Here is a 56752-nt window from a genome sequence, read left to right as displayed (position 1 = left end):
GTCACGCCCAGCACATCGCCGTCGTTGTTGCGCAGCAGATCGAGCGCCATCCATTCGACGAAGAAGTTCGTGCGGGCGGCGACGTTGCGCTGGTAGAGCGTGTGCAGCATCGCGTGGCCGGTACGGTCAGCGGCGGCACAGGCGCGCTGGACGGGCTTTTCACCGAAGTGCGAGGTGTGGCCGCCGAACGGGCGCTGGTAGATGGTGCCGTCCGGATTGCGGTCGAAGGGCATGCCGAAGTGTTCGAGCTCGTACACGGCATTGGGGGCTTCGCGGACCATGAATTCGATCGCATCCTGGTCGCCGAGCCAGTCGGAGCCCTTGACGGTATCGTACATGTGCCATTGCCAGTGGTCTTCGCTCATGTTGCCCAGCGAAGCGCTGACGCCGCCCTGGGCGGCCACGGTGTGCGAGCGCGTCGGGAAGACCTTGGACAGCACGGCCACGGACAGGCCGGCCTGAGCCAATTGCAGGGCACAACGCAGGCCGGCTCCGCCGGCACCGACGACCACCACATCGAACTGGCGGCGCGGAAGGGATTTGTTGACAGCGGCCACGTTATAGACTCCAGAGAATTTGACCGAAGAAGACCACTGCGGCCACCAGCCACAGGATCGTCAGGACCTGCAGAAACAGGCGCAGGCCGTCGGAATGCACATAGTCCATCCAGATGTCGCGCACACCGATCCAGGCGTGCCAGGCAAGCGACAGGAAAGCCAGCGTGGCCAGCAGTTGCCCGACCGGCAGCGTGCCGACGGTGAAGGCAAAGAAGGCGCGCCAGGACTCGAAATCCAGGCTGCTGCCCAGGACCGCGTACAGAACCAGGACCAGGGTGTAGACCGCCATGATGACGGCGGTGGTGCGCTGGACGATGAAGTCGCGCGTGCCGTAGTGCGCGCCCACAACCAGGCGCTTGCGACCGATGCGTTCTTGAGCCATTACCATGCTCCAAAGAGTTTCAGACCGAAGACCACGGTCAGTGCCAGCGCCACGCCGATCACCAGGGCGCCGGAGCGCTGCGAGGGTTCACGCGCATTGCCGACGTGCAGATCCAGCGTCAGATAGCGGATGCCTGCGCAGAAGTGGTGGAAGTAGCCCCACATCAACACCAGCAGCACGATCTTACAGGCCGGATTGGCGACCCATTCCTTCATGGCGGCGAAAGTCGCGGGCGACTGTACGCTTTGCGCGAACAGCGGCACGATCACCAGCGGCAGTGCCAGGAACAGCAGCGCGCCGCTGATCCGGTGCAGGATGGATGCCTTGGCAGCCGGAGGCAGCCGGTAACTCATGAGGTCGCTAAACCCCAGGTTACGGAACTGCGGACGCGGCTTTGAAGCTGATTCAGACATGATGGCCTCGTAGTTGGAAGATGGAAGAAATTCGGGACTCACTTGGCATTTTCGCCCATCCGCGAGTCAATTCAAACTGTTGCGGTAATGGTAGCGCTCTGTGACGTAATGACCTCGGCGCAATTCCATGGGGCGGTCGCCGTAGGTATAGGCGATACGCTCGACCTGCAGCAGCGGGCTGCCGGGCTGGACGCGCAACAGTTCGGCCTGGGCCTCGGTCGCGGCCACGGCGCGGATTTTTTCTTCGGCACGCACCATGCTGACGCCGAATTCGGTTTCAAACAGGGCGTACACCGGACCTCGGTAGCGCAGCAACGATTCCAGGGTCAGGCCCTTGAAGATGCTGCCCGGCAGCCAGATATCGTCCAGAATGGTGGGCACGTCGTCAAAAGACAGCGCGCGGCGCATGTTCACGACCGCATCCCCGGCGCGCAGGTCCAGGGCTGCGGCGATCTCGGCCGAGGCCTTGGTGCGGCGGCAGTCCAGGATCTGGCTGCTGGACACGGCGGGCCGGGCCTCGTCGGGTGCCAGCCGCAAGAAACGATAGCGCACCTTGGCTTCGTTGTGCGTGGCCACGAAGGTGCCCTTGCCCTGGCGACGGATCAGCAGGTTTTCAGCGGCCAGTTCGTCGATCGCCTTGCGCACGGTGCCCTGGCTGACCTGGAAGCGGGCGGCCAGTTCGAGTTCGCTGGGGATCGATTCGCCGGGTTTCCATTCGCCCCGGTCCAGGCCCTGCAGGATCAGCCCCTTGATCTGCTGGTACAGAGGGCTGAACGCAGCGCTGTGAGGAGCGCGGCTCGGCGTCTGCTGGCGATCGATCGGGGGAGATTCGGACATGTCGGTCAGGGATGCTGCGGTGCGGCTATGCTACAAGATGAGACGGCGCATTTTCGCACTTCCAGGGCAGGATGTCTAATACTCTTGTGTCTTATATAAGATATAAGACCCTTGACGCTGACTAGTGGAATACACTACTCTTTTCGGCGTTTTCGCACACCCAGCCATCCTCTCACCCTATCGGAGAATCACCATGTCCAAACCCGCCATGCGCGTCGCGGTCACCGGCGCAGCCGGCCAGATCGGCTATGCCCTGCTGTTCCGCATCGCCTCGGGCGAAATGCTCGGCAAGGACCAGCCCGTCATCCTGCAGCTTCTGGAAATCCCCGACGAGAAGGCCCAAAAGGCCCTGCAAGGCGTGATGATGGAACTGGACGACTGCGCCTTCCCGCTGCTGGCCGGCATGAGCGCCCACAGCGATCCGCGCACCGCCTTCAAGGATGCCGACGTCGCCCTGCTGGTCGGCGCCCGTCCGCGCGGCCCCGGCATGGAGCGCAAGGACCTGCTGCAGGTCAACGCCCAGATCTTCACCGCCCAGGGCAAGGCCCTGAACGAAGTCGCCAGCCGCAACGTCAAGGTGCTGGTGGTCGGCAACCCGGCCAACACCAACGCCTACATCGCCATGAAGTCCGCTCCGGACCTGCCGGCCAAGAATTTCACCGCCATGCTGCGCCTGGACCACAACCGCGCACTGTCGCAGCTTGCCGCCAAGACCGGCAAGGCCGTGGCCGACATCGAAAAGCTGGTCGTGTGGGGCAACCACTCGCCCACCATGTACCCGGACACGCGCTTCGCCACCATCGGCGGCCAGCCCGCCCAGGCCCTGGTCAACGATGCCGCCTGGATCGCCGACACGTTCATCCCCACCGTGGGCAAGCGCGGCGCGGCCATCATCGCCGCACGCGGCCTGTCCTCGGCGGCCTCTGCCGCCAACGCCGCCATCGACCACATCCATGACTGGGTGCTGGGCAGCAACGGCAAGTGGGTCACCATGGGCATCCCCTCGGACGGCTCCTACGGCATCCCCGAAGGCATCATCTACGGCGTGCCGGTCACCACCGCCAATGGCGAATACACCCGTGTCACCGGTCTGGAAATCGACGCGTTCTCGCGCGAACGCATGGACTTCACCCTGCAGGAACTGCTCGAGGAACGCGACGGCGTCGCCGACCTGCTGAAGTAAACCCCCGGTGGCGGACGCGCGGCGGCCTGGCTGCCGCGTCCGCCACCGAATGTCCGGCCAATGACAGACAGACGGGCCCCGCACGGCCAGAATGCTTCTGCCATAGACTGGAACCAGCCCCTACCCGGGGCGAATGCTGCCGCGAACCCGGGCGCGCCTGGCGACGACGGCCCACCGGAGCATCCACCATGACCCGTCCCGCCTCTCCCGGCGCCCTGCTGCGCCAGGCGCTGATCGAAGAATCCCCCCTGCAGATCGTCGGGGCCATCAACGCCAATCACGCCCTGCTGGCCCAACGCGCCGGCTACCGTGCCGTCTACCTGTCGGGCGGCGGCGTGGCCGCCGGTTCGCTCGGCCTGCCCGATCTGGGCATCAATACGCTCGACGACGTCCTGACCGACGTGCGCCGCATCACCGACGTCTGCGACCTGCCGCTGCTGGTGGACATCGACACCGGCTTCGGGCCCTCGGCCTTCAATATCGCCCGCACCGTCAAGTCCCTGATCAAGTTCGGCGCCGCCGGCTGCCACATCGAGGACCAGGTCGGCGCCAAGCGCTGCGGTCACCGGCCCGGCAAGGAAATCGTCGGCACCGAAGAAATGGCCGACCGCGTCAAGGCCGCCGTGGACGCCCGCACCGACAGCGACTTCTACGTCATCGCACGCACCGACGCGATCGCCGTCAGCGGTGTGGACGCGGCCCTGGAACGCGCGCACGCCTGCGTCGAAGCCGGTGCCGACGCGATCTTCGCGGAAGCGTCCTACGATCTGGACACCTACCGGAAATTCTCCAGCAGCCTGAACGTCCCCGTGCTGGCCAACATCACCGAATTCGGCCAGACGCCGCTGTTCACCGTCGAAGAGCTCAAGGGCGCGGGCGTGGGCATCGTGCTCTACCCCCTGTCGGCCTTCCGTGCCATGAACAAGGCGGCCGAGGCCGTCTACCAGGCCATCCGCCGCGACGGCCACCAGCACGCGGTGCTCGACCAGATGCAGACACGCGAAGAACTCTACGACCGGATCGGCTACCACCGCTACGAAGACCAACTCGACGCCCTGTTCCAACAGGGCAAGCACAAGGCGTCCTGACCGGACCCCGCTTCCGAACACCTCATCCAAGGAGACCGCTGATGGCGACCAAGAACACCTCCACTGCCAAGAAAACCCCCTCCGCCCAAAAGGCCCCGGCCCGCAAGCGCGCTGCGTCCAAGGTGCCCGCCGCGCCGGCCGCCGCCCAGGCTGCTCCCGCCACCACCGCGCCCGCAGCCGCCACGCCCGCAGGTCCCAAGCCCAAGAAATCCGTCGCCCTGTCGGGCATCGTGGCCGGCAACACCGCGCTGTGCACGGTGGGCCGCAGCGGCAACGACCTGCACTATCGCGGCTACGACATCCTGGACATCGCCGACACCTGCGAATTCGAGGAAGTCGCCCACCTGCTGATCCACGGCAAGCTGCCGACCTCGGCCGAACTCAAGGCCTACAAGGAAAAGCTGCGCCGCCTGCGCGGCCTGCCCGCCCAGGTCCAGGTCGCCCTGGAAGCCCTGCCCGCCGCCAGCCACCCCATGGACGTGATGCGCACCGCCGCTTCGGTGCTGGGCTGCGTGCTGCCTGAAAAGGACGACCACAACCTGCCGGACGCGCGCGACATCGCCGACCGCCTGATGGCCAGTCTGGGCTCGGCCCTGCTGTACTGGTACCACTACAGCCACAACGGCCGCGTCATCAACGTCGAGACCGACGACGACAGCATCGGCGGCCATTTCCTGCACCTGCTGCATGGCGAGACTCCGTCCAAGGAATGGGTCCATGCAATGCACACCTCGCTGATCCTGTACGCGGAACACGAGTTCAACGCCTCGACCTTCACCGGCCGCGTGATCGCCGGCACGGGATCGGACATGTATTCGGCCATCACCGGCGCCATCGGCGCGCTGCGCGGCCCGAAGCATGGCGGCGCCAACGAGGTCGCCTTCGAAATCCAGAAGCGCTACGACAACCCGGACGAGGCCGAGGCCGACATCCGCCGCCGCGTCGAGGCCAAGGAAGTCGTGATCGGCTTCGGCCACCCGGTCTACACCGTATCCGACCCGCGCAACCAGGTCATCAAGTCCGTCGCCCGGAAACTGTCCAAGTCCGCCGGTTCGACCAAGATGTATGACATCGCCGAGCGCCTGGAATCGGTGATGTGGGACGCCAAGAAGATGTTCCCCAATCTGGACTGGTTCTCGGCCGTGTCCTATCACATGATGGGCGTGCCCACCGCCATGTTCACCCCCCTGTTCGTGATCGCCCGCACGGCCGGCTGGTCGGCGCACATCATCGAGCAGCGCATCGACAACAAGATCATCCGCCCGACGGCCAATTACGTCGGCCCGGAAGACCGCAAGTTCGTCCCCCTGGCCAAGCGCCGCTGACACCCTCGGAGCGCGGGCCGGGCGCCACGGCGCCCGGCCCATCCGCACCGCGGCCCTACCGCTCATGATCTGATCGCTTCTGGACGCCATGAACACTGCACATCGCACGCCCCTGCCCGGCACCCGGCTGGATTACTTCGACGCCCGCTCGGCCGTCGAGGCCATCAAACCAGGCGCCTACGACACACTCCCGTACACCTCGCGCGTCTTCGCCGAAAACCTGGTGCGCCGCTGTGATCCCGCCATCCTGAACGATTCGCTCACGCAGCTCATCGAGCGCAGGCGCGATCTGGACTTTCCCTGGTTTCCGGCCAGGGTGGTGTGCCACGACATCCTGGGGCAGACCGCGCTGGTGGACCTGGCCGGCCTGCGCGAAGCCATTGCGGCAAAGGGCGGCGACCCCGCCCGGATCAACCCCGTGGTGCAGACCCAGTTGATCGTCGACCACTCGCTGGCCGTCGAACATGCCGGCTTCGAGCGGGACGCCTTCGACAAGAACCGGGCCATCGAAGACCGTCGCAACGACGACCGTTTCCATTTCATCAACTGGACCAAGCGCGCCTTCAAGAACGTCGACGTCATCCCGCCGGGCAACGGCATCATGCACCAGATCAACCTGGAGCGGATGTCGCCCGTGGTGCATGCCCAGGACGGCGTGGCCTTCCCGGATACGCTGGTGGGCACCGACAGCCATACGCCGCACGTCGATGCGCTGGGCGTGATCGCCATCGGCGTCGGCGGCCTGGAAGCCGAGAGCGTGATGCTCGGGCGCGCATCCTGGATGCGCCTGCCCGACATCATCGGCGTCGAACTGACCGGCAAGCCGCAGCCGGGCAGCACCGCCACCGACCTGGTGCTGGCATTGACCGAATTTCTGCGCAAAGAAAAAGTGGTGTCGTCCTATCTGGAGTTCCATGGCGAGGGCGTCGCCCACCTGACCCTGGGCGATCGCGCCACGATCTCGAACATGACGCCGGAATACGGCGCCACGGCGGCGATGTTCTACATCGACCAGCAAACCATCGACTACCTGCGACTGACCGGCAGAGAGGACGAACAGGTCAAGCTGGTGGAAACCTACGCCAGGCACACCGGCCTCTGGGCCGACAGCCTGAAGTCCGCCGAATACGAGCGCGTCCTGCGGTTCGACCTGTCCAGCGTCGTGCGCAATATCGCCGGCCCCTCGAACCCGCACAGCCGCGTTCCGACTTCCGAGCTCGCCGCCCGGGGCATTGCCGGCACGGTGGAAAACGAGCCCGGCCTGATGCCGGACGGCGCCGTCATCATCGCCGCGATCACCAGCTGCACCAACACCAGCAACCCCCGCAATGTCATCTCCGCCGGCCTGCTGGCGCGCAACGCCAATGCGCTGGGCCTGACCCGCAAACCCTGGGTCAAGTCCTCCCTGGCGCCTGGTTCCAAAGCGGTTCAGCTCTATCTCCAGGATTCCGGGCTCTTGCCGGAACTTGAAAAACTGGGCTTCGGCATCGTCGGTTTCGCCTGTACGACCTGCAATGGCATGAGCGGCGCGCTGGACCCGAAAATCCAGGAAGAAGTCGTCAGCCGCGACCTGTACTCGACCGCCGTGCTGTCGGGCAACCGCAACTTCGACGGCCGCATCCACCCCTATGCCAAGCAGGCGTTCCTGGCTTCGCCCGCTCTCGTCGTCGCCTATGCCATCGCAGGCACCATCCGTTTCGATATCGAGAAAGACGCGCTGGGCCAGGACCGGGACGGCAAGCCCATCACGCTCAAGGACATCTGGCCGTCCGACGCGGAAATCGACGCCATCGTCGCCGCCAGCGTCAAGCCCGAGCACTTCCGCCAGGTGTACGAACCCATGTTCGCCCGCGACCTCGTGGCCAACGGGCATACCAGCCCATTGTACGAATGGCGCCCCATGAGCACCTATATCCGCTGCCCGCCCTACTGGGAGGGCGCGCTGGCAGGCGAACGCACGCTGACCGGCATGCGCCCCCTGGCGGTGCTGGGCGACAACATCACCACCGACCACCTCTCGCCTTCCAATGCCATTCTGCCGGACAGCGCCGCAGGCGAATATCTGGCCAAGATGGGTTTGCCGGAAGAAGACTTCAACTCTTATGCCACCCACCGCGGCGATCACCTCACCGCGCAACGGGCAACCTTTGCCAACCCCAAGCTGTTGAATGAAATGGTGAAGGACGGCGACCGGATCAGGCAGGGGTCGCTGGCGCGCATCGAACCCGAAGGCAAGGTCACCCGCATGTGGGAAGCCATCGAAACCTACATGCAGCGCAAGCAGCCACTCATCATCGTGGCGGGCGCCGATTACGGCCAGGGTTCATCGCGCGACTGGGCGGCCAAGGGCGTGCGCCTGGCCGGTGTGGAGGCCATCGCCGCCGAAGGCTTCGAGCGCATCCACCGGACCAACCTGGTCGGCATGGGCGTGCTGCCGCTGGAGTTCAAACCGGGGGTGAATCGTCACACGCTCGGCATCGACGGCACCGAAACATACGACGTCGTCGGCGAACGCACGCCGCACGCCACGCTGACGCTCGTCATCCACCGCAAGAACGGCGAACGCGTCGAGGTGCCGGTCACCTGCCGCCTGGACACCGCCGAGGAAGTGTCGATCTACGAGGCCGGCGGCGTGCTGCAGCGTTTTGCGCAGGACTTCATCGAATCGAACGCAGCGGCCTGAACCACACCACAGCCACACGACAGGACATCGGCCATGGCTCACCTACCGCAAATCAAAATCCCCGCCACCTACATGCGCGGGGGCACCAGCAAAGGCGTGTTCTTTCGCCTGCAGGATCTGCCTGCGGCCGCCCAGTCACCCGGCGCGGCGCGCGATGCGCTGCTGCTGCGCGTGATCGGCAGCCCGGACCCCTACGGCAAACAGACCGATGGCATGGGCGGCGCCACGTCCAGCACCAGCAAGACCGTCATCCTGTCCAAAAGCAGCAGACCCGATCATGACGTGGACTATCTGTTCGGTCAGATTTCCATCGATCGGGCCTTCGTGGACTGGAGCGGCAATTGCGGCAATCTCTCGGCGGCCGTGGGGCCTTTCGCCATCGCCGCCGGATTGGTCGACCCCGGGCGCATCCCGCAGGACGGCATGGCCACCGTCCGCATCTGGCAAGCAAACATCGGCAAGACCATCATTGCCCACGTCCCGATGACGCAAGGCGCCGTCCAGGAGACCGGCGACTTTGAACTCGATGGCGTGACCTTCCCCGCCGCCGAGGTGCCACTCGAGTTCATCGCGCCGGCCGCCGAAGAAGAAGGCGCGGGCGGCGCGATGTTCCCCACCGGCCAACTGGTCGACGCGCTGCAGGTTCCGGGCATCGGCACCCTGAAGGCCACGCTGATCAATGCCGGCATTCCCACCATTTTCATCAATGCCGAAGACGTCGGCTACACCGGCACCGAACTGCAGGACGCGATCAACGGCGATGCCAAAGCCCTGGCCCGGTTCGAAACCATCCGCGCGCACGGCGCGCTGCGCATGGGCCTGATCGAACACCTCGACGAGATCGCCCAGCGCCAGCACACGCCCAAGATTGCGTTCGTCTCCAAGCCGGCCCCCTACGTGTCCTCCAGCGGCAAACCGATCGCCGCCGAGGAGATCGACCTGCTGGTGCGCGCGCTGTCCATGGGCAAGCTGCACCATGCCATGATGGGCACGGCCGCCGTCGCCATCGCCACGGCAGCGGCCATTCCCGGCACGCTCGTGAACCTCGCCGCTGGTGGGGGCGAACGCAACGCAGTATGCTTTGGTCACCCCTCCGGCACCTTGCGGGTCGGCGCGCAAGCCCGGCAACAAGGCGACGACTGGGTCGTCGACAAGGCACTCATGAGCCGCAGCGCCCGCGTCCTGATGGAAGGATGGGTGCGCGTGCCCGGCGACGTGCTTTAGTGCCCGGCCCTCCGGTTGACTCACACAATCGAGCAGCAGACATGCCGCCCAAAGGAAGGCTCACCCCAAGATGCAATCCAATGTCCGCCCCGATCCCGACCAGGTCCTGGTCGATATCGTCGATTACGTCTTCGACTACAGGATCGACAGTGCCCTGGCGCTCGAAACCGCCCGCAACTGCCTGATCGACACGCTGGGCTGCGGCCTGGAGGCCCTGGAATACCCGGCTTGTCGCAAGCTCATGGGGCCCATCGTGCCCGGCACCGTGGTGCCCAACGGTGCCAAGGTCCCCGGCACGCAGTTCCAGCTCGACCCGGTGCAGGCCGCTTTCAACATCGGCTGCATGATCCGCTGGCTGGACTTCAACGACACCTGGCTGGCGGCCGAATGGGGCCACCCGTCGGACAACCTGGGCGGTGTCCTGGCCGTGGCCGATTGGCTGTCACGCAACGCCGTGGCCGCCGGCAAGACGCCGCTGACCATGCGCGCCGTGCTCGAAGGCATCATCAAAGCGCACGAGATCCAGGGCTGCATCGCGCTGGAAAACTCCTTCAACAAGGTCGGCCTGGACCACGTGGTCCTGGTGAAGGTCGCTTCCACCGCCGTGGTGTCCCGGATGCTGGGCCTGTCGCGCGAAGAAGCCATCAACGCCGTGTCCCTGGCCTGGGTGGACGGCCAGAGCCTGCGCACCTACCGCCACGCGCCCAACACCGGCAGCCGCAAGTCCTGGGCGGCGGGCGACGCCACCAGCCGCGCCGTGCGTCTGGCCCTGATGGCCCGCACCGGCGAAATGGGCTATCCGTCCGTGCTGAGCGCGCCGGTCTGGGGCTTTTACGACGTGCTGTTCAAGGGCCAGCCCTTCAAGTTTCAGCGCCCCTACGGCAGCTACGTGATGGAAAACGTGCTGTTCAAGATCTCCTTCCCGGCCGAATTCCACTCGCAGACCGCAGTGGAATGCGCCATGGACATCCACGAAAAGCTGAAATCCCTGGGCAAGACCGACGCCGATATCCGGAAGATCACGATCCGCACCCACGAGGCCTGCATCCGCATCATCGACAAGAAGGGCCCGCTGAACAACCCCGCCGACCGCGACCACTGCATCCAGTACATGGTGGCCGTGCCCATCCTGTTCGGCCGCCTGACCGCCGGTGACTACGAGGACGCCGTGGCCGCCGATCCGCGCATCGACGCGCTGCGCGACAAGATGGTCTGCGTGGAAGACCCGGCCTTCACCACCGACTATCACGACCCGGACAAGCGCTCCATCGCCAATGCGCTGACGGTCGAATTCACGGACGGCTCCCGGCTCGACGAGATCGTCTGCGAATACCCGATCGGCCACAAGCGCCGCCGCAAGGACGGCATCCCGCTGCTGGAAGCCAAGTTCCGCACCAATCTGGCTCGCCAGTTTCCTCCCCGCCAGCAGCAGCGCATCCTGGACGTGTCGCTGGATCAGGCCGCGCTCGAAGCCATGCCGGTACATGAATACGTGGATCTCTATGTCATCTGAAGCCCAAACCACCCCAGTCCGCGCCATCCGCCACAATGAAAGCGCCCACCGCTTCGAGTGGACGGAGGACGGTCATCTGTGCGTGCTGGACTACGTCCTGGACGGTGCCGTCGCGTCGTTCACCCACACGCTTGTGCCGGCCGCCGTGGGCGGTCGCGGCATCGCCGCCGACCTGGTGCGCTTCGGGCTGGACACGGCCCGGACGCACGGCTGGCAGGTCCGGCCCGTGTGTTCATACGTCGCAGCCTTCGTACGGCGCCACCCGGAATACCAGGACCTGGCGATCTGAAGACCTGAATGCTAATAAATAAGTAAGAAACACATGTTTTCTTGATCCGGATTAAGTCACCGGATCTCGGGTTTCCCCACAATACGGTCTGTCATAACCACACCGTACACAGGGAGAACCTCCATGGCATTCCGCCTTCGTCACACCGCCCTCGCCTGCGCCCTGGCCGCCGGCTCGATCGCCGCCGCCCCCGCGCTGGCCCATGAAGCAGGTGACATTCTGCTGAAGGTCGGCGTCTCGCACGTCGAGCCCCAATCCAACAACGGCACCCTCGCCGGCGGCACGGTCAAGCTGGACATCGGCGGCAGCACCCGTCCCAGCTTCACCCTGACCTACATGGCCACGCGCAACATCGGTATCGAACTGCTGGGCGCCTTCCCCTTCAAGCACGACCTCAACGCCGATGGCCTGGGCAAAATCGGCTCGACCCAGCACCTGCCGCCGACCCTCAGCCTGCAATGGCACTTCCTGCCGGACGCCACCTTCCAGCCCTATGTGGGCGTGGGCCTGAACTACACGACCTTCTTCGACACCAAGACCAGCGGTGCGCTGGCCGGCAACAACCTCAGCCTGAAAGACTCCTGGGGCGTCGCGGCCCAGGTCGGCGTGGACTACAAGCTGACCGACCGCTGGTTCCTGAACGCCGATCTGCGCTACATCGACATCCGTTCCACCGCGCGTCTGAACGGCGTGGACATCGGCAAGGCCAAGATCAACCCCTGGGTCGCCACCGTCGGAGTCGGCTACCGCTTCTGAACGGACTCCGGGCACGTCGCCTGGCGGCGGGACGCGCCCCGCCGCCCGTCCGGCACCCAGGCGGGTTGGATGCAACACATCACGCCTCCGGTCTTATATCTTATATAAGACTATTGCCTGATGCGCTGGCTTACCGGTAAAATAGCCACGTTCTCCAACCCTCTCTCCTGGGGCATTATTCCATGCTGGACTCCTACCGCACCGAAGCCGCCGCCCGCGAGGCGATCGGCATTCCGCCGCTTCCCTTGACGGCCAAGCAGACCGCCGACCTGATCGAACTGCTGAAAAACCCGCCCGCCGGCGAAGCCGAATTCCTGCTGGACCTGTTCACGCACCGCATCCCCGCAGGCGTGGACGACGCCGCCCAGGTCAAGGCCTCCTATCTGGCCGCCGTCGCATTGGGCAAGGAATCCTGCCCCCTGATCGACGCCCGCCGTGCCACTGAACTGCTGGGCACCATGCTGGGCGGCTTCAATATCGGCGCCCTGATCGAACTGCTGGACCACCCCGACCAGGCACCGGTCGCCGCCGAAGGCCTGAAGAAGACCCTGCTGGTCTTCGACGCCTTCCACGACATCGAAGAAAAGGCCAAGGCCGGCAACGCCCACGCCCAGGCCGTGCTGCAAAGCTGGGCCGACGCCGAATGGTTCACCAGCCGCCCCGAAGTCCCGCAAAGCCTGACCCTGACCGTGCTCAAGGTCACCGGCGAAACCAATACCGACGACCTGTCGCCCGCCCCCGACGCCTGGAGCCGCCCGGACATCCCGCTGCACGCGCTGGCGATGCTGAAGAACCCGCGCGACGGCATCACGCCCGACGCCCCGGGCCAGGTCGGTCCGATCAAGCTGATCGAAGAACTCAAGGCCAAGGGCAATCTGGTCGCCTACGTCGGCGACGTGGTCGGCACGGGCTCCTCGCGCAAATCGGCCACCAACTCCGTCATCTGGTACACCGGCGAAGACATCCCCTTCGTGCCCAACAAGCGCTTCGGCGGCGTCTGTCTGGGCAACAAGATCGCCCCGATCTTCTACAACACCATGGAAGATTCCGGCGCGCTGCCCATCGAACTGGACGTGTCCGCCATGAACATGGGCGACGTCATCGAACTGCGCCCCTACGAAGGCAAGGCCCTGAAGAACGGCCAGGTCATCTCCGAATTCCAATTGAAGTCCGACGTGCTGCTGGACGAAGTCCGCGCTGGCGGCCGCATTCCGCTCATCATCGGCCGCGGCCTGACGGCCAAGGCACGCGCATCCCTGGGCCTGCCGCCCACGACGCTGTTCCGCCTGCCGGAATCCCCCGCCGACAGCGGCAAGGGCTATTCCCTGGCACAGAAGCTGGTCGGCCGCGCCTGCGGCCTGCCCGAAGGTCAGGGCGTGCGCCCCGGCACCTACTGCGAACCGCGCATGACCTCGGTCGGCAGCCAGGACACCACCGGCCCCATGACCCGAGACGAACTCAAGGACCTGGCCTGCGTGGGCTTCTCGGCCGATCTGGTGATGCAGTCCTTCTGCCACACCGCCGCCTATCCCAAGCCCGTGGACGTCAAGACCCACCACGAACTGCCCGCCTTCATCAGCACGCGCGGCGGCGTGTCGCTGCGTCCGGGCGACGGCATCATCCACTCGTGGTTGAACCGCATGCTGATGCCCGACACGGTCGGCACCGGCGGCGACTCGCACACCCGGTTCCCGATCGGCATCAGCTTCCCGGCCGGCTCCGGCCTGGTCGCCTTCGCGGCCGCCACCGGCGTCATGCCGCTGGACATGCCCGAATCCGTGCTGGTGCGCTTCAAGGGCGAAATGCAGCCCGGCGTCACGCTGCGCGATCTGGTCAACGCGATCCCGCTGTACGCGATCAAGCAAGGCCTGCTGACCGTCGAAAAGAAGGGCAAGAAGAACATCTTCTCCGGCCGCATCCTCGAAATCGAGGGTCTGCCGGACCTGAAGATCGAACAGGCCTTCGAACTGTCCGACGCCTCGGCCGAACGCTCTGCCGCCGCCTGCACCGTGCGCCTGAACAAGGAACCGATCATCGAATACCTGAACAGCAACATCACGCTGTTGAAGTGGATGATCGCCAATGGCTATCAGGACGCCCGCACCCTGGCGCGCCGCATCAAGAACATGGAAGCCTGGCTGGCGAACCCGCAACTGGTCGAACCCGACGCCGACGCCGACTACGCGGCCGTCATCGACATCGATCTGGCGGACATCCATGAGCCCATCGTGGCCTGCCCGAACGACCCGGACGACGTCAAGACGCTGTCCGACGTGGCCGGCACCGCCATCGACGAGGTCTTCATCGGCAGTTGCATGACCAACATCGGTCACTTCCGTGCCGCCGCCACGCTGCTCAAGGGCAAGCGCGACCTGCCCTCCAAGCTCTGGGTCGCCCCGCCCACCAAGATGGACGCCAGCGAACTGACCAAGGAAGGCCACTACGGCACCTTCGGCACGGCCGGCGCCCGCATGGAAATGCCGGGCTGCTCGCTGTGCATGGGCAACCAGGCCCAGGTGCGCGAAGGCGCCACGGTGTTCTCGACCAGCACGCGCAACTTCCCCAACCGTCTGGGCAAGAACTCCAACGTGTTCCTGGGCTCGGCCGAAATGGCAGCGATCTGCTCCGGCCTGGGCCGCATCCCCACCCGCGAGGAATACCTCGAGGCCATGGGTCTGCTGGCCAAGGACAGCGAGTCCATCTACCGCTACATGAACTTCGACCAGATCGAAGACTTCACTGCGGTCGCCAACACGGTTGAAGCCTGATTCCTTCAGGCCCCCGGACACACGGAAGTTCCAAGGCGCCCTCCGGGGCGCCTTGTTCTTTTTTGACAGGCAGTACAGGTACACTAAGGTTTACTCTGTTTGTCGGTGCACCATGCCCCCTCGTTCTCGCTCCTCCTCGCTGTCGCGCACGTCGCAGACCCTGATTTCCCTGGCTGAGTCGCTGTCACGCTCGGGCAGCCACCTGGAAGACACCTACTGGGAAAGCCGCCTGGGCGAAGCCCTGGACAAAGCCCTGGGCGCTCGTCACGGGCGCGCGGTGGAATCCGCGCTGGACGTGATGCTCGAACAGCGTTCGGCCGCCTACGAAATCCTGGTCGAACTGGCCGAAGCCCGCTCCGAATCGCTGATCCCGGGGCCGGACGGCCAGGACTGCGACACGCTGCTGATTTCGGTGCCAGTCCTGGCCTGGACCCGCTACCGGCTGCCGAACGGCCAACTGAGCGCAGAGCAGTCGCAGGCGCTCGAAACCCTGCTGGGTGAAACCGTGCTGGGCCCCCAGGCCCGGGTCGCCCTGCTGCCCTCGCTGATCCGCTTCGACCGCCTGCCGCAGTCGTTCCAGGAAACCCGTACCTGGACCCAGACGCTGGCGCAGCGCGCCCTGGGGCTGCGCCGCGACGGCCCCGCGCTGCGCGACGCCGAAGCCCCCGAAGACCTGCTGGCCGACGTGTTCTTCCTGATCGGCGCAGTGGTCGTGCCGCGCGGCGAGGCCGTGTTCCAATGGCAATCTCCCCTGCCGGCCGAATCCCCCACCCAGGAAGCCGTCACGGAACGCTGGGCCGAGGGCTGCGCACGCATCCTGGAACCCGCATTCACCGGCTGCCAACTGGAATACCTGCGCCCCGAAGCCTATTACACGGGCACCCGTCAGGCCGACCAGGGCATCCGCCCTCTGACACTCAAGGCCGCTGCCACCTGGCTGCAGACCGCCGCCCACATCCCGGGCACGGACCTGCGCGCCGCGCTGGTCGCCTGCGGCGAGCAGACCATCGAGGAATACCGCATCGGCTTCTGCACCCGCCAGAGCAATGACGTGATCTACGGCTGTGTCTGGCCCGCGCTCAGCCGCGAGGAATCCCAGCCCGACGAGGACGTCGAAGGCCAGGCCGACACCTGGGATACGATCGCCGCCCTGCTGCGCGAATGCGGCGTCCAGGACATCCGTCGCCTGCCCGGCCTGCAGCCCATGGAATTCTGCGAGGACTGCGGCACGCCGTACTTTCCCAACATGCTGGGCGACATGCAGCATCCCGAGCTGCCGGAAGAAATCGATCCGGAGCCGGTCCAGTTTCACTAATCATTAGTGAGCGCCCTGTCATTCGAGCTGTTCTGCCGCGTCGTCGACAATTTCGGCGACGCGGGCGTGTGCTGGCGGCTGGCCCGACGGCTGGCTGCCCTGGGCCAGTCCGTGCGTCTGTGGATCGACCGGCCCGAAGTCCTGGCGCGGCTGCTGCCGGCGCTGGACGCGCGCGCGGCCGAGCAGACCCTGGAGGGCGTACGCATCAGCCCCTGGGATCAGGCGGAACATGCTCTTCCGCCCCGGGGCGGCGTGGTGATCGAAGCCTTCGCCTGCGTCCTGCCCCCCGCCTACGAAGCCGCCATGGCCGGGCGCGACTGCCTGTGGATCAATCTGGAATACCTCAGCGCCGAACCCTGGGTGGAAGGCTGCCACGGCCTGCCCTCGCCACAGGCCAACGGGGTGCCGAAGTTCTTTTTCTTTCCCGGCTTCACGTCGGCCACCGGCGGGCTGCTGCGTGAACCGGACTTGCCGGCGCGGCGCAAGGCCGCACAGGCGCAGGATCGTGACGAACGCCTGCGCGCGCTGACCGGCAGGTCTGCCGGGCCGGCTGCCGACGACGACGCCCTGACCGTGCTGCTGTTCTGCTATTCCGATGCGCCGCTGACGGGCCTGCAGGCGGCACTGGCCGGGCTGGAGCGCCCCGTCCGGCTGCTCGTCCCTGGCGACCGCCCCCCGGCCGTACTGCACGACCAGGGTGGCCTGCGCATCGTACCCATCCCCTTTGTGCCCCAGACCCGCTTCGACGAACTGCTCTGGTGCTGCGACCTGATTTTCGTGCGCGGCGAAGATTCCCTGGTGCGGGCGCTCTGGGCAGGTGTCCCCCTGGTCTGGCAGATCTACCGCCAGGCGGAAGACGCCCATCTGAACAAGCTCGAAGCCTGGCTGGGTCGGGCGCGCTGGCCCGGCCCAGCCGCTGAACTGATCCGCGCCTGGAACCTGCTGGACGACGCAGCGGTGGCCCGGACGCTGCCGGCTGCGCTGGCAGCACCCATCTGGTCCGACTGGTGCGCCCGCAGCCGCGCCTGGAGCGCTGAACTGGCCGATCGATCCGATCTGGGTCAAGATTTGCTGGATTTTTGCATGCGGCAGCGCCAAACGCGCTAGAATATGCAGTTAATTTTTTCAGCATTGCCTCGGAATGCGTTTTGGCTCGGGGCAGATATCCCCGGAGTTTTCCCCATGAAAATCGCACAGGAACTGCGCGTTGGTAACGTCGTGATGGTCGGCAGCGATCCTCTTGTCGTCCAGAAAGCCGAATACAACAAATCCGGTCGCAACGCCGCCGTCGTCAAGCTCAAGTTCAAGAACCTGCTGACCGGCAGCGCCAGCGAATCCGTCTACAAGGCCGACGAAAAATTCGAGCAGGTCATGCTCGAAAACAAGGAATGCACCTATTCCTACTTCGCCGACCCGATGTACGCCTTCATGGACGAGGAATACAACCAGCACGAAGTCGAAGCCGACAGCATGGGCGATGCGCTGAACTACCTCGAAGAAGGCATGACGGTCGAAGTCGTGTTCTACGACGGCCGCGCCATCTCGGTGGAACTGCCCACCATCATCGTGCGCGAGATCACCTATACCGAACCCGCCGTCAAGGGCGACACGTCCGGCAAGGTCCTGAAGCCCGCCAAGATCAACACGGGCTACGAACTGGCCGTGCCGCTGTTCTGCAACATCGGCGACAAGATCGAAATCGACACCCGCACCAACGAGTACCGCAGCCGCGTGATGTGATTCCCGCGCAGCGTGCATGAAAAAAACCGGGCCCAGCCCGGTTTTTTTCAGACTAGGACAATTCGAGCAGCAGCACCCCCGCCACGATGGCGGCGATGCCCAGCCAGCCGGTGCGGCCCAGCCGCTGCCGGAACAGGGCCAGACCGGCGCAGGCGGTCAGCAGGATGCCCACGCCCCCCCACAGCGCATAGGCGACGGACAGGTCGATGCCCTTGACCGCCTGCGACAAGGCCGTGAACGAGGCCAGGATGCAGACGATGCCCAGGGCGCCCACCGCGCGCCGGCGAAACCCATCGGAATATTTGACGAAGACATTGGCGGCGACCTCCAGGAGGATGGCGGCGGCCATGAAGACGTAATGCACGAGTGTGGCGTTCTGCATGAGTTCACGTCTCCGAGGTTTGGGGCATGCCCAGATTGACCAGAATGACGCCGGCCAGCAGCACCACCAGGCCAAGCACCCTGGCCGGACTCAGGACTTCGCCGAAATAACGCAGGCCGATGAACGTGACGCAGGCCAGCCCCAGCGTCTCCCAGGCAGCGTAGGCCAGGGCGAGCGGCAGATCCCTGACGGCCAGTGCCAGAAAATAAAAGGACAGGCCGATCATGGCGTACATGAACAGGAGCGGGCCGAGCGTGCCGGAATCGGACGCGCGCTTCATCAGCGTGACGCCAGCCACTTCGACGCAAACGGCCGCCAGCAGGAACAACCAAGGGTTCAATCGCATGGGATTCTTCTTTGAAAATAGCCGCCTGGACATGAAAACAGGCGATAGCAGGCATTTTCAACCTTATATTTAGATTCATAAAGTTTGAATCCATCTATTTATTTGATAATATGCCGGCATGCAGTGGAATCTCGACCAGTTGCGCCAGTTCGTCGCCACCGTGGAATACGGCTCCATCAGCGCCGCCGCCCGCCGCCTGGGCAAGGCACAGTCGGCCGTGAGCACGGCCATCGGTCTGCTGGAAGCCGATCTGGGCGTGATGCTGTTCGATCGCACGAAACACCGGGCCACCTTGTCCGACGCAGGCCGGGTGATGCTGCTGGAAGCCCGCGAACTGCTGCGGCAGGCTCAGGCGCTGGATCAGCGCGCCCGGTCGCTGGCGGCGGGGGACGAGGCCAGACTGGCGCTGGCGCTGGACGAAGCCTTTCCCTATACGGCGATTCGCGTTCTGCTGCGGGAACTGTCCGAGCACTTTCCCGATCTGGAACTGACGCTGCTCAACGGCACCGCCACCGAAGTCGCGGACTATGTAGGCCAGGCGCGCGCCGACCTGGGGTTTCACTTCGATCGGGGACCGCTCAGAGACGGCTTCGATCAACGCCACATCGGCACGCTGGCTCAAGGGGTCTTCGTGGCCAGCGGCCACCCTCTGACGGCACAGCCGGCCGTCCGGCGCGAGGATCTGACGCGTTACCGCCAGCTCGTCATGCGCGCCCAAGACGTCGAGGAAACCCTCTACAGCCCGAAGGTCTGGCGCTCGGACAGCTTCTACACGATTGCGGAAATGGTCGCGGACGATCTGGGCTGGGCGGCTCTGCCGATCAATATCGCCGTATACGAGGGCTATTCCAAGCCCTTGAGCCAGATTGCCTGCCCCTCGCTGGCCCTGCCCCCGTTCTCGATCCGCATGGTCTGGCCGCAAGGGCAGGTATTGGGCGCGGCCGCACGCTGGGTCGAGCGGCGCTTCTCGGAACTGATACGGACCTGGGCCTGAGTCCGGCGGCCCCGGCGCTGCGGGCCGACCCTGCCTACTGCAAGCGGTCGTCGTCCAGGATGTCGGGGATCGGCATGATGGAGATGCCTTCGTCCACCAGTTCGCGGCATTCCTCGGCCGAGGCGGTGCCACGGATGGGGCGTTCCTCGATCTCGCCGCTGTGCATACGGCGGGCCTCGTCGGCAAAGCCGGCGCCGACATCGTCGGTCTGGCGCACGATGCGGCGGATCTGACGCAGGACTTCGGCCTGCAGCCGGGTCATCTGGTCGCCGGACGGCGCCGCGACCGCTGCCCGGGCCTGAGGGGCGGATTCTTCGCGCGCGGCCTGTCCGGCACGCGGCGCGGATTCGGTGCGCAGATGGCTGACGTTCAGGTGCGGCGCCGAGACCCGGCGCGTGATCTGATCGCTGTGACAGACGGGACAGCGCACCAGCCCCTGGGACAACTGATCCTGGTAGCTGTCCTGGGACGAGAACCAGCCTTCGAAGACGTGGTCATGCTCGCACGAGAGGTCGAATACTTTGAGTGCCATGGTCAGCAGATGGAGGTTGTTCGGCCGTTTTCAAGCGCGTCCCAGCATTGCCAGCGCCAATCCCAAGGGGCGACGGCGCCGGCCTGGCGCCACAGGCCCAGCCGCTGGTCGCGCGCCTGGCGCTCCAGGCCGGCCAGGGCATCATCCCGCAGGTATTTACCGCCGCCCTGCCGGTTGGCCCAGGCCAGGCCAGTCTCGACCATGACGCGGCTGGCCGTACGGCCATCGGGCAGCGGCACGTCGCAGACGTCACGCTGGTAGCGGTCCCGTTCGTAGCACTGCAGCTTCAGCGTCCGGCCTGCCACCAGGTCGGCCAGACCCTTGCGGGCGGCCTGGCCATAGGGCTGGCCGGGCCGGCGACGGCCATGGCCGGTTTCCGGGGCGTCGATGCTCGCCAGCCGCACCCGGTGGCGGTCCCGTCCGACCAGCAGCGTCAAGGTGTCGCCGTCGGACACGTCCACGACCCGGCCGGACAGGACATAGGTCCCTGCCGCGCGCGCCGCCGAAACGGACAGCACGACACACAGGCTGGCGCTCAGCAGCGCCAGGGCCGCACGCAGGACCCGCCCCCATGAAACCATGGAGCCGGACGATCGGGCGCGGTACGAAGAAAAGACAGGGAATGAAGACATGCAAGGCCGCAGACGGGCCGCACCGGAACGGCGACCGTACCGGGGCATTGTAATGGACCGCCACGCCGGTCAATCCGGCCAGGCCCGCCGCAACAGCGCATCGGACGCCAGCACCACCGGCCGGGCACCAAACGCATCCCCGCCGTCAGCACCCAGGCGGCTGTCCACGAAGGCGCGCGACACCACCTGCGGCGCATGGCGCAACAGCAGATCGGCCTGGACCAGCAGCACCAGATCCCGGGCGACCATCCGGGCCATCGCCTGCTGCCCGTCCGCGTCGAGCGCCAGAGCCGCCAGCAGGCGGTCGGCCGCAGCCCGCAGCCCCGGCTCGCCGGCATGCGCCCGGGCCAGCCCGTCGATCGCCTGTGCAACGAACTGCGGCTCCTGGCGGGCGGCCCGCAGCACATCCAGACACATGACGTTGCCCGAACCCTCCCAGATGGAGTTCACCGGCGCCTCGCGGTACAGACGAGGCATGGGGCCGTCCTCGACATAGCCGTTGCCGCCCCAGACTTCCATGCATTCGGCAGTGACGTCGATGGCCCGCTTGCAGACCCAGAACTTCGCCGCCGGAACCAGCAGACGGCGCAGCGCCTGTTCGGCGGGCTGTTCGGGACGATCGAAGGCGCCTGCCAGACGCAGCGCCAGGGCAGTGGCCGCTTCGCTTTCCAGGGCCAGGTCCGCCAGCACCTGGCGCATCAGGGGCTGGTCAATCAGAAAGCGACCAAAGGCCTGGCGATGACGGGCGTGGTGAATGCCCTGGACCAGGGCCTGGCGCATCAAGGCCGTACTGCCCAGCACGCAGTCCAGACGCGTGTAGGACGCCATCTCGACCAGGGTGACGATGCCTCGGCCCGGTTCACCGATCCGGCGCCCCGCCGCACCCTCGAACTCGGCCTCGGCGCTGGCATTGGAACGGTTGCCCAGCTTGTCCTTGAGCCGCAGCAGGCGCACCGGGTTGCGGCGGCCGTCATCCAGCCAACGGGGCATGTAGAAGCAGGAATGGCCGTCGCCGTCGCGCGCCAGCACCAGATGAGCGTCCGACATGGGCGAGGACAGAAACCATTTGTGGCCCGTCAGGCGAAACCAGCCCTCGCCCAGCGGCTCGGCATGACTCAGATTGGCGCGCAGATCCGAACCGCCCTGCCGCTCGGTCATGCCCATACCGATCATCATGGCGCGTTTTTCAATGACGGGAACGTCACGCCCGTCATACTGGCGGCTGGCGAGCTGCGGCTGGATCGTGGCGAACCAGGGTTCGCGCGCCAGCAGCGGAATGGCGGCACTGGTCATGGTCGCCGGGCACAGGGAACCGGCCTCGACCTGGCCGTGCATCAGGTAGTGCGCCGCCCGGGCCACCTGAGCACCCGGCCCTGGAGCCGTCCAGGCGCTGCCATGCATGCCCTGGGCGAAGGCCAGGGACAGGAATTCGGACCATCCGGGATGGAAGTCCACCACGTCGATGCGCGCGCCCCGGCGATCGAAGGACCGCAGCGTCGGCCCCTGGCGGTTGATCTCGGCGGCCAGCCGGAACAGATCGGCGCTGCCCAGCCGGGCACCCCAGGTTTCCAGTTCGGCCTCACGGTCCTCGCCGCCTTCGCGGCGCACCCCTTCGACCAGGGCCTCATCCGTCAGGTACAGATTGCAATCGGGCAGATCCGGCACCTGATTGTCGGTCCCGGGCTTGTCGGCCCCGGACACCACCCGAACCACCCTGTCTTCGAGATTCATCCGATGTCCTCCCTCCATGCACGACCCCAGTCTACCCGCGATCCCCGGCGACGCCCAGACTGCGGCGTCCTGTCTCGTAAGCATTCACGACAAGGCGGACGTTGCGGCAGCGGCACCCCCTGCGGATACAATCAATCCACTATTCGCTCTGGAGACCCGCTGTGACTCCCCGTGCCCTGATCCTTTGCGGCGCCCTGGCCCTGGCGCTGGGTGTAGCGACCGGTGCCTTCGGCGCGCACGGGCTGAAACGCCTGGTCGCGCCCGACCTGCTGGAGGTCTGGCGCACGGCCGCCCACTACCAGTTGATCCACGGCGCCGGGCTGCTGCTGGTGGCCGCCCTGTGGCCGCGCCTGGCCCCGACGCCAGCCGCCTGGGCGGGCGGTCTGATGCTGGCCGGCCTGATCGTCTTCAGCGGCAGCCTGTACGCGCTGGTACTGACGGGATTTCGCGCCCTGGGCGCCGTCACGCCCATCGGCGGACTGCTGATGATCCTGTCCTGGCTGGCACTCGCCTGGGCGGCTTGCAAGGCGTGAGGTGGCCCCTGCCTATAATGAAAGCCTGTCTAGCCCGACTGGAGCGCCGATGGCCGCCTCTCCCGATCATGAATGGCATGCATGGCTGCGCGCCCTGCCCAAGGCCGAACTGCACCTGCACATCGAAGGCACGCTCGAACCGGAAATGATGTTCGAGCTGGCCGAGCGCAACGGCATTGCCCTGCCCTACACCGACGTCCAGGCCGTGCGCGACGCCTACCAGTTCACGGACCTGCAGTCCTTCCTGGATCTGTATTACGCAGGCGCCGGCGTCCTCATCACGGAACAGGACTTCTACGACCTGACCATGGCTTACCTGCGCCGCGCACAGGCCGACGGCGTCGTCCACGCCGAACTCATGTTCGACCCCCAGACGCACACCCGACGCGGCATCGCACTGGAGACCGTGTTCGCCGGGCTGGCCCGCGCCCTGCGCGAGGCCCGCGACACACTGGGGATCAGCGGCTATCTGCTGCTCAGCTTTCTGCGCCACCTGTCCGAGGACGAGGCCTTCGCCACGCTGGAGGCCGCCCTGCCCCTGCGCGAGGCCTACGCCGACCTGTGGATCGGCATCGGCCTGGATTCATCCGAGCGCGGCAACCCGCCGGAAAAATTCGCCCGGGTCTATGCCCGCTGCGCCGGACTGGGCTTTCGCCTGGTGGCCCATGCAGGTGAAGAAGGCCCGCCCGCCTACGTGCGCAGCGCCCTGGACACCCTCAAGGTCGCCCGCATCGACCATGGCGTGCGCAGCAGCGAAGACCCCGCACTGCTGCAGGATCTGATCCGGCGCCGCGTGCCCCTGACCGTCTGCCCCCTGTCGAACCTGAAACTGGGCGTGGTCCACCATCTGCGCGATCACAATCTGGCCAAGCTGCTGCGCGCAGGCGCGGTCGTGACGCTGAATTCCGACGACCCGGCCTATTTCGGCGGCTACGTGCTGGACAACTACATCGCCAGCGCCGACGCCCTGGACCTGTCGCGTGACGAACTGGTCACGCTGGCCGCCAACAGCCTGAAAGCCTCGTTCCTGCCGTCGGCAGAACAGGCCGGCCTGCTGGATCGGCTGTCGGTCGCGGCGGGTCAAGGCTGAAACTTCCCTGGACACACGATGCTCAGTCCCACCCAGCTTGCCCGGCTCGTCACGCCTGAGGATCCGATCCAGGGCGACTATCGTCGGCTGGACCGCGCCTTTTACGACCGCCCCGCCGAAACCTTGGCCCGCGACCTGTTGGGCCGCCTGCTGGTGCATGACACGCCGGACGGCCGGCGCATCGGCCGCATCGTCGAAGTCGAAGCCTACCTGGGCCCCGGCGATCTGGCGGCCCACACCTCGCGCGGACGCACGGCGCGCACCAAAGCCATGTTCGGACCGCCGGGTCACGCCTACGTCTACCTGATCTACGGCATGTACCACTGCATGAACGTGGTCGCCGGCCCCGAGGGCAGCGGCACGGCCGTGCTGCTGCGCGCCCTGGCGCCCGTGCAGGGGCTGGACGCCTCCACCAGTGGCCCCGGCCGGCTATGCCGCGCCATGGGCGTGACCCTGGACCACTACGGCATCGACCTGTGCGGCGACACCTTATGGCTCGCCCGGGACGACGCCCCCGCCCCCACCGACACGGTCGCCGGCCCGCGCATCGGAGTGGACTACGCGGGAGAATGGGCCACCAAGCCCTTGCGCTTCTACATCCCGGGCCACCCGGCCGTCAGCCGGGCACCAAAGCCGAAACCAAAACCGGAACTCAGGCCAAAAGCGGCCAAAGTCCGGGCCTGAACCGGATTCAGGCCGCTCCCGGCGCATTCAGCTTGTTTTAACCTTCCTTGATCCAGCGCAAGAACGGGGCCGCCCCCGGCGACTAGGATGATGGCATCTTCTCGCCATCATCCCGACTTCTGCATGCGCCGCTTCGCCACACCTCGACAGTCACGGCCCTTCAGCCTGATCTGGATCGTTTTCCTGTTCCTGTTGTGGTCCTGTCTGATCGCCCCGCCCGCCGGGGCGACCCATGCGGCAGCGCCCGGCGCGCAGCAAGCGTACAAGTTCGGCCAGAGCGGCACCTCTGTCGGTGCCGATTCGCGGCTGGAAGCCTTTCTGGGCAAATTCAAGCCCGGCGACATCGTCCCGGGCGCGGATCGCTTCGGCCCCCCGGAGGGCAAGCCTGCGATCGCCCGCGCCTACAAGGGCGACACGCTGACGGGCTATGCCTATGTGACCACGGACGCCGTCAACACCCGGGGCTATTCCAGCAAGCCCATCGACGTGCTCGTAGGCCTGTCCCCGGAGGGTGAAATCCTCAGCGCCCGGCTGGTCGAACACCACGAGCCCATCGTGCTGATCGGCATCCCCGAAACCAAGGTGCAGGCCTTCATCGACGGCTACGTCGGCAAGAACTACATCAAGGAGCCGCCGCGCCCGGGCGCCCCGCCGCCGGTGGACATCATCAGCGGCGCCACCGTGACCCTGATGGTCATCGGCGACAGCCTGACGCGCTCGGTCATGGCCATGGCGCGCCACCACGGCATCGGCCGCGAAGGCGGTGCCGCCCAGGCCGTCCAGGCGCAAAAGCGCAGCCTGGACATGGAAAAAGCGGACATCCAGTCCTGGGACGCCTTGCTGGCCAACGGCGCGGTCGCCAACCTGCACGTCAGCGTGGCCGACGTCAACCGCGCCTTCGAGGAAAGCGGCCGGGCGGGCGCCACCGACCGCCCCGAGCCGGGCGAGCCCGACGACACCTTCATCGACCTGTACGCCGCCCTGGTCAGCGCCCCCGGCATCGGCCGCAGCCTGCTGGGCGACGCCGAATACAACTATCTGCGCGACCGGCTCAAGCCCGGCCAGCAGGCGGTTCTGATCGCAGGCAACGGTTCTTACTCTTTCAAGGGTTCGGGCTACGTGCGCGGCGGGGTCTTCGACCGCATCGAAGTCGTCCAGGAAGAAAACAGCTTCCACTTCACCGATCTGGATCACCAGCGCCTGGCCGACCTGATGGCGGCCGGCGCCCCCCGGTTCAAGGAAATCGCGCTGTTCACCGTGCCCACGGACGCCCTCTTCGATCCGACCGAGCCCTGGCGCCTGCAACTGATGGTGCAGCGCGTCATCAACGTCAAGGAAAAGGCCTTCACCGCCTTCAACCTGAACTACACCCTGCCGCAGGCCTACACCAAGCTCGACGCGCCGGCGCCGGCCGCGCAGACCAGCGCCCCGGCAGACGCAGCCCAGGCCGTCCCGTTCGACGACGAGCTCGACGCGGCCCCCCCGCTGTGGAAGCAGATCTGGGTCGCCAAGACCGTGCAGATCATCATCATCTCGATCGCGCTGCTGACCCTGATCATGGTGTTCTTCTTCCAGAACCAGATCGTCAAGCACGAGGTCTTCTACCGGCGCTTCCGCACGGTGTTCCTGATCTTCACGCTGTTCTGGATCGGCTGGTACGCCCAGGCGCAACTCTCGGTTGTGAACGTGCTGACGTTCACCACATCGCTGCGCACGGACTTCAGTTGGGAATACTTCCTGATGGACCCGATCGTGTTCATCCTGTGGATCGCCACGGCGATGTCCCTGCTGTTCTGGAACCGCGGCGCGTTCTGCGGCTGGCTGTGTCCCTTTGGCGCCCTGCAGGAACTGACCAACCAGGTCGCGCAGAAACTGCGCGTACCCCAGATCAAGGTGCCGCACGGCCTGAACACCCGCCTGGCCGGCCTGAAATACCTGATTTTCCTGATTCTGTTCGGCATCTCGCTGTACGAACTGGGCACGGCGGAAAAATTCGCCGAAGTCGAACCCTTCAAGACCGCGATCATCCTGAAGTTCGTGCGCGACTGGCCGTTCGTGATCTTCGCCGCCGTGCTGCTGCTGGCCGGGCTGTTCATCGAGCGCTTCTACTGCCGCTACCTGTGCCCGCTGGGTGCCGCCCTGGCGATCCCCGCGCGACTGCGGATTTTCGACTGGCTGCGCCGCTACAAGACCTGCGGCAACCCCTGCCAACTGTGCGCCGTGGACTGCCCCGTGCAGGCCATCAACCCGGAAGGCGACATCAATCCGAACGAGTGCATCCAGTGCCTGAACTGCCAGCAGCTCTATCACAACGAAAAGCGCTGCCCGCACCTGATCCAGAAGAACGCCAAGCTCAAGCGCCACAAGGCGCCGCCGCCGGACGCCGGCATTCCGGGCGAGATCGTCGCCAGCCGCAAACCGACCGTGCGCCCGCGCGACCCGTCCGACTCAGAACCCATTTCGTCGAACCCATAGCGCCCAACCCCGGCCATCGAGCCCGGGCGTTATGCCTACACAACCCTAGGGAGAACACCATGTCCGACCACACCAGCGACAAATCCGGCCTGAGCCGGCGAGGATTCCTCGGCACCGCCGCACTGACGGGGGCTGCCGCCGTCGGCGCGACCCACCTGACGGCCAATGCCAAGGACGACAAGAAGAAGGGCCATCAAAGCGTCGAGGTCGCCCCCGGTGAACTGGACGAATACTATGCCTTCAACTCCAGCGGCCAGTCGGGCGAAGTCCGCATCCTGGGCCTGCCGTCCATGCGCGAACTGCTGCGCATCCCGGTCTTCAACATGTGCAGCGCCACGGGCTGGGGCCGCACCAACGAAAGCCTGAAGATCCTGAACGAAGGCCTGACGCCTGCCACCAAGGCCTACGTCGACTCCATCGGCGGCACCTTCCCCAACGGCGACGCGCACCACCCGCACATGTCCTTCACGGACAACACCTATGACGGGCGCTACATCTTCATCAACGACAAGGCCAACACCCGCGTGGCCCGCATCCGCTGCGACGTGATGAAGACCGACAAGATCATCGAGATCCCCAACGCCGACGGCATCCACGGCCTGCGCCCTCAGCGCTATCCGAAGACCGGCTACGTCTTCTGCAACGGCGAGCACATCGTGCCGCTGCCCAACGACGGTTCCGTGATGGACGACCCGAAGAAGAACTTCTGGGCCATCTACACCGCCGTGGACGGCGAGACCATGAAGGTGGCCTGGCAGGTGCTGGTGGACGGCAACCTGGACAACGGCGACGCCGACTACCAGGGCAAGTATTCCTTCGCCACCTGCTACAACTCCGAGAAGGGCCTGAGCGTCACCGAAATGTCCGCCAACGAGCAGGATTGGGCGGTGGTGTTCAACATCAAGCTCATCGAAGAGGCCGTCAAGAACGGCGACTTCAAGGAAATGAACGGCGTGCCCGTCATCGACGGCCGCAAGGGTTCGAAATACACGCGCTACATCCCGGTGCCCAATTCGCCGCACGGCTGCAACGCCGCGCCCGACGGCATCCACGTGGTGTTCAACGGCAAGCTCTCGCCCACCGTCACCGTCATCGACGTGCGCAAGCTCGACGACCTGTTCGCCGGCAAGATCAAGGAACGCGACGTGGTCGTCGCCGAGCCGCAACTGGGCCTGGGCCCTCTGCACACGGCCTTCGACGGCCGCGGCAACGCCTACACCACGCTGTTCATCGACAGCCAGATGTGCAAGTGGAACATCGAGAAGGCCAAGCAGGCCTACAAGGGCGAGAAGGTCGATCCCATCATCCAGAAGATCGACGTGCACTACCAGCCCGGCCACAACCACACCACCATGGGCGAAACCAAGGAAGCCGACGGCAAGTGGCTGGTGTCGCTGAACAAGTTCTCCAAGGACCGCTTCCTGAACGTCGGCCCCCTGAAGCCGGAAAACGACCAGTTGATCGACATCTCCGGCGACGAGATGAAGCTGGTGCACGACGGCCCCAGCTTTGCCGAGCCGCACGACATGCTGCTGGTGCACCGCTCCAAGGTCCGCCCGCTGCACATCTGGGATCGCAACGACCCCATGTGGGAAGACGCCCGCCAGATGGCCGCCAAGGACGGCGTCACCCTGGAGTCCGCCGCCAACGTCATCCGCGACGGCAACAAGGTGCGCGTCTACATGGTCGCCATCGCGCCGGTGTTCAGCCTGCCCAGCTTCGAGGTCAACGAGGGTGACGAAGTCACCGTCGTGGTCACCAACATGGAGCGCATCGAGGACCTGACCCACGGCTTCACCTTGGGTGGCTACGGCATCGCCATGGAAATCGGACCGCAGGCGACCTCCTCGGTCACCTTCAAGGCCTCGCGTCCGGGCGTGCACTGGTACTATTGCCAGTGGTTCTGCCACGCCCTGCACATGGAAATGTCGGGCCAGATGTACGTCAAGCCGAAGAAGGCTTGATGTCCATAGAAGGTTTGATGTTCATGCGTCACCCGATCGCCCTGGTTTCTTTTGTTCTCTCGCTGGCGAGCCTGATCGCCGGCGCCGGGGCGGCGCACGGCGCCGAGATCGACGTGCCTGCAGGTTCCGACCTGCGGGCCGCCATCGCGGCGGCGGCGCCGGGCGACGTGCTGCACCTGGCGCCGGGGGACTACCCCGGCAACCTGGTGATCGACAAACCCCTGACCCTGCAAGGTCCGGATGACCGCAGTGCCCGCATCCTGGGCGAGCGCACCGGCCGCACCCTCTGGGTCCAGGCCGAGGACGTCACCCTGCGCCACCTGACCGTCCGCCATTCGGGCCTGAGTCTGCCCGACATGGACGCCGGCATCTTCCTGGACAAGACCGCTGCCCGCGCCCACATCGCGGACAACGACATCATCGACAACTCCGTCGGCGTCTACCTGTGGGGCGTGCGCGATGCCCTGGTGGAACGCAACCGCATCGTCGGCAACACCGGTCTGCGCGTGAACGAACGCGGCAACGGCGTGACCGTCTGGAACGCGCCCGGCTCCAAGGTGCTGGACAACGACATTTCCGAAGGCCGCGACGGCATCTTCTCGAACAACAGCCGCGAAAACGTTTTCAGCCGCAACGTGTTTCACAACCTGCGCTATGCGGTGCACTACATGTACACCAACGACAGCGAGGTCAGCGACAACGTGTCGCGCGGCAACGAAATCGGCTACGCCATCATGTTCTCGCGCCGCCTGACCGTGCGCGGCAACATCGCCGTGGACAGCACCCAGCAGGGCCTGATGCTCAATGCCACAGACGATTCAGCGATCGATGACAACGTCATCGTGCGCGCCGACAAATGCGTGTTCGTCTACAACGCCAACCTGAACGAACTCGCCAATAACCATTTCCAGGACTGCGGCATCGGCGTGCACTACACCGGTTCCGAAGGCAACCGCATCCACGGCAACGCCTTCGTCGGCAACCAGAACCAGGTGAAATATGTCGGTACCCGCTTCCTGGAATGGTCGCAGGCGGGACGCGGCAACTACTGGTCCGACCTGTCCGCCTTCGACCTGGACGGCGACGGCATTGCCGACACCGCCTACCGCCCCAACGGCCTGATCGATCAGGTCGTCTGGCGCGCGCCCAATGCGCGGCTGCTGCTCAACAGCCCGGCCGTGTCCATCGTCCGCTGGGCTCAGTCCCAGTTTCCCGCGATCCTGCCCGGCGGCGTGATCGACAGCGCCCCCCTGATGGGGGTGCCGGCCACGCCGACCCTGAAAAAATTCGAGGACCTGCCATGACCGTCACGGCGCCCCCGATCGAACTGAGATCGGTCACCAAACGCTACGCCGCGCTGCGCGCCGTGGACAACGTCAGCCTGTTCATCGAACCGGGCGAATGCGTGATCCTGGCCGGCCACAACGGCGCAGGCAAAAGCACCCTGATCAAGCTGATTCTGGGCCTGATCCGTCCGGAGGCCGGTTCGGTGCGCGTCCTGGGCGAAACCGCCGGCACGCCGGCCGCCGCCCGCGCCCGCCGCCACATCGGCTACCTGCCTGAAACCGTAGCCCTGCATCCCTCGCTGACGGGCACCGAGACCCTGGACTTCTACGCCCGCCTCAAGGGCCTGCCCACGGACGGCAACGCCGCCCTGCTGTCGCGTGTCGGCATCGCCGAAGCCGCCAAGCGGCGCGTGGGCGGCTATTCCAAAGGCATGCGCCAGCGCCTGGCCCTGGCCCAGGCGCTGCTCGGTTCGCCCCGGGTGCTGCTGCTGGACGAGCCCACCACCGGTCTGGACCCGGCTTCGCGGCTGCTGTTCTACGACATCGTGCGCGAACTGCGCGATGACGGGGCCGCCATCCTGCTGTCCACCCACGCCCTGGCCGAACTCGAAGGCCAGGCCGACCGCGTCATCGTGATGCGCAAGGGCCAGAAGATTGCCGATGGCTCTCTGTCGGACCTGCGCCGCGACGCCGACCTGCCGGTCCGCATCCGCCTGACGCTGGACACCGACCCCATCGAGCTACCCGACGGCTGGCGACGCATCGGTGCCGGCCGCATCGAATTCACCTGCGCCGAAGCCGACAAACTGCACCGGCTGCGCGACGCTCAGGCACTGCCCGACATCCGCGACATCGAACTGGAACAGCCCGGTCTCGACGAAATGTACGCGCAATTCCTGCGCCGGGAGGACGCATGAACCCGACCCTGATCCTGATCCGCAAGGAAATCCGCGACGGCCTGCGAAACCGCTGGGTACTGGCCATCACCGCGCTGCTGGCCATGCTGGCCCTGTCGCTGGGCTTTCTGGGCAGCGCACCGACCGGCACCGTCAAGGTCGATCCCCTGACGGTCACGGTCGTCAGCCTGTCCAGCCTGTCGATCTTCCTGATCCCGCTGATCGCCATGCTGCTGTCCTACGACGCCATCGTGGGCGAGATCGAACGCGGCACCATGGCCCTGCTGCTCAGCTACCCGGTCGCGCGCCGACAGGTGATGATGGGCAAGTTCCTGGGCCACCTGGCCATCCTGGCACTGGCCACGGGAGCGGGCTACGGCATCGCCGGACTGACGCTGCAACTGGCGCACGGTGAACTCGACCTGACAGCCTGGACGCCCTTCGCCCTGCTGATCCTCGCCAGCATCCTGCTGGGCGCCTCCTTCCTGTCGCTGGGCTACCTGATCAGCGCGCTGGTCCAGGAACGCGCCACAGCCGCCGGCATCGCCATCGGCGTCTGGCTGTTCCTGGTGGTGATCTACGACATGGCGCTGCTGGGCGTGCTGGTCGCCGACCAGGGCCAGGTCATCACGGCCCCGCTGCTCAACACCATCCTGCTGTTCAATCCGACTGACGTCTATCGCCTGCTGAACCTGACCGGCCACGAGAACATCGCCATGTTCGCCGGCATGGCCGGCCTGAGCGACCAGGCGACACTGTCCACCAGCGTCCTGCTGCTGGCCCAGCTTCTGTGGATCGCCGTACCCTTTGGTCTGGCGGCCCTGGCTTTCAACCGGAGGGCGCTGTGACTCTTGCGCATCACTCCCCCGCATCCCCACACCCGTCGCGCGCCCGCACCCTGCGCCTGGCCCTGGCCGGCACGGCCCTGGGACTGGCGGCCCTGCTGGCCGGCTGCGGCGGCCAGCAGGACGCGTCCTCTCCTCCTCCTTCTCCCGTGGCCATGACCGACGAGGCCGTCGGCCACTATTGCGGTATGAATCTCTACGAACACATTGGCCCCAAAGGCCAGATCCTGTTGCGCGACCGGGACGTCCCGGTCTGGTTTTCCACCATCCGCGAAGTCTTCGCCTACACCATCCTGCCCGAGGAACCCAAGTCCGTCCTCGCCATCTACGTGCAGGACATGGGCCGCGCGGGTCCGGACGGCAACCCGCCCACAGACGCCTGGATCGACGCCCGCACGGCCCATTACCTGATCGAAAGCGGCACGGTGGGCGGCATGGGCGCGCCCGACGCCCTGCCCTTCGCCCGGCTGGAGGATGCCCGCGCCTTCGCCGAGCGGCATGGCGGCCGTGTCGTCGGCTTCAAGGACATGCCGGAAGACTATGTCCTGCGCGCCCCGGAACTCGCCCCCCGCGCGGACCTCGAACCCGTCGGAGCCCCCTCATGAACACCCCCCGCCGCCGTTTTCTCGGCATCCTGGCCGCCAGCGCCGCCCTGGTCGGACCGGGCTCCCTGCGCGCCGCACTGAACACCTCGGGCGACCTGCCGGAGCCCGTCACCTGGCGCGGCGTCGCGTTGGGCGCCGACGCGCAATTGCAACTGCTGCACCCCGACCGCGCCCACGCCGAACGGCTGGTCCGCATGGCGGTGGCCGAAGTCCATCGCCTGGAACAGGTCTTCAGCCTGTACCGCGAGGATAGCGCCCTGGTGCGACTGAACCGTGCAGGCCGGCTGGACGCGCCGCCGCTGGACCTGAGCCGCCTGCTGTCGCAGGCCATCGCCTTCGGCGATCGGACCGGCGGCCTGTTCGACCCCAGCGTACAGACGCTGTGGGACCTGTACGCCGCCCGCGTGCTCGCCGGCCTGCCGCTGCCCCCCGATCCCGCCGAGCTGCGGGCCGCGCTGGCCAAGGTGGACTACCGCGCCATCCGCATCGAGGCTGACGCCATCGTGCTGGAACGCCCCGGCATGGCCTTGACCCTGAACGGCATCGCCCAGGGCTACATCACCGACCGGGTGACCGAACTGCTGCGCGCCAACGGCCTGGAGCACGCCATGATCGACCTGGGCGAAGCCCGCGGACTGGGTTCGCCCGAGCCCGGCCGTCCCTGGCACGCCGGCATTGCGGATCCCCGAAAGCCCGACCACATCCTGGAAACCATCGACCTGTCGAATCAGGCCCTGGCGACTTCGGGCGGCTACGGCACGCCGCTGGACGCCAGCGGACGCTATACGCACCTGTTCGATCCGCACACCGGCCAGGCGACACCGCGCTGGCGCAGCGTCACCGTGCGCGCGCCCGACGCGACGACTGCCGATGCGCTGTCCACGGCCTTTTCCCAGATGCCCGCCGACACGATCCGTGGTATGATTTCGCGCTTTCCAGTTCAGGCATGGCTGATGGCGCCGGATGACGGCACCCTGATTCGCCTGGGGTAATTGGAAAAGGCGTTGGTAACGACGCCGGAAAAGGTGCTTGAAAAAGCACCGCCAGAAGCAAGATGACAAGCTTTTAAAAGCACGTTATAATTCTGCTTCTTTAGCGGCTGTAGCTCAGTTGGATAGAGTACTTGGCTACGAACCAAGGGGTCGTGGGTTCGAATCCTGCCAGCCGCGCCAGAATTATCCTGTTCTCGAAACAGGCTCAAGAAACCGCCTAGGGGCCAACAACCTAGGCGGTTTTTTATTGCCTGGCCGCCCCCAGACAAGGCGCCAGCACCTCCGCCAGCCAATCACCAAAGACCCGCACCCGGTGCGACAGGTAGCGCTGATGCGGATAGACGAGCTGCACCGGCATCGGCGCGGCCAGCCAGTCCGGCAGCACCTCGACCAATTCCCCCGCCTCCAGGTGTTCGCGCACGTCGAAGGCCGGAATCTGGATCAGGCCCAGACCAGCCAGGCAGCAGGCGATGTAGGTTTCGACATTGTTGACCGATACGCGGGCCGGCATCGCCAAGGCCTGTGTCTGGCCATCTTCCTGCCATTCCCAGCGCGACGCCCGGCCCCCCGACTGCGAGGCATAGCACACGACCTGATGCTGCAACAGATCGCCGGGCTGCATCGGCACACCGTGGCGCGCCAGATAGGCGGGACTGGCGCAATTGATGAGCCTGAAGACGCCCAGAGGTCGGGCCACCAGACTGCTGGCCTGCAGTTCACCGACACGCAGCGCACAATCGATGCCCTCATGCAGCAGATCGACCAGCCGGTCGCTGGACCCCAGATTGACGTCGATACCGGGGTGCAGGGCCAGGAATGCCGGCAGCGCGGGCGCCACCTGCCGCCGCGCCAGGCGGCTGGGCAAGTCCACACGCAGGCTGCCCGTCAATGCCCGGCCCCGGGGCCGGAACAATTGTTCCAGCTCTTCGCTGTCGGCTACCAGGGCAGCGGCACGCTCAAGCAAAGCCTCGCCATCCCGGGTCAGGCTGACCCGGCGCGTCGTCCGATCGAACAGCCGCACCCCCAGGGAAGCTTCCAGTCGCTGAATGGCCAGAGAAACGGTCGGCCGGGGCACGCCCAGTTGTCCCGCAGCCGCTGTGAATCCGCCGCTATGCGCGACCCGAATGAACATGCGAAGTTGATCGATGCGATCCATGTCTCTTATTGGTCATCATTTCTGTACAGTCTATAAATAAAAAACAGATTTATCCACATTCCATTTACGAATACAGTCAAAAACGTTCTCCCCTCGCACGCAAGGAAACTTCCCCATGTCCCGACACAGCATTCAAGGCAAGACGGTCCTCATCGCTGGCGGCGCCAAGAACCTGGGCGGTCTGATCGCCCGCGACCTGGCCGCCCAGGGGGCCAAAGCGATTGCCATCCACTACAACAGCGCGTCCTCCCGCACCGACGCCGATGCCACCGTCGCTGCACTGAAGGCTGCCGGCGGCCATACGAGCAAATAAGCCCGGGACGGGTACCAGGACACGGAGGACAAGCCCCCGAACACAGCGACCCTCCTCGCTGGAATGCCCTATAGTAAGGGTTTCCACCACGTCCGAGACGCCCGTGCCGCCATCCCCCGCAGGCCCCCCCGCCCGCCAGACCCTGTCGGGCGTCTTCTTGCTGATCACGTCCATGTGGGCGCTGTCGGGACTGGACGCCAGCGGCAAATATCTGATGGGCGTCGATGTCGGTGTGTCGCTGCTCGTCGTGTGTCTGGTGCGCTACGGCGTGCACATGGCGCTGGCCATGGTCGTGGTCATTCCGTCCCGGGGATGGGGCATTCTGCGTTGCCGGCGGCCGAAAGCGCAGATGGTGCGCGGCCTGTCCATGCTGGCTGCCACCATGCTGTTCCTCACGGCGGCAAGCTATCTGCCCCTGAGCCAGACCACCGCGATCAACTTCCTGGCGCCTCTGATCGTGCTGTCGGTCGCGCCCTGGGTCCTCAAGGAACCGCTCTTTCTGTCCCGCTGGGTCGCGGCCGGCTTCGGACTGCTGGGGGTGCTGGTGGTGGTCCGGCCAGACGCGGGGCTGGACCCCGTGGGGACGATGTTCGGGCTGCTGACGGCCTGTGCCCTGGCCGTGCAGCACATTTCGTCGCGCCAGGTGGCGGTCGACGATCCCTATACGACCCTGATCTGGAGCGGCGCCGTGGGCAGTGCGGTCACAGTGCTGGCGCTACCCTTTCACTGGCAGGAGCTCGTCGAGCTGCCCGAGCGCTTGTCCGCACTCGGATGGCTGGTGCTCCTGGGCACGGGGTTCTGGGGCTGCCTGGGGCATTTCCTGCTGATCCAGGCCTATCGACAGGCCTCTGCCTCGCTGCTGGCCCCCTTCGTCTATTTCCAGATCGTCAGCGCTGCGGTCCTCGGCTGGCTGATCTGGGGGCAATTCCCCGACCTGGTTTCCTGGCTGGGCATCGCCATCATCTGCGGCAGCGGCATCACGATCGGGCTCATCGAATGGCGCCGCAACAGCGGCGCGCAGACGCTGGCGACCGAGGCATCCTAGGGCCTGCCGCCCATCGAGCCATCCGTCCGGGAGGCGGTTACTTCAGCGCCAGTTGCGCGGCGCTCATCTGCTGCGCCTTGTCCAGCTTCATGTCCCGCATCAGGCTGGTGAGTTTCCGGGAGGCCATCATCATCGCACCGTTCAAGGCGCTCATCTGCGCCTGAAGCTGCAGCAGGCGGTTGCGCTTGACCTCGGGATCCATGTTCCGGTCAGCCTGGACCTCCTGCAACTCGCGCGCCAATTCAGCCAGCCGTTCCCGCAGTTCACGAATCATCCGCAGCAGATTCTTGACCGCGTCGGGCAGATCGCTGTCGTCGATATCCTGATGACGCCTCGAAGCGCTCGCCGACGTTTTGGTGGACATTTCGGCCAGCGCCCGTCCCAGGTCGGAAATCGATGACTTGGACGAGGGGGCCGTATCCGAGGCGGGAGTCCCGAGTGCAGAGGTTTTGCTGCCGGCAGCAGCGGAACCGATGGGTGGCGGTAAAAAGAAAGCAAGTGGATCGAGGGGGTTCATGGCGTCATCCCGTCATAGGGTTTCGGCGGACGAGATGACGCCGGTGTACCCTTATAACGAGGTCTACGGCCAGAATACCCAGTTCTTTACCCTTTTACCCCGACGCCGGACGTCCCCCGACCAACGACTGAAAACTGAAAGACCCGCTGCTCGCAGACATCGATGCAGCGTCCGCAACGCAGGCAATCGATGTCGTCGATCCGCACGCCATGCCCATCGATGGCCCGCAGCGCCGGGCTGATCACCTGCGGCTCCGGACAATAAGTGAAGCAATCGCCACAATCGTTGCACGCTTCGCGCCGCACGGCGGCTACCTGCACCACGCTGTACCGGCCCAAGGCGCCATAAAAGGCCCCGACCGGGCAGACATGCCCGCACCAGCCGTTGGACAACACGAGAAAGTCGAACAGAAAGATCGCCAGTGCGGCCATGATCCCGCCCAGCCACAGGCCGAAGACCAGCGCACGCATGAGCAGATTGATCGGATTGACCAGTTCCCAGAGCGCCAGCCCCCCCACGGCGCTGCCCAGCACGCCCAGGACCAGAATCCCGTAGCGCAGCCGCTTGTCGATCCGCAGCATCCTGGCCTTGCGCCAGCCCAGGGCACGGCGCAACCCCTGGGCCGCGTCGGTCACCAGATTGATGGGGCAGACCCAGCCGCAAAAACCGCGCCCGCCCACCAGCGCATAGCCCACCAGCACGATGAACCCGCCCCAGAGGGCGCTGCCACCGGGCGAATGCCCTGCCGCCGCACTCTGCAGCAGCACGAAGGGATCGGACAAAGGCACGCGCCCGAACCAGACACTGCTGGCCAGCGTGCCCTGGGCCAGCGGCAGGCCCATCCAGGAACCGAGCGTGAAGGCCGTCAGAATCAGGCCCTGACAGACGCGCCGGAGCCACAGGTAGCGGTTTTTCTCAGGCATGGCGGGGAATCACCCGAATGGCGGCCGACGGGGCGATGCACGCATGTTCGCACTTGCCACATCCGGTGCAGACATCGGGGTCGACGACAGGCGTGAACAGGCCTCCCATGGATGTGGGTCCGACCGCCAATGAAATGGCCTGGCCCTGCAGCGGACAGGCGCGCACACAACTGTCACAGAAGGAATTGCCGACATAGCTGTTGCACAGCCCCGGATGGCTGAGGACGGCCACCCCCATGTCGGCGTCGCCGATCGCCTTCAGCCCCGGATCGAGCGCCCCGGTGGGGCAGGCGTGCAGGCAGGGGATGTCAGTGCACATTTCGCAGGGGACTTCGCGCGCCACGAAATAAGGCGTGCCGCCCTGTGTCGAACCATCGAATCCGAACAGGCGCAGGGTGTCGTATGGACAGGCCTCGACGCAGAGGCCACAGCGGATGCAGGCCGCATCGAAGGCTGCGGCATCGAGTGCCCCCGGCGGGCGTATATAGGTCAAGGCCCAGGCCGAAGACGATTCACGCAACAGCGGCAGGCCCAGCCCGGCCCCCGCAGCCAGGCCGCACAGCCCGGTCTGGAGGAACCGCCGACGAGAAATCTGCTTGATGAGCATCGGGCTTCCTGTCCATGCCGTCGCGATCCATGATAGCGATGGGCGCGACGCATGAACAATCGGGACTACTACCCGTGACCCATGTCCAAGCCTCCAGGCAGCGGGGACGGTGCGCGCCGGAAGCGCAGGCGCGTGCCGACCGGCACCTGCGCCAAACGGTCCAGTTGCCCGACCGCCACCACGGCAATGACAGGGTATCCGCCGGTCAGCGGATGATCGGCCAGGAACAGGACAGGCTGCCCGTTCGGCGGCACCTGCAGGGCGCCCGCGACGGTCCCTTCGCTGGGCAATTCCCCCTGGCGGGCGCGCACCAGAGGCTCGGCACCCGCCAGCCGCATGCCGACCCGGTTGGACTGCGGCGTCACGCTCCAGTCCTGAGACAGGAGCCGCTCCAGGGCATCCGCATCGAACCAGTCGTCGCGCGGGCCGGGAATCACGTCGAACACCACCTGGTCTCCCGCACGAGGCAGTTCGGCTGCGGCGCTTTCGGCTGCGGCATTTTCGCCGTACGAAGAAGGATGGCCGATGGCGAGCCGGTCGCCTCTTTTCAGGGGGGCCGGCCCCAGGCCGGCCAGCACGTCGGTGGCACAACTGCCCAGAACGGGTTGCGCCGCCCAGCCGCCGCGCACGGCGACGTAGCAGCGCACGCCGGCACGGACCCGGCCGATCCGCAATTCGTCGCCCTCGTGCAGCACGATGGGGTGCCCGGCCGCCGCAGGCAGACGCATGCCCGACGCCGCAGTCACCACCACCGGCGCCGTCGCGCCGCTCACCGCGACCACCGCACGGCCATGACAGACCAACCGCAAACCGCCCAGCACATGCTCCAGCACCGGCAAGCCATCCGGATTGCCCACCAGCCGATTGGCCCGGCGCATCGATCCACGATCGAGCGCCCCGGAACGGGACACCCCCAGGCGCGTCAGACCGGGCCGGCCTTCGTCCTGAAGCAAGGTCTGCAGGCCCACGTCCAGCACCTCGCAGACCGCCGAGACGACGGGTGCCCCAGCCGCGGCCGGCACGGCAGGTGTGTGAGAAGCCGCTGACGGGCCGGACGCGGCCGACACATCAGGCGCGGGGGGGGAAGCCGGCGATGGCGTCCTGGACGCGCCTTCGGTGGCGCACAGGCTGTACACGGCCCCGGGCGCCTCCAGATCGCGGAAACGGACCCGGAAACCCGGCTGCACCAGCGCGGGCTCGGTCCGATCCATGTCCCACATGTGCCAGGGCGTCTCGCCCAGCAACTGCCAGCCGCCCGGGCTGTCAGACGGATAGATGGCGCTGAAATCTCCGGCCACGGCCACCGAGCCCCCCGGCACGCGCACGCGCGGCGCAGGCCGCCGGGGCACCCCGTGGAAACAGGGATCGCCGCCCGCCAGATAGACGAAGCCCGGCGCAAATCCGGCGAAGGCCCCCAGATAGTCGCTGCCGGTATGACGCTCTATCAGCTCGGCGCGTGTCAGGCCGATCAGCGCGGCGACCTCCTCCAGATCCTCGCCCGCATAGCGTACGGGGATCTCTACACGCCGCCCGGAGACGCCCGCCTCCGGCGTCCGTACGCCTGCGGCCCTCGCGTTCAGACCGGCAGCCACACGCTGCAGCCAGACAGCCACATCCCGCACCGACAGGACGGAGGGCTGGCACAACACCAGCAGCGTACGGGCGGCGGGAATCACGTCCTCCACCCCTGCGGGCCATGTGCCCAGCGCCTGGAACAGCGCCAGGGTTTCGTCCAGCGAACCGAGTTCCGCCAGCACGGCACCGTCACCGGCGGGCAGGCAGCGGGGTGAAATCATGGAGCCCACCTCGCGGCCTATATGCCGCTCGGATATGTCGGGCACCGGCCAGTCCGCAGGGACTGCTCTGTGTCCGGACTCATCCCCGTGAACGGCGTCAGGGCGACACCGGCCGCTTCCAGCCGCTGCCGGACCGCACGCGCCATGGCCACGGCGCCCGGGCTGTCGCCGTGCACACAAATGGAATCGGCCTGCAGGCGCACACGGCTGCCGTCGATGGCGGTGATCGTGCCCGTGCTCACCAGATCCAGCATGCGGTCTGCAACCTGATCGGGATCGTGCAGCACGGCACCCGCCTCTCGGCGCGACACCAGCGCCCCACCGGGCGTATAGGCGCGATCGGCAAAGGCCTCGGCCACCACCTGCAGACCGCGCTCGCGCGCCCAGTCCAGCAGCGGCGAACCGGCCAGCGCCATCAGGACCAGATCCGCGTCCAGTTCCAGCAGGGCGGTGATGACGTCCCCCGCCTGGCGCGGGTCGTGCGCGATCGTGTTGTACAGGGCGCCATGCGGTTTGACGTAAGTGACCCGGGTGCCGGCGGCCGCAGCCAGGCCCCGCAGGGCGCCGATCTGGTAGATGACGTCGGCCACCAACTCGCGACTGCTGGGGTCCATATTGCGCCGGCCGAAGCCGGCCAGGTCGGGATAGGCCACGTGCGCGCCGACGGCCACGCCGCGCGCGGCGGCCGCGCGCAGCGTGTCGAGCATGCCGGCCGGGTCCCCGGCATGGAAGCCGCAAGCCACGTTGGCGCTGGTGACGATGTCCAGCATGGCGGCGTCATCGCCCATGCGCCAGGCGCCGAAACTTTCACCGAGATCGCTGTTCAAGTCCATGTGCCTTCCTTATCATTGCAAAACAAGTCGCGGATTGTTGAACAATCCAGTCCCCACGCTGCGCAGCCCTCAATTCAGGAAACCATGCATCCCCGCCATTATCCCAGCCCCAGCACCGCACCGAGCCTGACCGACACCGTCGCGGAAACCATTCGACAACAGCTCATCCACGGCCAGTTGCGCGCCGGGCAACGGCTGTCCGAAGCCGGGCTGAGCGAACAACTGGAAGTATCGCGCAACACCCTGCGCGAGGCCTTCCGCATCCTGTCCAAGGAAGGTCTGCTGCGCCACGAACCGAACCGGGGGGTCTCGGTGGTGGTGCCGTCGATCGCCGACATCATCGACATCTACCGCGTGCGCCGCCTGATCGAATGCCAGGCTCTGGCCCAGGCCTGGCCTCGCCATCCCGCCCACAAACGCATGGAACAGGCCATGGCGCACGCCCGCCACATGCGCGACGCCGGCGATTGGCTGGAGGTCGGGTCGGCCAATATGCTGTTTCACGCAGGCATCGTGGCGCTGGCCGACAGCGCGCGCCTGTCGGCGATGTTCGCCGACATCTCGGCCGAACTGCGGCTGGCCTTCGGCCTGCTGGACGATCCCGAATACCTGCATGCGCCCTTCGTCGATCTGAATGCCCGTCTGCTGGAACTGTTCGACCTCGGCGACACGGCGACGGCTGCCCGGGACCTGGAAAGCTATCTGATCCAGTCCGAACGCATGGTGCTGTCGGTCTATTCCGCCCACGTCGATTGATGCCCCCGTGTCGGCCCGGCCCCGGCCGGACTGGCGCGCGCAGGCCCGACGCCGCCCAAAACAAAACCACCCCTCTTTCCCCACAGACTCAAGCTATATTGTTCAACAATTTATAAAAATCAGCCAGCAATCAAAGGCTATATTTACTACAAAAATATTATTATTGTTGATAACCCTGATAGGCGGCAGGCCGTGGATGCTCTATCTTTATCGTCAGCCATCGCCCGGGCCGGTCTGCGGCCGCGCGGCAATGCTCCATCCCCGATCCCTCTCCAGGAGTGTCCCTCATGAAGCGTCGCACTTTCTTCGCCACCGCCCTGGTCGCCGGCCTGGGCTTCACCGTCCAGGCTCAGGCCGCCACGCAGTGGGACCTGGCCTCGGCCTACCCGGCCTTCAATTTCCATTCGCAGAATCTGACCCAGTTCGCCAAGGACGTGGGCGCCGCCACCCAGGGCGACCTGAAGATCACCGTCCATTCCGGTGCATCCCTGTTCAAGATGCCGGAAATCAAGCGAGCCGTGCAGGGCAACCAGGCCCAGGCGGGCGAATTCTTCATGGTCAGCTTTCAGAACGAATGGCAGCCCTTCGGTCTGGACGGCCTGCCCTTCCTGGCCGGCAACTACGACGAGGCCTGGAAACTCTACCAGGCCCAGAAACCTGCCTTGCAAAAGAAGCTGGACCAGCAGGGCATGGTGCTGCTGTATGCCGTGGCCTGGCCTCCGCAAAGCATCTACAGCAACAAGCCCATCAACTCCGGCGCCGACCTGAAGGGCATGAAATGGCGCGTCTACAGCCCCACCACCGCCCGCATCGGCGAACTGGTCGGTGCCCAGCCCGTCACCATCCAGGAAGCCGAACTGTCCCAGGCGCTGGCCACCGGCGTCATCGAAGGGCTGATCACGTCCAGCGCCACCGGCGCGGACAACAAGCTCTACGAAAACATGAAGTACTTCACCAACGTCCAGGCCTGGATCCCGAAGAACGCCGTAGTCGCCAATAAAAAGGCCGTCGAGGCCCTGTCCCCGGCCTCGCGCGACGCACTGCTGAAGGCCGCAGCCGCCGCCGAAAAACGCGGCTGGGACGAATCCCGCAAGGTCGACGCCGACTCCATCGCCAAACTGAAGGCCGGCGGCATGGAAATCGTCGAACCTTCCGCCCAACTGAAGGCCGACCTGACCAAGGTCGGCGACACGGTCATCCAGGAATGGACGGCCAAGGCGGGCGACGAAGGCAAACAGATCCTGGACGCCTACCGCGCCAGCCGCTGATCCGACCTACGGGCGGCCCATGGGCCGCCCTGCCGCGCGCCGGGCGGCGTGCGGCTCTGAACCAGAAACCGCCAGGAACCCGCCATGCGCCGATTTCTCGATGGACTCTATACCGCCAGCGCCTGGCTGGCCGGTCTGGGCATGATCGGCGTCCTGCTGATGGTGACGCTGATGATCCTGGGCCGCCTGCTGGGCTTCCCGGTCGGCGGCTACGACGCCTATGCCGGCTACGCCATGGCGGGCGCGGGCTTCCTGGCCCTGGCCAGTACCCTGAAGCACGGCGAACACATCCGCGTCACCCTGATCCTGGGCATGCTGCATGGCAACAAACGGCGCGGGCTGGAGCTGGCCGCTCTGCTGATCGCCGTCATGCTGTCGGGCTTCCTGGCGCTGTATTCCGCACGCCTGGTCTGGCAATCCTGGGAATTCCAGGACATCTCCACCGGCATCGACGCCACACCCATGTGGATTCCGCAGATCTCCATGGCCTTGGGCACGCTGATCTTCTTCATCGCCTTCCTGGACGAGTTCTGCCTGGAACTGCTGGGCAAACGTCCCGCCCCCTCCGAGGAGCTCCATCATGAATGAGATCTCGGCCAGTCTCGTCCTGATCGTAGTCCTGTTCGCACTGCTGGGCGGTGGTGTCTGGGTCGGCCTGACCCTGGCCGGCGTCGCCTGGTTCGGCATGGAATTCTTCTCCAGCCGTGCGGCGGGCGACGCCATGGCCATGACCATCTGGGGCAGCTCCAGCAGTTGGACCCTGACCGCCCTGCCCCTGTTCATCTGGATGGGCGAAATCCTCTACCGCACCAACCTATCGGAAAACCTGTTCCGCGGCCTGGCGCCCTGGGTCAACCGCCTGCCCGGCCGCCTGCTGCACACCAACGTGCTGGGCTGCACGATCTTCGCCTCGGTCTGCGGGTCCTCGGCCGCCACCTGCGTCACGGTGGGCCGCATGAACCTGCCGGAATTGCGGCGGCGCGGCTACCCCGATGCACAGATCATCGGCTCGCTGGGCGGTCCGGCCACGCTGGGACTGCTGATCCCGCCGTCCATCATCCTGATCGTCTATGGCGTGGCGGCGGAAACCTCGATCGCCAAGCTGTTCATCGCCGGAGTCGTCCCCGGGCTGCTGCTGGCGCTGCTGTTCAGCGGCTGGATCGTCGGCTGGGCGCTGCTGCATCCGGACCGCGTGCCGGCCTCGGCGGGCGGTCTGTCGTTTGCGCAAAAACTGCGCGAGTCGCGCCAGTTGATCCCCGTCGTCCTGTTGATCCTGGGCGTGATCGCCAGCATCTACACCGGCGTGGCCACGGCCACCGAATCGGCCGCCATCGGCGTCCTCGGCGCCTTCCTGCTGTCGGCCTGGCAAAAAACCCTGAACTGGAAATCGTTCCGCGATTCCCTGCTGGGGGCCACGCGCCTGTACTGCATGATCGCCCTGATCCTGGCAGGGGCCGCCTTCATGACCCTGTCCATGGGCTACATCGGCCTGCCGCGCCAACTGGCGGAATTCGTCGGCAGCCTGAACCTGTCGCCCGGCATGCTGATCGTCGTGCTCGCCCTGTTCTACATCGTGCTGGGCTGCTTTCTGGACGGCATCTCCACCATCGTCCTCACCATGGGCGTGGTGCTGCCCATCATCCAGGCGGCCGGCATCGACCCGATCTGGTTCGGCATCTTCCTGGTCATCACCGTGGAAACCGCCCAGATCACACCGCCGGTGGGTTTCAATCTGTTCGTGCTGCAAAGCATGACCGGCAAGGAAATCACCTATCTGGCCCGGGTCTGCGGGCCCTACTTCGGCCTGATGACGCTGCTGCTGATCACGCTGTGGTACTTCCCGGCGCTGGCCACCTGGCTGCCCGGACACATGTAGCGTGCGCGGGCATCTGCGGGTTCGGGCGGTCGCGGCGCCCGCCTTTTCAAAGGCTCGCTTGTTCTCCTGACGCATTCGCGTTTATCGTAGGCTGGGCAACGGCCCCATCCGGCCCAGAACAAGGAAAGCCATGACCGCCACCCTGCTGATCGACCGCCGCACACACGACCTGGGCGGGGGCTTCATCGTCGGCCGCGTGCTGCCCTACCGCAAGCGCCGCATGGTGGGCCCCTTCATCTTCTTCGACCACATGGGCCCGCTGGACGTGGCGCGCGGCGCCCCGCGCGAACTGGACGTCCGGCCGCATCCGCACATCGGCCTGTCCACCGTCACCTACCTGTACAGCGGCACCATCACCCACCGCGACAGCCTCGGGTCGAACCAGGAAATCCGCCCCGGCGAGGTCAACTGGATGACCGCCGGCAGCGGCATCACCCACAGCGAACGGCTGGAATACGCCCGCGCCCACGGTGCCACCATGCATGGCATCCAGGCCTGGGTCGCGTTGCCGCGCGAGCACGAGGAAACGGCACCCGCCTTCCACCATCATCACGGCGCAGGCGAACTGCCTGAATTCAACGAGGACGGCGTCTCCGGCCGCCTGATCGCCGGCGCCACCGAAGGCGCCACAGCCCGCGTCCAGACGCACTCCCCCCTGTTCTACCTGCACTGGGAGATGGCCGACGGCGCGCGCCGCACCCTGGGTACGGAATACTCGGAACGCGCCGTCTACGTGGCCCGGGGCGCCGTCGAGCTGGACGGACATCCGCTGGCCAAAGGACAGATGCTGGTCCTGGAACCGGGCCGCGCCGCGCAGATCCAGGCCCGCGGGCCCGCCACCGTCATGCTGCTGGGCGGCGAGCCGATCGGCGAACGATTCATCTACTGGAATTTCGTGTCCTCATCCAAGGACAGGCTCGAACAGGCCCGCGAGGACTGGCGCGCCCAGCGCATGATCCTGCCGGTCGGTGACGACCAGGAATTCATCCCGCTGCCCGAGGGCGCGGGCTGAAGGCCCGCCCGCATCACCCGACACCGCCCGCCGCACGCGGGCGAACCATCACTCAACGACAAGGAAACACACGATGTCGCTCAAGCTTCACGTCATCATCTGCAGCACCCGCCCGGGCCGTGTCGGCCCCGCTGTCGCACGCTGGTTCCACGAATTCGCGCGCAATCATGGCCAGTTCGACGCCGAACTGGTCGACCTGGCCGATTTCAAGCTGCCCCTCTACGACGAGCCGGTGCACCCGCGCATGCAGCAGTACGAGCACGAGCACACCAAGCGCTGGAGCGCCAGCGTGGCCAGCGCCGACGCCTACATCTTCGTCACCCCCGAATACAACTACAGCGCGCCGCCCTCCCTGGTGAATGCGCTGGACTATCTGTACAAGGAATGGAACTACAAGCCCTGCGGCTTCGTCAGCTACGGCGGCGTCTCGGGGGGGCTGCGCTCGGCCCAGTCGGCCAAGCCGCAGATCACCACCCTGAAGATGATGCCCATGACCGAAGGGGTCGCCATCCCCATGGTGCCCAAGCACATCCAGGACAACGGCGAATTTGCCTCCAACGAGATGATCGACTCGTCCGCCGTCACGCTGCTGGACGAACTGCGGCGCTGGGCGATGGCGCTGAAGACGATGCGCGCCTGATCCGCCGCTTCCAGCGTATTAAGTTGGAAACAGTTTCCACTTTAGTCTACACTCCGGAAATTCACCACAAAAAGGAGTGTAGACATGAAGAAACTCGCCATCTCGGCCGTGCTCTCCGTATTCGCTCTGGGCGCCACCGGCGCCCAGGCCGCTGCGGAATTCCCCAACAAGCCGGTGACGATCGTGGTCCCCTACAACCCGGGGGGAGCATCCGACGTGACTGCCCGCGTCATCGCCCAGGGCATGGAACAAAAGCTGGGCGTACCCGTCGTCGTCACCAATAAAGCGGGCGGCTCGGGCGGCGTCGGACTCGAATACGTCCGCTCCAGCAAACCGGATGGCTACACGCTGTCTTACATGCCCGTCGAAAGCACCATGATCAAGGCCCTCGGGTTCACCGACATTCAGCCGTCCGACTTCACCTATCTGGGCCGCGTCATGACGCTGCCCGCAGCCCTGACCGTCCAGGCCGACGCGCCCTGGAAAACCATCCAGGAATTTCTCGACTACGCGGCCAAGAACCCCGGGAAGATCTCCGTCGGAAGCTCGGGCACGGGCTCCATCTGGCACGTCGCCTCGGCCAGCCTGGCGGAAAAAACCGGCGTCAAATTGAACAACGTGCCCTTCGACGGAGCCGCGCCGGCCATCGCCGCCTTGCTGGGCGGACACATCAAGGCCGTGGCGGTCAGCGCGTCCGAAGTCCTGCCCAGCGTGAAATCCGGCAAACTGCGCGTGCTCGCCTTGATGTCGGATGTCCGCTCGCCGCGACTGCCCGACGTGCCGACCCTGAAGGAACAGAACATCGACGTGGAAGTCGTGGGCTGGGGCGGCTTCGGCGTCCCTGCGGGCACGCCGCCCGAAATCGTCGCCGCGCTTGAAGCCGCCATCAAGTCCAGCTTTGACACCGAGGCGTTCAAGAACTTCACCACGGAACGCTCGATGGAGTACAGCTATCTCGACTCCAAGGCCAGCAATGCCTATGCCCAGTCGCAGTTCGAGTACTTCTCGAAGCTGATCCCCTCCCTCGGCATCAAATAAGCGCGACGCCCCCGGGCGCCTGCGCACGACAGCGCGAGCGCCCCACCCCCACCCAGGCTTCAGGGAACCACGACCATGCACGGCAAGGCAGACACGATCACAGGCATCATTTTCATTCTGATAGGACTGGTTTTCCTGTCCATGGCATGGCCGTTTCCCGCCGGAACCGACGACGGCGTGCCAGGGCCGGGCTATTTTCCCATCCTGCTCGGCGCGCTGCTGATCCTGCTGTCCCTCATCATGATCGTCACCGGCATCGTCAAAAAAACCAGCTACCACTTTTTTGACGACCTCTTCAAGGCCAATGCCGGCACGCTTCTGCTGACCATCGCCACCATCACCGCCTACCTGGCCCTGTGGAATTCGATTCCCTTCATCCTGAACACCAGCGCCTTCCTGTTCATCCTGGGCCTGATTTTCCGCAGAACATTCGTGACGAACCTGGTCTTCTCCATCACGACCACAGCCATTCTGTATGCGCTGTTCGGCCGCGTTTTCCACGTCATGTTCTAGGCGCCTCTCATGGAAATGATCAACGGTTTCTTGAGCGTCTTCGAGCCGCTCACTTTCATCTACCTGCTGATCGGCGTGCTGGCCGGCTCCGTGCTCGGCGTACTGCCAGGGCTGACCGCGACCATGGGCGTGGCCGTCCTCACGCCGCTCACCTTCTGGCTTCCGCCCAGTCAGGGGTTTGCCATGCTGATCGGTGTCTATAACTCCGCCCTCTGGGCGGGAGGCATCACGGCGATCCTGATCAACACGCCCGGAACCCCCGCCTCCATCGCGTCCACCTTCGATGGCTACGCCATGACCAAACGGGGAGAAGCCGGGATCGCGCTGGGCATCAACACCATCTACTCCGTCATCGGCGGACTGTTCAGCACGCTGGTCCTGGCCGTTTTCTCCTTTCCTCTTTCCAATTTCGCCCTGGGCTTCGGCCCCTCCGAATACTTCGCCGTCTCCATCTGGGGGATCACCATGATGGCCGCCGTCTCGAACGGCTCGGTCATCAAAGGACTGATCCTGGGTGTCGCGGGCCTGCTGGTCTCGACCATCGGCATCGATCCCATGCTGGGATTCAAGCGCTTCACGTTCGGCAACACCAATCTGCTCGACGGAATCTCGTTCGTGCCCGTCCTGATCGGCATGTTCGGCCTGAGCGAAATCCTCTATCAAATCTCGACCTACAGAAAGGAAGAGCAGCGCAGCAGCGAAGTGCTGAGCCGGATCAGGATCGGCAGCGTCTTCATGAAATGGACGCGCTATGCAGCAACCATTCCCAGCACCATCATGAGCAGCGTCGTCTCCGTCATCGTAGGCGCCATCCCGGGCGCGGGGGGAGACATTGCCAGCATCATCTGCTGGGGCCAGGCAAAGAAGATGTCCAAAAAGAGCGAAGAGTTCGGCAAGGGCTCCGTCGAAGGCCTGGCCTCCTCGTGCACCGCCAACAACGGCGTCATCGGCGGCGCGCTCACCACCATGTTGACTCTCGGCATCCCCGGAGACGCGGTGACCGCCGTTCTGATCGGTTCCCTGATGGTGTACGGCATTCAGCCAGGCCCGGCCATGTTCGTCGAAAACCAGCCGCTCGTGATGACCATCATCGCGCTGATGGTCATGGCCAATCTGATCATCCTGGTATTCGGTCTGGCCACCAGCAAGATCTCCACGAAGATTCTGCTGGTGAACCAGAAAACCATCTGGGTGACCGTCATCATCCTGTGCGTCGTCGGCAGCTTTGCGCTCAACAATTCCTTTTATGACGTCGTCTTCATGGTCATCGGCGGTTTGCTGGGGTTCCTGTTCCGTAAACTGGACTTTCCGGCCGGTCCGTTCATTCTCGGGCTGCTGCTGGGGAAATTGGTCGAATCGAATCTCCGGCGTGGCCTGTCTCTCACCCAGGGCAGCTACATCGATTTCTTCAATCGCCCTATCACCCTGACCATCTTCGGGCTGATCATCCTGTCTTTGGTATGGTCGTTCAAAAAGAAAAAGATCACCGCAACCGGCACGCCATAAGGGGAAATCCAGCATGTCCAATACAAGCACCTCCTCGGCCGAGAGATGTCTGGCCGTGCTCGAACTTCTGGTCGAGCACGATAGGGGCCAGGAGGTCAGCGCCATCGCGCGGCGGCTTTCGATCCCTCTGAGTGCGACACATCGCCTGCTGCAGGCGCTGATCAATGCCGGTTATGCCAGACAGGACGCTCTCAGCGGGCTTTATCGCCCCACCCTCAAGGTCGGCGCCCTGGGCCTGCGCCTGCTGGGCGACATGCAGATGACCGATGTGGCGCAACCCCTGCTGGAGGATCTGGCCAGACAGACGGGTGAACTGGTGCGCCTGGCCGTGGTCGAAGACGAGGAAATGATCTGGGTCTCGAAGGCGCAAGGCGCCACCAGCGGCATACGCTGCGATTCCATCAGCGGGCAGCACGTGCCCCTGCACACGACCGCCATGGGCAAGGCCTGGCTGGCCAGCATGCCCGAACAGCACGCCATCGACCTGGTGACGGCCCGGGGCTTCCAGAGCAAATTGCTGGGTCCCAATGCAATCACCACCGAAGCCCGGCTCCGGGACGAGATTCGCCTGACCCGTGAACGGGGATACGGCCTGAACGAACAGGAGTCGGAGCTTGGCCTGTCGGGCATCGCCATGCTCATCAGCGGACGCAGCGATCCGTCCACGGTCGTCGGCGCAGTCTCCATCGCGGGACCGATGTTCCGGCTGGACCGCGAACGCCTGCTTTCCTTCGTGGAGCCCTTGCGTTTCGTGGTCCGGCAACTCCAACAAGTCTGGCCGGACTAGGGCCCGATCCGGGACCTCTCTCGCCTCGTACTTCCCACATCGAAGGAACAACACCATGACCTCCAGCAAGTACAAGCGTTCAATGCGCGAAATCCTGGCCCGCACGCCTGTCATGCCCATCCTGACCATCCACGATGCCGCCATCGCGGGCGATCTGGCGCGCGCACTCGTCGAGGGCGGCATTCCCGTCTTCGAGGTCGTGCTGCGCACGCCGGCTACCCTGGATGCCGTCCGGGCGATGATCGAGGCCGCGCCCGAAGCGGATGTCGGGATCGGCACGCTGCTGACGCCCGAGGACGTTCAGCGCGCGGTCGACGCGGGCGCGGCGTTCGGCGTATCGCCGGGCCTGACGCCCGCGCTCGCCAAAGCCGTGCGCTCGGCCGGACTGCCCTTTCTTCCGGGAGTCGCATCGGCCAGCGAAATCATGTGCGCCATGGAGTCCGGATTTCTCGAACTCAAATATTTCCCCGCGCACGGACGGGGCGGCGTCACCTGGATCAATTCCATGTCGGGCGTCTTCCCCCAAGTCACGTTTTGCCCCACGGGCGGCATCACGCCGGACCACATCCCGGAATACCTGGCCCTGCCCAACTGCGGCACCGTAGGCGGGTCCTGGGTGACGCCCGCTCAATCGATCAAGACGGGCGACTGGCGTGCCATCACTGACCTGGCCCGCCGGGCGGCCGGCATGACGGGAGCCTGAGGCATGTCCGAAACCATCGCGATGGGCAACACGCCGCGCAAGCACATGATCGCCGTGGGCGCGATCTGCAACACGACCATTTTCCGCGTGGACCACGTGCCGCAGTTGCCCGCCAAGACGTTGGCGACCGACATGCGTCTCCTGATCGACGGCATGGCGGCCTCCGCCGCCTGCGCTTTCGTGAAGCTCGGTGGCAGCGCGGAGATCTGGGCACGGGTCGGCGACGACGCTCACGGCCAGGAGATGCGCCGCGCCCTGTCGGTGGATGGCCTGGACACGCGCCGTCTGCGGACGGTCCCCGGCACCCAGTCCTCTCAGTCCGTCGTCATCGTCGATCACAAGGGCGACCGACTGGTCACCGCCTTCCATGACTCCGAAACGGATCGATCCACCGACTGGATGCCCCTGGACGAGCTCGCCCACGCGGGCCTGGTGCACTGCGACGTGCGCTGGGTCGAAGGCGCCGAGGCGGCCCTGAAGGCCGCCCGCGCGCTGAACATCCCCAGCATGGTGGACGGAGACGTGGCCCCTCTGGACACGCTGAAACGCCTGGTGCCCCTGGCCCGCTACGCCATATTCTCGGACGCCGGGCTGCTTTCCTATGCCGGATGCGAAGACGTCGAACAGGCGCTGATGCAGGTCGGCGCCACACATGACGGCCACGTGGGCGCAAGCTGCGGCCCCCTGGGCTACCTGTGGTACGAGAACGGCGCGATCCGCCACGTCCCGGCGCCGGTGGTCGAGGTCATCGACACGCTTGCTGCGGGCGACATCTTCCACGGGGCTTTCGCCCTGGGGCTGCTGGAAGGCAAAAGCATCGAGGAATGCGCGCGTTTCGCCTGCATTGCGGCCTCCCTCAAATGCACCCGCTTCGGCGGCCGGCTGGCATGCCCGACACGCGCCGAAGTCGATTCGATGCTGGCAGAGGCCTGATTTTTCGCGGCGGCGGCCCAAGCCGCCGCAGACCGGCCCAGGAAACCAGCGCGTTCGACGGCACGACCGTGCAATACCCTGTGTCCGGATTGGAGCATCTTGCACATAAAATGCACACCGTATATATTTATACTATGTGCATTTTATAGCACCCACAGACAGGCCGGCCGATCTCCCCAGGAGCATCCGACACGACCGGACAAGGAGCTCCATGATGTCGATCACGCCCTTCCTGACCCTGCTCAAAGAGGGAAAGCTGCAAACGGCCATCCGGGCGAATGCGCTGTACAAGCCGTTCTATACGCTCAGCTATCTGGCGGCCCTGAAACATTGCGGGGTAATGGATCAACTGGCGTCCGGCCCGACGCCCTTCAGGGATCTCGCCTCGATCTACGCCGGCAACGCCAAGACCCGGGAAGCCCTGGAAAGCTGGCTGCACATGGGCTGCAGCTTGAAACTGCTGGCCCTGACAGAGCAGGGTTACGCGCTGGCGGGATTGGCCAAAAAACTGTCGCAGCCGGAGAACGACGCGACCTTGGCCCTATTGCAAGAGGTCAGCAGTCTGCACCACCGCCTCATCATGGACACGCCGGAAAAAATCCGCAAAGGTGATCTGTGGCAACTGGACGATCAGGACGGCGCACTGACCGCACGATCGTCTCGCGCTCTGGAACCCTTTGTCCTGGAGGCCATCAAGCGCACCCTGCCCCGCTCACAGCCGTGCAAGCTGCTTGAAATCGGTTGCGGCTCCGGGATCTATATCCGGCACGCGGCGGCGCACAACCCGCGCCTGACTGCGGTCGGCCTGGAACTACAAGAAGACGTCGCGCAGGTGGCCCGAGAGAACCTGAAAGCCTGGAACCTGTCCGATCACGTTCACATTGAAACCGGGGACATCCGCACCGTGCCGGTCGTCCCCGATTTCGACGTGGTCACGCTGCATAACAACATCTACTATTTCGCCCTGGAAGAAAGGGTTCGAATCCTGTCCAGGATTCGAACCTTCCTGAAGCCGGAAGGCACACTATTGCTCACCACCTGCTGCCAGGGCGGGAATCTCGGAATCGAGGCACTCAATCTCTGGGGCGCCTCCAATGCCCATGGCGGCAGGCTGCCTGAAAAGGCGGAGATGATCGATCACTTACGCCAGGCGGGATACCACGACGTCGATTCCATGCGACTGATTCCGGGCGATCGCCTCTACGCCTTCAGCGCCCGCCCATGAAATGAAAGGACCGGCACCATGAAACCCTCCCCTGACGAACCAGGACGGCGTGAACGCAAGCGCAAACAGACGCTGGAACATCTCGCCCGCACCGCCGCAACGTTGTTCGAGTCCCTGAGCTACGAATCCGTGACGATGGAACGGATTGCCGAGGAGGCCGACGTGGCCAAGCGGACGCTGTACAACCACTTCCCGACCAAAGAGGCCGTCCTGGCCTACTGGATCGACGCCGAGTTGAAACGCGATCTGGCAGGCCTGCTGGACCGCATCGCCCAATGCAACACGTTCCGGACTCGGATCGAATGTGTACTGCACGCATCGGCCGACTGGTGCGAACAACACCCCCAGCATCTGATGGCCTACCTGCGGCACCGGCTGCTCAGCGTCGGTGCGACCGGCGCCCAGGATACGCGCTCGGACAGCAGCGACATCGCACTCGCATGGCAGCAACTGATCGCGGCCGGCCAGCAGAGCGGCGAGCTCAGCTCAGCGTCTCCGGCCGAGCAGCTTGCCACCTGGTTTCACCATCTGTACCTGGGGGCCTTGCTGCGGTGGTTGAATACGCCGGGGTTGTCGCTCGAGGGGGAGTTCCGGTCGATCACCACGCTGTTTATCGAGGGCGCGGCTGCAAAAGAGTGATGCAAGTCTGCCAGTCTGTCATGCCCACCGCCAAGAATTCACATTCCTAAGCATGTGATCCAAGCCTCTCCGACAACCACCTCATCCCTGAATAGAACGGGAGCGGCGCTAGCGCGAGAGCCAGCCCTAAAGGATAAGGCAGGCCCAAGAGCGCATAGCCAAAGGGGGCAAGCAAGATATTCAAGAAATAAATAGCCATGCCGGAGAAGTTGCTCATCAGCGAGTTGATCCATGAATAGATCAAAAAGCCGATCCCCACAAAAGCCAACGGTGTCGTGATACTCATCCAGAAAGGCAGACCCGTGGCCCAGGTCAAGGCCGGCCCAAGCCCGAAAGCGCCGGCAAGAATATTGACCAGACTCAAAATAGATGCGCCAAAGAGAGCGACTTCAGGAAGGTATTTCAGCATCTTGCAGAGAGATCAGGCGCCGGGAAATTCGCCCAGGATGAGGCGGCAAGCCGGCGCATTATAAAGGGATTTCTCTCCGTCTCATTGGCGGATGCCACTGATCCTCCACACCATTTCCTGGGTCAGAAGCAGTTGAAACACAGATCGTGCTGGACCAGTCAGAACCACTCTGGACACTACAGACGACAAAAAGCCCGTAAGACATTGATCCTTATGGGTTTTTTGGACTTCTCCGGACATTCCCGGACTATTCGGTGGGTCGGCGAGACTCGAATGGTCAATGACCATGCTGGTTTCAGAAGTATGGCATCCTGGAAATACCCAAACAGATACCTAAAACGCGAGGCTTGGCTTTTTCCCCGGCCAAAAAGGTCGCGCGCACGCGCCCTGCTGCCGAAAGGTACGTTATAACAGGCTGGCTTCGTAGGAAAGCCTTTTCCTATGCGGACACTACCCCGTGCTCTACCCCCCGCCCTACCGGAGACCCCATGAACGATGAACAGCAGCTGGTGATCTTTGAAGGTGACGCCGGGCAGGTGGAAGTGCGGCTGGAAGGGGAAACCATCTGGTTGACCCAACGACAGATGTCCGATCTATTCGACACGACGCCTGAAAACGTGTTGATGCACTTGAAAAACATTTACGCAGCCGGCGAATTGACCGAATCGGCAACTGCTAAGGATTTCTTAGCAGTTCGAACCGAAGGCCGCCGTCAGGTACAGCGCAACCTCAAGCACTACAACCTCGACGCCATCATCTCCGTGGGCTACCGCGTGAATTCAAGCCGCGCCACGCATTTCCGCCAGTGGGCCACCCGCACCCTGCGCGAGCACCTGACGCAAGGCTACACCCTGAATCGCCAACGCTTCGAGCAAAATGCAGCCGAACTGGAAGCCGCCCTGACGCTGGTAAAGAAGGCCGCAGCCGGTGATGCCTTGACCACCGACCAGGGGCGCGGTCTGGTGGACGTGATTGCTCGATATACCCACACATTCCTATGGCTGCAACGCTACGATGAAGGTCTGCTGACCAAACCATCTGGCAGCCCTGGCGGCACGCTACCCTCGCCTGTCGAGGCCCGTTCCGGCATTGCACGACTGAAGGCCGATCTCATGAGCCGCAGCGAGGCCACGGCCTTGTTCGGCAACGAACGCGAAGACAACTTCGCCGCCACCCTGGGCAATCTGGACCAAACCGTGTTCGGCGAGCCCGCCTACCCCACGGTGGAATCCAAAGCGGCCCACCTGCTGTACTTCATCATCAAGAACCATCCGTTTTCAGATGGCAACAAGCGCATCGGCTCCTATCTGTTCGTCGATTTTCTGGCCCGCAACGGCCGCCTGCGACGTGATGGCGAACCAGTCATCAATGATGTCGGTCTTGCTGCCCTGGCTTTGTTAGTTGCTGAGTCCGACCCGAAGGCCAAGGATGTGATGATTCGCCTGATCGAGAACATGCTGGCGCCCAGCCAGAGCTGAACACTCATGCTCCGAAGAGGGTAAAGTATGATCAAGTATGAATCCCAACCGAGGTACAGCACAATGTCTACCATTGAACGCCTGACCGTGACGATGCCTGCCGAAATGGCAGCCACGCTCAAAAGCGCCGTCGATGCGGGCGAATACGCATCCACCAGCGAAGTCATCCGGGAAGCTCTGCGCGATTGGTCTTTCAAACGCCAGCTGATGCTGGACGAATTGGCAGCGCTCAAACAGGACATCGACAAGGGGCTTGCAGATGTCGCAGCCGGCCGCGTCCGCGAATTCAATGCACAGCATATCGCTGAGCGGGGGAGAAAACTATTAGCCGCACGCTCTTCCTGACCGACAGTGCAGAAGCGGATCTGGCGGTGGATTCCACTAACCCACCAACCGAGCACACAACATCCTGACTACTTCGCAGGAAATGCCAATGAACGAACCCCTCTCCGAGGTCATCCGTATCCGGGTGACCCCGTCGCATGCTGCGCGCCTGGGCGAGGCGGCAGCCCTGTCCGGGCTGTCCCTGTCCAGATGACAAACGATAGGCGACATCTCGCGGTTTGGCCTTACGGGCTGCCAGGTCAGACAGTTGTTTGGCGATTTTGGGCATGTCGGGTCTTTAATTGGGCCATCCTTGGGTATGTGAGTTTTAACATACCCAAACAGACACCCAAAAACATGGGATTGTCTGACCCGCTCTGATTCAACCAGACATG

General features: G+C 65.2%; 56 protein-coding genes, 1 tRNA gene and 1 pseudogene (1 of these 58 cut by a window edge). 42 read left to right on the top strand and 16 right to left on the bottom strand.

Features of this window, described 5'->3' with window-relative positions:
• The 4 genes from sdhA to WA983_RS13960 form a co-directional block, all read right to left on the bottom strand.
• On the bottom strand, window positions 1-557 hold the 5' end (the start) of the coding sequence (gene sdhA, locus WA983_RS13975) for a succinate dehydrogenase flavoprotein subunit (RefSeq protein ID WP_424249566.1). The gene continues 1219 nt to the left of window position 1, outside the view; only the first 557 of its 1776 coding nucleotides appear in the window; its start codon is at window positions 555-557; its stop codon lies off the left edge, out of view.
• A 1-nt stretch (window position 558) separates the two neighbouring features.
• Window positions 559-939, bottom strand: a complete 381-nt coding sequence (gene sdhD / locus WA983_RS13970) for a succinate dehydrogenase, hydrophobic membrane anchor protein (protein WP_424249568.1) — start codon at window positions 937-939, stop codon at window positions 559-561.
• A complete protein-coding gene (sdhC, locus tag WA983_RS13965; RefSeq protein WP_424249570.1) occupies window positions 939-1352 on the bottom strand; it encodes a succinate dehydrogenase, cytochrome b556 subunit in 414 nt (137 codons plus the stop codon). Before sdhC ends, sdhD begins: the two co-directional genes overlap by 1 nt.
• A 66-nt stretch (window positions 1353-1418) precedes the next feature.
• Window positions 1419-2189: a GntR family transcriptional regulator gene (locus WA983_RS13960; protein ID WP_424249572.1), complete on the bottom strand. Its 771-nt coding sequence runs from the start codon at window positions 2187-2189 to the stop codon at window positions 1419-1421.
• Window positions 2190-2382: 193 nt separating this feature from the next.
• Here WA983_RS13960 and WA983_RS13955 point away from each other — a divergent pair, with 193 nt between their 5' ends.
• The 12 genes from WA983_RS13955 (at window position 2383) to efp (ending at window position 18073) form a co-directional block, all read left to right on the top strand.
• Window positions 2383-3372, top strand: coding sequence for a malate dehydrogenase (locus tag WA983_RS13955; protein WP_424312207.1), 990 nt, complete (start codon window positions 2383-2385; stop codon window positions 3370-3372).
• Window positions 3373-3560: 188 nt separating this feature from the next.
• A complete protein-coding gene (gene prpB / locus WA983_RS13950) occupies window positions 3561-4460 on the top strand; it encodes a methylisocitrate lyase (protein ID WP_424247551.1) in 900 nt (299 codons plus the stop codon).
• Between the two features lie 41 nt (window positions 4461-4501).
• Complete coding sequence (gene prpC, locus WA983_RS13945; protein ID WP_424247550.1) at window positions 4502-5785, top strand: bifunctional 2-methylcitrate synthase/citrate synthase; 1284 nt, start codon at window positions 4502-4504, stop codon at window positions 5783-5785.
• A gap of 88 nt (window positions 5786-5873) precedes the next feature.
• A complete protein-coding gene (gene acnD, locus WA983_RS13940) occupies window positions 5874-8468 on the top strand; it encodes a Fe/S-dependent 2-methylisocitrate dehydratase AcnD (protein WP_424312206.1) in 2595 nt (864 codons plus the stop codon).
• 33 nt (window positions 8469-8501) lie between these two features.
• Window positions 8502-9692, top strand: a complete 1191-nt coding sequence (prpF, locus tag WA983_RS13935; RefSeq protein ID WP_424312205.1) for a 2-methylaconitate cis-trans isomerase PrpF — start codon at window positions 8502-8504, stop codon at window positions 9690-9692.
• Window positions 9693-9762: 70 nt separating this feature from the next.
• Window positions 9763-11205, top strand: coding sequence for a bifunctional 2-methylcitrate dehydratase/aconitate hydratase (locus WA983_RS13930; RefSeq protein WP_424247544.1), 1443 nt, complete (start codon window positions 9763-9765; stop codon window positions 11203-11205).
• Window positions 11195-11494, top strand: a complete 300-nt coding sequence (locus WA983_RS13925) for a GNAT family N-acetyltransferase (protein ID WP_424247542.1) — start codon at window positions 11195-11197, stop codon at window positions 11492-11494. The genes WA983_RS13930 and WA983_RS13925 overlap by 11 nt, the downstream gene beginning before the upstream one ends.
• 123 nt (window positions 11495-11617) lie before the next feature.
• On the top strand, window positions 11618-12250 hold the full coding sequence (locus WA983_RS13920; RefSeq protein ID WP_424247540.1) for an OmpW/AlkL family protein: 633 nt from the start codon (window positions 11618-11620) through the stop codon (window positions 12248-12250).
• Between the two features lie 182 nt (window positions 12251-12432).
• Window positions 12433-15018, top strand: coding sequence for a bifunctional aconitate hydratase 2/2-methylisocitrate dehydratase (acnB, locus tag WA983_RS13915; RefSeq protein ID WP_424247538.1), 2586 nt, complete (start codon window positions 12433-12435; stop codon window positions 15016-15018).
• 112 nt (window positions 15019-15130) lie between these two features.
• On the top strand, window positions 15131-16333 hold the full coding sequence (locus tag WA983_RS13910; protein ID WP_424247536.1) for a DUF2863 family protein: 1203 nt from the start codon (window positions 15131-15133) through the stop codon (window positions 16331-16333).
• A gap of 15 nt (window positions 16334-16348) precedes the next feature.
• Window positions 16349-17440: an elongation factor P maturation arginine rhamnosyltransferase EarP gene (gene earP, locus WA983_RS13905; protein WP_424247555.1), complete on the top strand. Its 1092-nt coding sequence runs from the start codon at window positions 16349-16351 to the stop codon at window positions 17438-17440.
• 75 nt (window positions 17441-17515) lie between these two features.
• Complete coding sequence (gene efp / locus WA983_RS13900; RefSeq protein ID WP_424247534.1) at window positions 17516-18073, top strand: elongation factor P; 558 nt, start codon at window positions 17516-17518, stop codon at window positions 18071-18073.
• Between the two features lie 52 nt (window positions 18074-18125).
• Here efp and mdtI read toward each other — a convergent pair whose 3' ends face one another.
• On the bottom strand, window positions 18126-18455 hold the full coding sequence (gene mdtI / locus WA983_RS13895) for a multidrug/spermidine efflux SMR transporter subunit MdtI (RefSeq protein WP_424247532.1): 330 nt from the start codon (window positions 18453-18455) through the stop codon (window positions 18126-18128).
• Window positions 18456-18459: 4 nt separating this feature from the next.
• On the bottom strand, window positions 18460-18801 hold the full coding sequence (locus WA983_RS13890) for a DMT family transporter (protein ID WP_424247530.1): 342 nt from the start codon (window positions 18799-18801) through the stop codon (window positions 18460-18462).
• A gap of 118 nt (window positions 18802-18919) precedes the next feature.
• Between WA983_RS13890 and WA983_RS13885 the strand changes: the two genes are divergently transcribed.
• Complete coding sequence (locus tag WA983_RS13885; protein WP_424247528.1) at window positions 18920-19795, top strand: LysR family transcriptional regulator; 876 nt, start codon at window positions 18920-18922, stop codon at window positions 19793-19795.
• Window positions 19796-19829: 34 nt separating this feature from the next.
• On the opposite strand, the gene WA983_RS13880 is transcribed toward WA983_RS13885, so the two are convergent.
• The 3 genes from WA983_RS13880 to WA983_RS13870 all read right to left on the bottom strand — a co-directional run bounded on the left by WA983_RS13880 (window position 19830) and on the right by WA983_RS13870 (window position 22690).
• Window positions 19830-20327 (bottom strand): DUF1178 family protein, encoded by a 498-nt coding sequence (locus tag WA983_RS13880; RefSeq protein ID WP_424247526.1) that lies wholly within the window; start codon window positions 20325-20327, stop codon window positions 19830-19832.
• A gap of 2 nt (window positions 20328-20329) precedes the next feature.
• Window positions 20330-20959: a thermonuclease family protein gene (locus WA983_RS13875; RefSeq protein ID WP_424247524.1), complete on the bottom strand. Its 630-nt coding sequence runs from the start codon at window positions 20957-20959 to the stop codon at window positions 20330-20332.
• 69 nt (window positions 20960-21028) lie between these two features.
• On the bottom strand, window positions 21029-22690 hold the full coding sequence (locus WA983_RS13870; RefSeq protein ID WP_424312204.1) for an acyl-CoA dehydrogenase family protein: 1662 nt from the start codon (window positions 22688-22690) through the stop codon (window positions 21029-21031).
• Window positions 22691-22851: 161 nt separating this feature from the next.
• On the opposite strand from WA983_RS13870, the gene WA983_RS13865 reads away from it, so the two are divergent.
• The 11 genes from WA983_RS13865 (at window position 22852) to WA983_RS13815 (ending at window position 34240) form a co-directional block, all read left to right on the top strand.
• Window positions 22852-23223 (top strand): DUF423 domain-containing protein, encoded by a 372-nt coding sequence (locus WA983_RS13865; protein WP_424312203.1) that lies wholly within the window; start codon window positions 22852-22854, stop codon window positions 23221-23223.
• A gap of 49 nt (window positions 23224-23272) precedes the next feature.
• On the top strand, window positions 23273-24313 hold the full coding sequence (locus WA983_RS13860; RefSeq protein ID WP_424249548.1) for an adenosine deaminase: 1041 nt from the start codon (window positions 23273-23275) through the stop codon (window positions 24311-24313).
• Window positions 24314-24331: 18 nt separating this feature from the next.
• Complete coding sequence (locus tag WA983_RS13855) at window positions 24332-24997, top strand: DNA-3-methyladenine glycosylase (protein WP_424249550.1); 666 nt, start codon at window positions 24332-24334, stop codon at window positions 24995-24997.
• Between the two features lie 87 nt (window positions 24998-25084).
• A complete protein-coding gene (locus tag WA983_RS13850; RefSeq protein WP_424249552.1) occupies window positions 25085-27472 on the top strand; it encodes a 4Fe-4S binding protein in 2388 nt (795 codons plus the stop codon).
• Between the two features lie 59 nt (window positions 27473-27531).
• Window positions 27532-29436 carry a TAT-dependent nitrous-oxide reductase gene (gene nosZ, locus WA983_RS13845; RefSeq protein ID WP_424312202.1) on the top strand — a complete coding sequence of 635 codons (1905 nt, stop codon included), beginning with the start codon at window positions 27532-27534 and terminating at the stop codon, window positions 29434-29436.
• Window positions 29436-30740 (top strand): nitrous oxide reductase family maturation protein NosD, encoded by a 1305-nt coding sequence (locus tag WA983_RS13840; protein ID WP_424312201.1) that lies wholly within the window; start codon window positions 29436-29438, stop codon window positions 30738-30740. The genes nosZ and WA983_RS13840 overlap by 1 nt, the downstream gene beginning before the upstream one ends.
• Window positions 30737-31639, top strand: coding sequence for an ABC transporter ATP-binding protein (locus tag WA983_RS13835; protein ID WP_424247113.1), 903 nt, complete (start codon window positions 30737-30739; stop codon window positions 31637-31639). Before WA983_RS13840 ends, WA983_RS13835 begins: the two co-directional genes overlap by 4 nt.
• Window positions 31636-32466 carry an ABC transporter permease gene (locus WA983_RS13830; RefSeq protein ID WP_424247115.1) on the top strand — a complete coding sequence of 277 codons (831 nt, stop codon included), beginning with the start codon at window positions 31636-31638 and terminating at the stop codon, window positions 32464-32466. Before WA983_RS13835 ends, WA983_RS13830 begins: the two co-directional genes overlap by 4 nt.
• Window positions 32463-33068: a nitrous oxide reductase accessory protein NosL gene (locus WA983_RS13825; RefSeq protein ID WP_424312200.1), complete on the top strand. Its 606-nt coding sequence runs from the start codon at window positions 32463-32465 to the stop codon at window positions 33066-33068. Before WA983_RS13830 ends, WA983_RS13825 begins: the two co-directional genes overlap by 4 nt.
• Window positions 33065-34060: an FAD:protein FMN transferase gene (locus tag WA983_RS13820; RefSeq protein ID WP_424250582.1), complete on the top strand. Its 996-nt coding sequence runs from the start codon at window positions 33065-33067 to the stop codon at window positions 34058-34060. Before WA983_RS13825 ends, WA983_RS13820 begins: the two co-directional genes overlap by 4 nt.
• Window positions 34061-34163: 103 nt before the next feature.
• Window positions 34164-34240: transfer RNA gene (locus WA983_RS13815), tRNA-Arg, on the top strand.
• Between the two features lie 64 nt (window positions 34241-34304).
• On the opposite strand, the gene WA983_RS13810 is transcribed toward WA983_RS13815, so the two are convergent.
• The gene (locus WA983_RS13810; protein ID WP_424312199.1) at window positions 34305-35216 is read right to left on the bottom strand and encodes a LysR family transcriptional regulator; all 912 of its coding nucleotides are present in this window, start codon (window positions 35214-35216) and stop codon (window positions 34305-34307) included.
• Between the two features lie 115 nt (window positions 35217-35331).
• On the opposite strand from WA983_RS13810, the pseudogene WA983_RS13805 reads away from it, so the two are divergent.
• Window positions 35332-35511 (top strand): annotated as a pseudogene (locus WA983_RS13805) (KR domain-containing protein); the annotation flags it as partial.
• A 121-nt stretch (window positions 35512-35632) separates the two neighbouring features.
• Window positions 35633-36574, top strand: a complete 942-nt coding sequence (locus tag WA983_RS13800) for a DMT family transporter (protein WP_424247878.1) — start codon at window positions 35633-35635, stop codon at window positions 36572-36574.
• Window positions 36575-36611: 37 nt separating this feature from the next.
• Here the strand turns inward: WA983_RS13800 and WA983_RS13795 are convergent, their stop codons facing one another.
• The 5 genes from WA983_RS13795 to WA983_RS13775 form a co-directional block, all read right to left on the bottom strand.
• Window positions 36612-36938, bottom strand: coding sequence for a hypothetical protein (locus tag WA983_RS13795; protein WP_424247877.1), 327 nt, complete (start codon window positions 36936-36938; stop codon window positions 36612-36614).
• Window positions 36939-37177: 239 nt separating this feature from the next.
• Window positions 37178-38014, bottom strand: a complete 837-nt coding sequence (gene napH, locus WA983_RS13790; protein ID WP_424247875.1) for a quinol dehydrogenase ferredoxin subunit NapH — start codon at window positions 38012-38014, stop codon at window positions 37178-37180.
• Window positions 38007-38621 (bottom strand): MauM/NapG family ferredoxin-type protein, encoded by a 615-nt coding sequence (locus WA983_RS13785; protein WP_424247873.1) that lies wholly within the window; start codon window positions 38619-38621, stop codon window positions 38007-38009. The genes napH and WA983_RS13785 overlap by 8 nt, the downstream gene beginning before the upstream one ends.
• Window positions 38622-38689: 68 nt before the next feature.
• Window positions 38690-40417, bottom strand: a complete 1728-nt coding sequence (locus WA983_RS13780) for a 5-oxoprolinase/urea amidolyase family protein (protein WP_424312198.1) — start codon at window positions 40415-40417, stop codon at window positions 38690-38692.
• Window positions 40418-40434: 17 nt separating this feature from the next.
• The gene (locus WA983_RS13775) at window positions 40435-41250 is read right to left on the bottom strand and encodes a LamB/YcsF family protein (protein ID WP_424312197.1); all 816 of its coding nucleotides are present in this window, start codon (window positions 41248-41250) and stop codon (window positions 40435-40437) included.
• A gap of 84 nt (window positions 41251-41334) precedes the next feature.
• Between WA983_RS13775 and WA983_RS13770 the strand changes: the two genes are divergently transcribed.
• From WA983_RS13770 to WA983_RS13705, 14 genes are all read left to right on the top strand, one after another.
• Window positions 41335-42006, top strand: coding sequence for a GntR family transcriptional regulator (locus WA983_RS13770; protein ID WP_424249778.1), 672 nt, complete (start codon window positions 41335-41337; stop codon window positions 42004-42006).
• 287 nt (window positions 42007-42293) lie between these two features.
• Window positions 42294-43274: a TRAP transporter substrate-binding protein gene (locus WA983_RS13765; RefSeq protein ID WP_424312196.1), complete on the top strand. Its 981-nt coding sequence runs from the start codon at window positions 42294-42296 to the stop codon at window positions 43272-43274.
• Between the two features lie 84 nt (window positions 43275-43358).
• Window positions 43359-43862 (top strand): TRAP transporter small permease, encoded by a 504-nt coding sequence (locus WA983_RS13760; RefSeq protein WP_424249907.1) that lies wholly within the window; start codon window positions 43359-43361, stop codon window positions 43860-43862.
• Window positions 43855-45150 carry a TRAP transporter large permease gene (locus WA983_RS13755; RefSeq protein WP_424249908.1) on the top strand — a complete coding sequence of 432 codons (1296 nt, stop codon included), beginning with the start codon at window positions 43855-43857 and terminating at the stop codon, window positions 45148-45150. Before WA983_RS13760 ends, WA983_RS13755 begins: the two co-directional genes overlap by 8 nt.
• Window positions 45151-45280: 130 nt before the next feature.
• Complete coding sequence (locus WA983_RS13750; RefSeq protein WP_424312195.1) at window positions 45281-46162, top strand: pirin family protein; 882 nt, start codon at window positions 45281-45283, stop codon at window positions 46160-46162.
• Between the two features lie 73 nt (window positions 46163-46235).
• Window positions 46236-46802 (top strand): NADPH-dependent FMN reductase, encoded by a 567-nt coding sequence (locus tag WA983_RS13745; RefSeq protein WP_424249912.1) that lies wholly within the window; start codon window positions 46236-46238, stop codon window positions 46800-46802.
• A gap of 84 nt (window positions 46803-46886) precedes the next feature.
• The gene (locus WA983_RS13740; RefSeq protein ID WP_424249914.1) at window positions 46887-47840 is read left to right on the top strand and encodes a Bug family tripartite tricarboxylate transporter substrate binding protein; all 954 of its coding nucleotides are present in this window, start codon (window positions 46887-46889) and stop codon (window positions 47838-47840) included.
• Window positions 47841-47915: 75 nt separating this feature from the next.
• The gene (locus WA983_RS13735; RefSeq protein ID WP_424312194.1) at window positions 47916-48353 is read left to right on the top strand and encodes a tripartite tricarboxylate transporter TctB family protein; all 438 of its coding nucleotides are present in this window, start codon (window positions 47916-47918) and stop codon (window positions 48351-48353) included.
• A 9-nt stretch (window positions 48354-48362) separates the two neighbouring features.
• The gene (locus WA983_RS13730; RefSeq protein WP_424312193.1) at window positions 48363-49859 is read left to right on the top strand and encodes a tripartite tricarboxylate transporter permease; all 1497 of its coding nucleotides are present in this window, start codon (window positions 48363-48365) and stop codon (window positions 49857-49859) included.
• A 13-nt stretch (window positions 49860-49872) separates the two neighbouring features.
• Window positions 49873-50646, top strand: a complete 774-nt coding sequence (locus WA983_RS13725) for an IclR family transcriptional regulator (RefSeq protein ID WP_424249920.1) — start codon at window positions 49873-49875, stop codon at window positions 50644-50646.
• 55 nt (window positions 50647-50701) lie between these two features.
• Entirely contained in the window at window positions 50702-51349 is a 648-nt protein-coding gene (eda, locus tag WA983_RS13720) for a bifunctional 4-hydroxy-2-oxoglutarate aldolase/2-dehydro-3-deoxy-phosphogluconate aldolase (protein ID WP_424249922.1), read from the top strand.
• Between the two features lie 3 nt (window positions 51350-51352).
• Window positions 51353-52282: a PfkB family carbohydrate kinase gene (locus WA983_RS13715; RefSeq protein WP_424312192.1), complete on the top strand. Its 930-nt coding sequence runs from the start codon at window positions 51353-51355 to the stop codon at window positions 52280-52282.
• A gap of 211 nt (window positions 52283-52493) precedes the next feature.
• Window positions 52494-53507, top strand: a complete 1014-nt coding sequence (locus WA983_RS13710) for a class I SAM-dependent methyltransferase (RefSeq protein ID WP_424312191.1) — start codon at window positions 52494-52496, stop codon at window positions 53505-53507.
• Between the two features lie 18 nt (window positions 53508-53525).
• The gene (locus tag WA983_RS13705) at window positions 53526-54146 is read left to right on the top strand and encodes a TetR/AcrR family transcriptional regulator (protein WP_424249928.1); all 621 of its coding nucleotides are present in this window, start codon (window positions 53526-53528) and stop codon (window positions 54144-54146) included.
• A gap of 46 nt (window positions 54147-54192) precedes the next feature.
• Here the strand turns inward: WA983_RS13705 and WA983_RS13700 are convergent, their stop codons facing one another.
• A complete protein-coding gene (locus WA983_RS13700) occupies window positions 54193-54555 on the bottom strand; it encodes a hypothetical protein (RefSeq protein WP_424312190.1) in 363 nt (120 codons plus the stop codon).
• A gap of 488 nt (window positions 54556-55043) precedes the next feature.
• On the opposite strand from WA983_RS13700, the gene rhuM reads away from it, so the two are divergent.
• Both rhuM and WA983_RS13690 read left to right on the top strand, forming a co-directional pair.
• The gene (gene rhuM / locus WA983_RS13695; RefSeq protein WP_424312189.1) at window positions 55044-56033 is read left to right on the top strand and encodes a RhuM family protein; all 990 of its coding nucleotides are present in this window, start codon (window positions 55044-55046) and stop codon (window positions 56031-56033) included.
• Window positions 56034-56096: 63 nt separating this feature from the next.
• On the top strand, window positions 56097-56378 hold the full coding sequence (locus WA983_RS13690) for a ribbon-helix-helix domain-containing protein (RefSeq protein ID WP_066453463.1): 282 nt from the start codon (window positions 56097-56099) through the stop codon (window positions 56376-56378).
• The last annotated feature ends 374 nt before the right edge of the window (window positions 56379-56752 follow it).

The sequence above is a fragment of the Castellaniella sp. genome, from assembly GCF_049650445.1.
Taxonomy (GTDB): Bacteria; Pseudomonadota; Gammaproteobacteria; order Burkholderiales; family Burkholderiaceae_B; genus Castellaniella.
This window is presented reverse-complemented; position numbering and strand designations above follow the sequence as displayed.

Bases quoted from the DNA above. Each gene is read 5' to 3' on its own strand.
- prpC (WP_424247550.1), top strand. From the start codon at position 4,502: ATGGCGACCAAGAACACCTCCACTGCCAAGAAAACCCCCTCCGCCCAA.
- WA983_RS13850 (WP_424249552.1), top strand. From the start codon at position 25,085: ATGATGGCATCTTCTCGCCATCATCCCGACTTCTGCATGCGCCGCTTC.
- efp (WP_424247534.1), top strand. From the start codon at position 17,516: ATGAAAATCGCACAGGAACTGCGCGTTGGTAACGTCGTGATGGTCGGC.
- WA983_RS13880 (WP_424247526.1), bottom strand. From the start codon at position 20,327: ATGGCACTCAAAGTATTCGACCTCTCGTGCGAGCATGACCACGTCTTC.
- WA983_RS13925 (WP_424247542.1), top strand. From the start codon at position 11,195: ATGTCATCTGAAGCCCAAACCACCCCAGTCCGCGCCATCCGCCACAAT.
- WA983_RS13775 (WP_424312197.1), bottom strand. From the start codon at position 41,250: ATGGACTTGAACAGCGATCTCGGTGAAAGTTTCGGCGCCTGGCGCATG.
- WA983_RS13785 (WP_424247873.1), bottom strand. From the start codon at position 38,621: ATGCTCATCAAGCAGATTTCTCGTCGGCGGTTCCTCCAGACCGGGCTG.
- mdtI (WP_424247532.1), bottom strand. From the start codon at position 18,455: ATGCAGAACGCCACACTCGTGCATTACGTCTTCATGGCCGCCGCCATC.
- WA983_RS13920 (WP_424247540.1), top strand. From the start codon at position 11,618: ATGGCATTCCGCCTTCGTCACACCGCCCTCGCCTGCGCCCTGGCCGCC.
- rhuM (WP_424312189.1), top strand. From the start codon at position 55,044: ATGAACGATGAACAGCAGCTGGTGATCTTTGAAGGTGACGCCGGGCAG.
- WA983_RS13910 (WP_424247536.1), top strand. From the start codon at position 15,131: ATGCCCCCTCGTTCTCGCTCCTCCTCGCTGTCGCGCACGTCGCAGACC.
- WA983_RS13840 (WP_424312201.1), top strand. From the start codon at position 29,436: ATGTCCATAGAAGGTTTGATGTTCATGCGTCACCCGATCGCCCTGGTT.
- WA983_RS13820 (WP_424250582.1), top strand. From the start codon at position 33,065: ATGAACACCCCCCGCCGCCGTTTTCTCGGCATCCTGGCCGCCAGCGCC.
- sdhD (WP_424249568.1), bottom strand. From the start codon at position 939: ATGGCTCAAGAACGCATCGGTCGCAAGCGCCTGGTTGTGGGCGCGCAC.
- nosZ (WP_424312202.1), top strand. From the start codon at position 27,532: ATGTCCGACCACACCAGCGACAAATCCGGCCTGAGCCGGCGAGGATTC.
- WA983_RS13715 (WP_424312192.1), top strand. From the start codon at position 51,353: ATGTCCGAAACCATCGCGATGGGCAACACGCCGCGCAAGCACATGATC.
- WA983_RS13810 (WP_424312199.1), bottom strand. From the start codon at position 35,216: ATGGATCGCATCGATCAACTTCGCATGTTCATTCGGGTCGCGCATAGC.
- WA983_RS13930 (WP_424247544.1), top strand. From the start codon at position 9,763: ATGCAATCCAATGTCCGCCCCGATCCCGACCAGGTCCTGGTCGATATC.
- prpB (WP_424247551.1), top strand. From the start codon at position 3,561: ATGACCCGTCCCGCCTCTCCCGGCGCCCTGCTGCGCCAGGCGCTGATC.
- WA983_RS13795 (WP_424247877.1), bottom strand. From the start codon at position 36,938: ATGTCCACCAAAACGTCGGCGAGCGCTTCGAGGCGTCATCAGGATATC.
- WA983_RS13780 (WP_424312198.1), bottom strand. From the start codon at position 40,417: ATGATTTCACCCCGCTGCCTGCCCGCCGGTGACGGTGCCGTGCTGGCG.
- WA983_RS13955 (WP_424312207.1), top strand. From the start codon at position 2,383: ATGTCCAAACCCGCCATGCGCGTCGCGGTCACCGGCGCAGCCGGCCAG.
- WA983_RS13705 (WP_424249928.1), top strand. From the start codon at position 53,526: ATGAAACCCTCCCCTGACGAACCAGGACGGCGTGAACGCAAGCGCAAA.
- WA983_RS13890 (WP_424247530.1), bottom strand. From the start codon at position 18,801: ATGCGATTGAACCCTTGGTTGTTCCTGCTGGCGGCCGTTTGCGTCGAA.
- WA983_RS13885 (WP_424247528.1), top strand. From the start codon at position 18,920: ATGCAGTGGAATCTCGACCAGTTGCGCCAGTTCGTCGCCACCGTGGAA.
- WA983_RS13755 (WP_424249908.1), top strand. From the start codon at position 43,855: ATGAATGAGATCTCGGCCAGTCTCGTCCTGATCGTAGTCCTGTTCGCA.
- WA983_RS13760 (WP_424249907.1), top strand. From the start codon at position 43,359: ATGCGCCGATTTCTCGATGGACTCTATACCGCCAGCGCCTGGCTGGCC.
- WA983_RS13875 (WP_424247524.1), bottom strand. From the start codon at position 20,959: ATGTCTTCATTCCCTGTCTTTTCTTCGTACCGCGCCCGATCGTCCGGC.
- WA983_RS13730 (WP_424312193.1), top strand. From the start codon at position 48,363: ATGGAAATGATCAACGGTTTCTTGAGCGTCTTCGAGCCGCTCACTTTC.
- WA983_RS13740 (WP_424249914.1), top strand. From the start codon at position 46,887: ATGAAGAAACTCGCCATCTCGGCCGTGCTCTCCGTATTCGCTCTGGGC.
- napH (WP_424247875.1), bottom strand. From the start codon at position 38,014: ATGCCTGAGAAAAACCGCTACCTGTGGCTCCGGCGCGTCTGTCAGGGC.
- WA983_RS13960 (WP_424249572.1), bottom strand. From the start codon at position 2,189: ATGTCCGAATCTCCCCCGATCGATCGCCAGCAGACGCCGAGCCGCGCT.
- WA983_RS13710 (WP_424312191.1), top strand. From the start codon at position 52,494: ATGATGTCGATCACGCCCTTCCTGACCCTGCTCAAAGAGGGAAAGCTG.
- acnB (WP_424247538.1), top strand. From the start codon at position 12,433: ATGCTGGACTCCTACCGCACCGAAGCCGCCGCCCGCGAGGCGATCGGC.
- WA983_RS13750 (WP_424312195.1), top strand. From the start codon at position 45,281: ATGACCGCCACCCTGCTGATCGACCGCCGCACACACGACCTGGGCGGG.
- WA983_RS13765 (WP_424312196.1), top strand. From the start codon at position 42,294: ATGAAGCGTCGCACTTTCTTCGCCACCGCCCTGGTCGCCGGCCTGGGC.
- WA983_RS13770 (WP_424249778.1), top strand. From the start codon at position 41,335: ATGCATCCCCGCCATTATCCCAGCCCCAGCACCGCACCGAGCCTGACC.
- WA983_RS13735 (WP_424312194.1), top strand. From the start codon at position 47,916: ATGCACGGCAAGGCAGACACGATCACAGGCATCATTTTCATTCTGATA.
- eda (WP_424249922.1), top strand. From the start codon at position 50,702: ATGACCTCCAGCAAGTACAAGCGTTCAATGCGCGAAATCCTGGCCCGC.
- sdhC (WP_424249570.1), bottom strand. From the start codon at position 1,352: ATGTCTGAATCAGCTTCAAAGCCGCGTCCGCAGTTCCGTAACCTGGGG.
- prpF (WP_424312205.1), top strand. From the start codon at position 8,502: ATGGCTCACCTACCGCAAATCAAAATCCCCGCCACCTACATGCGCGGG.
- acnD (WP_424312206.1), top strand. From the start codon at position 5,874: ATGAACACTGCACATCGCACGCCCCTGCCCGGCACCCGGCTGGATTAC.
- WA983_RS13860 (WP_424249548.1), top strand. From the start codon at position 23,273: ATGGCCGCCTCTCCCGATCATGAATGGCATGCATGGCTGCGCGCCCTG.
- WA983_RS13700 (WP_424312190.1), bottom strand. From the start codon at position 54,555: ATGCTGAAATACCTTCCTGAAGTCGCTCTCTTTGGCGCATCTATTTTG.
- WA983_RS13830 (WP_424247115.1), top strand. From the start codon at position 31,636: ATGAACCCGACCCTGATCCTGATCCGCAAGGAAATCCGCGACGGCCTG.
- WA983_RS13870 (WP_424312204.1), bottom strand. From the start codon at position 22,690: ATGAATCTCGAAGACAGGGTGGTTCGGGTGGTGTCCGGGGCCGACAAG.
- WA983_RS13835 (WP_424247113.1), top strand. From the start codon at position 30,737: ATGACCGTCACGGCGCCCCCGATCGAACTGAGATCGGTCACCAAACGC.
- WA983_RS13725 (WP_424249920.1), top strand. From the start codon at position 49,873: ATGTCCAATACAAGCACCTCCTCGGCCGAGAGATGTCTGGCCGTGCTC.
- WA983_RS13690 (WP_066453463.1), top strand. From the start codon at position 56,097: ATGTCTACCATTGAACGCCTGACCGTGACGATGCCTGCCGAAATGGCA.
- WA983_RS13745 (WP_424249912.1), top strand. From the start codon at position 46,236: ATGTCGCTCAAGCTTCACGTCATCATCTGCAGCACCCGCCCGGGCCGT.
- WA983_RS13855 (WP_424249550.1), top strand. From the start codon at position 24,332: ATGCTCAGTCCCACCCAGCTTGCCCGGCTCGTCACGCCTGAGGATCCG.